Below are 56,392 nucleotides of genomic sequence, written 5' to 3'. Positions count from 1 at the left end.
GTGCAGCCGGAGAGGGTGAGGGCCAGCAGGGCCATGGCGGCGAGCGCCGCCAGGCGGCGGGCTGGGGCCGGGTGTCGTCGGCCGGAGATCATCGGTCCAGGCTGACCCGCCGGCAGCAGTCGTGGCGAAGCGCCCATCCGTTTCACCGCCGGCGCCGTTACAATCGGTCTTCGAGCGGGGAGGCGCGCATGCAGATGAGGGACATGGCCGGCGAGGCCGTGCTGATCGCCGCCGGCGGGCGGTCAATCCTCCTGCAGATCGCCGATCCGGCGATCGGCCACGGAATTGCGCACCACAGCGACTTCGCCTCCCGACCGCTCGATCGGCTGCGCGGCACCCTGACCTACGTGTACGCGGTCGTGTTCGGATCGCCGGAGGCGGCCGGCCGGGCACGGCGCCGGGTCGATCACGCCCACGCCCCGGTGTCGGGCTTGGCCACCGCGGATCGTCCGGCTTACAACGCCTTCACCCCGGAGCTGCAGCTCTGGGTGGCGGCGACCCTATATGACTCCGCCCTGACCATGCGGGAGCTGGTCTACGGCCCGCTTGACGGAGCCACGGCGGACGCGCTCTACCGGGAGTACGCCGTGCTGGGCACGGCGTTGCAGATGCCGGCGGAGCTGTGGCCGCCCAACCGGGCCGCCTTCGGCGCCTACTGGGACCGACGCATCGGCGAGTTGCAGACGGATGCCGCCACGCGCGCCGTGGCACGCCAGCTGCTGCATCCCCGCACCGGGCCGCTCTGGCTGCGGCTGATGATGCCACTGGGCCGGTTCGTGACCGTCGGGCTGCTCCCTGGCTCGGTGCGGGAACTGTTCGGCCTGCCCTGGACCGCGGGGGCGCAGCGCCGCTTCGACCGGCTGATCCGGCTGACCGCACGTGTCTATCCGCGGCTTCCGCGCCGGCTGCGCCACTGGCCCAAGAACCACTACCTGCGCGAGATGCGGTAGTCACCTGGGCTGGCGGTAGTCTGAGGGTTTCCCCAGCCTGAGGATTCCAATGACGCAGCACTCGGCCCCCGCCGCCCCCGGCACGCCCGACGGTCTCGACGCGATCGACCGGCAGATCGTGGCCGAACTCAGCCGCGACGGCCGCCTATCGATGCGCCAGCTGGCCGTGCTCGTGCACATTTCCCGCACCACCGCGCACAGCCGGATGCAGAATCTCGTGCGTCACGGTGTGGTCACCGGATTCGGAGCACAGATCGACCGGCGGGCGCTCGGGCTCAGGGTCTCCGCCCTCGTGATCGTCAAGATCGGCGATGTCTCCTGGGCCGAGATGGCCCGGCGCCTGAGTGAACTGCCCTTCGTCGAAAAAGCTCAGGCCGTGAGCGGCGACATCGACATCATCCTCACCGTCAGCGCTCCGGACCACGAGCAGCTGAGCCAAGCCATCCTGCGCGATATCCACAGCATGCCCGGCGTGATCTCCACCCGGTCCCACCTCATCCTCGAGGAAATCACCGGCCTGCCCCCGGCCCGCGCTGCGGACAGCTGGCGCTGAACGGTCGTTTTCCGCGGACGAATGGTCCGGCGCGACGCAGCTTCGGACCAATCGTTCGCATCCGTCACCCGGACATCGTCTAGGGCGCGGAGATGCCCCACCATTGCGACATGAGCCTCAATGTCGAGAGCCTGGTTGAGAGCCCCCTCGCCGCGCCGCGTCCCCTCCGCCTGATCGATGACACCGGTCGCGCCGCGCCGCTCGATGAGGCCGGCGGGTTTGTCCTGCCGGACCCGGCCACACTACTCAATCTCTACCGGCGCATGGTCGTCGCCCGCCGCTTCGACGTGCAGGTGACCGCGTTGACCCGGCAGGGACGCCTGGCGACGTACCCATCAGCTCTCGGCCAGGAGGCCTGCGAGATCGCCGCGGTCGCCGCCCTCGGCGCCGAGGACTGGCTCTTCCCCACCTACCGGGACAGCATCGCCCTACTGTCCCGCGGCGTACCGCCCGAGCACATCCTGGCCTCGTTCCGTGGGGACTGGCACAGCGGTTACGACCAGAACGCCCACCGGATCGCCCCGCAGTCCACCCCTCTGGCGACCCAGGCACTGCACGCCGTGGGGCTCGCGACCGCGTCCAAGCTCAAACGGGAACGCACCGTCGCACTGACCCTGCTCGGCGACGGCGCCACCAGCGAGGGGGACGCCCACGAGGCGTTCAACTTCGCTGCCGTCTGGCAGGCCCCGGTCGTCTTCGTGGTGCAGAACAACCAGTACGCGATCAGCGTGCCACTGGACAAGCAGATGCGCTGCCGCACCATCGCCGACAAGGCCATCGGCTACGGGATGCCTGGCTACTTTGTGGACGGCAACGACGTCGCCGCGATGTACGCGGTCACCACGACGGCAGTGGAGAACGCCCGCGCCGGCCACGGTCCAACCCTGATCGAAGGTCTGACCTATCGGATGGAGGCACACACGAACTCCGACGACCCGAGCCGCTACCGCGATCCCGGGGATCTGGAGATCTGGCGACGCCGCGACCCGATCACCCGCCTGGACACCTACCTGTGCGAAATCGGCGCGCTGAACGACGCAGAGCGTGCGGACATCCGTGCCGAGGCCGAGGACCTGGCGGCGGACACCCGCGAATGCATGACCCGGTCCGCCCCAGTGGATCCGCTGGAGCTGTTCGACCACGTCTACGCGACCCCGCGCGCCGCCCTGACGGAACAACGAGCCTTCCTCGCAGCCGAGCTCTCCGAGCACGCAGAGCACGCAGAGCACGCAGAGCACGCAGAGCACGCAGAGCACGCAGAGCACGCAGAGCACGCAGAGCACGCAGAGCACGCAGAGCACGCAGAGCACGCCGCCGCAGCATCCGTCGCCGCCCACTCAGGAGTCAACTCATGACGCTCCCCGACACCGCACCGACGCGCCTGCGCGCACCGGTCACTCTCACCATGGCGGCGGCGCTGAATGCCGCGATCCAGGACGCGATGCGCGACGATCCGACCGTCGTGCTGTTCGGTGAGGATGTCGGCCCGCTCGGCGGCGTCTTCCGGGTGACTGACGGGCTGTACGCCGAATTCGGGGAGAGCCGAGTGAGCGACTCGCCGCTGGCCGAATCGGGGATCGTGGGCACCGCGATCGGCATGGCCATGTACGGCCTGCGCCCGGTGGTCGAGATGCAGTTCGACGCGTTCAGCTACCCGGCGTTTGAGCAGATCGTTTCGCACGTGGCCAAGATCCGCAACCGCACCCGTGGGCGCATCCAGCTGCCCATTGTGATCCGGATCCCCTACGCCGGCGATATCGGGGGTGTGGAACACCACTCCGATTCCTCCGAGGCCTACTGGACGGCCACGCCCGGTCTCACTGTAGTCTCGCCATCGAATCCGGCGGATGCCTATTCGATGCTCCGCGAGGCCATTGTTTCTGACGACCCGGTCATTTTCCTCGAACCCAAGAGCCGGTACTGGGCCAAGGCCGAGCTCAGCCTGCCTGTGCGCACCGCGCCGATGACCACCGCGGTCGTGCTGAGGGAGGGAACCGACGTAACGCTGATCGCCTACGGTCCGACCGTGAAAACGGCCCTCGCGACGGCCGAGCTGGCCGTCGCCGAGGGGCTCTCGATCGAGGTGATCGACCTGCGCAGCCTCTCCCCGTTCGACGACGAGACGGTGGGTGCCTCCCTGCGGAAGACCTCCCGCGCTGCTGTGCTGCACGAGGCGGCGCAGTTCGGCGGCTACGGGGCCGAGGTTGCCGCCCGGCTGACCGAGCGCAACTTCTTCCACCTGGCAGCGCCGATCCTGCGGATCACGGGTTTCGATATCCCCTATCCCTCCCCCAAGCTCGAGCAATACTTTCTTCCCACTCCCGACCGCATCCTGGCCGCCCTAGGAACCTGGGAGTGGAACTGATGGCTCAAAACTTCATCCTGCCCGACCTCGGCGAAGGACTCACCGAGGCTGAAATCGTGTCCTGGCTGGTGGCCGTGGGCGACACCATCACCATCGACCAGCCCGTGGTGGAGGTCGAATCGGCCAAGTCCATCGTGGAGTTGCCGTCGCCGTTCGGCGGTGTGGTCGAGGCCCTGAACGGGGTCGCCGGCCAGATCGTTCACGCCGGGCAGGTGCTGCTGACAGTGACGGATGCCGCCGAGGCCGACACCGCACGGCCGACCGCTCGGACTGCTGTATCGCCCGCAGCGATTTCAGCCGGGGTTCCGGTCACGGAGGTCGACGGGTCGGCATCCGGTGCCGTGCTCATCGGCTACGGCACGAGCGAGATCACGCGTCCCGTGCGGCGCCCTGCCACTGCGCGCTTCGGCGTGCGATCCGGCTCAGCGGCTCCGGTCCTCGCGGCAATCGTCGAACCGGTCTCCGACGTGACTCCGGCCACCCCGGTAACGGCTCCCACCTCTGCGTCTTACCTGGCCGGCCGCTCCCCCGTGGTCTCACCGCTGGTTCGGCGTCTGGCCCGCGAAAACGGCCTCGACGCGACCCTGCTGATCGGCAGCGGGAGCAACGCGCTTGTGCTGCGCCGGGACGTGGAATCGGCAATCCGGGAACGGGCCGCAGTGGTTGAGTCCACACCGGTGGTTGAGTCCACACCGGTGGTCGATCCCGCGGCACTGGCCCAACCTGCACCCGTGGCGGAGCCGGTCGGATTCCGGGCCGCGCCCACCGACGACATCCGCATCCCGATCACCGGCCTGCGCAGGGTGGTGTCGGAGCGAATGACCGTCTCGCGCCGGGAGATCCCCGAGGCAACCGTCTGGCTCGATGTGGACGCCACCGAGCTCTTCGCCGCGCGGGACCGCCTCTTCGAAGCCACAGGTGAGCGCTTCAGCGTGACTGCGCTGATCGCCCGGTTCACGGTGGCCGGACTGCGCCGGTTTCCGCTGCTGAACTCCTCAGTCGACACGGCCAGCCAGGAGATCCTGCAACGCGGTGCCATCAACCTCGGGCTCGCCGCTCAGACCCCGCGGGGGCTGATGGTGCCGGTGGTGCACGACGCCCACTCACTGACCACCCGCGAACTGCGGGATGCGATCGCCGGTATCGTGACCCAAGCGGCGGATGGCTCGTTTCCCCCATCTCGACTCAGCGGCGGCACCTTCACCCTGAACAACTTCGGTGCTCTGGGTGTCGACGGGTCAGCAGCGATCATCAACCACCCCGAGGCTGCAATTCTGGGCATCGGGCGGATGATCGAGCGCCCCTGGGTGGTCAATCACGCCCTTGCGGTGCGCACTGTGGTCGAGCTGTCGCTGGTCTTCGACCACCGGGTCTGTGACGGAGGCACCGCCGCCGGTTTCCTCACCTACGTCGCACGCTGCATCGAGAACCCGGTGAGCATGCTCGCCGACCTCTGACCGAGCCGCGAACCGCCTCGACCCTGCTGTGCCATCTGGGGTCGAGGCGTGCGCCGGGTCGTCTACGACAGGCAAAGACACCTCGGGGCAGGGGTCCTGCCACTGGGGTGTGTTGCCATTGACGCCCTCAAGTGCGAATCCTCACCGGACGGGCTATCCGGGCGGGCGTTGACGTTTCTTGCAAGGGTTCACTCGGCCATCGGTGTGTGCGCGAGACGATCGTGCGGGACTCGGAGGCGCGCCAACTAGCGCTGCGATAACCGCGCTACTTATCGATCACGGTCACAGCGATGCCCAGGCGACTGGGTGTGACACGAAACTTCTATCCTTCACGCGTGTTGTCGGGCCATGCATAACCACGGGTTTCCGTCCGAGACGCATCGCAGCAACCGCACATTTTGGAAAGTGCGCAACGGGCATGACGTGGGGGTGCCGTGGAATACTTGCGGCCGAATTTAGCTGGCCACCGACAGAGAGATGGTCTTCCATGACCGAATTCAACCCGACGGGGGGCGTCACCGCTGCGTGCGCTGCGCGATCTTTCAGAAACTACAGGTGAGCGACGAGAATCCGGAAGGCTTGCCCGTAAACGTGCAGGTCGGAGGCGAACAGGGGTATGGGATGAGGCGGCACGAGGCCACGACGCTCTGGAAACGATCCTGTCCCAAGACAGTATCCGGGTCCCCGAGCTCCTCCCCATTCGCCACGATCGAATGGCGGCCTCTCCTTGGAACTATTTCCGAGGGGCTGCGGCCGTCATGGCAGCCGACCTCGCCTCTCAACCGAACAGTGGGCTCAATGTGCAGCTCTGCGGTGATGCCCATGTCCTCAATTTCGGCCTTTGGGCCACTCCAGAGCGGCGCCTGATGTTTGACCTGCGCGATTTTGACGAGACGCTACCTGGACCCTTCGAGTGGGATGTGAAGCGGCTCGCGGCCAGTTTGGTGGTAGCCGCACGCCAGGACAGGATTAGCGCGAGACGCGCTGATGCTGCCGTGGGCGCTGCTATCGAGGCCTATCAGATCCGGATGCGCCGCTACGCCACCGCGCCCGAGCTAGACATTTGGTACGACGGCATGCACGTTGAGAGGTTGGTCAAGTACTTCAAGCCTGCCGATCGCGGGGGCGTGTCGATCCACATCGAGAAGCAGAAGGAGCGGCGCACAAGCCGGCATGCCTTCACCAAGCTCACTGACATGGTTCACGGTCGTCCGCGCATCACCGAAGATCCACCGATCCGGGTCACCATCGACGCGCCACCGACATCTTTGTCGGTTGGGGCTCGTTCCACGGGAGGGACTATTACGTACGCCAATTCCGTGACATGAAGATTATCCCGAGCATCGACCTTGTCGGCTCACGCCTCATCGAGTTTGCCACTGCCTGTGGCGAGACATTAGCTCGCGCCCACGCCCGCTCCGGCGACCCGCAAGCCATAAGCAGCTACATGGGAAGAGGTCCTCAGTTCGCCACAGGAATGACAGAGTTTTCCCGCCGCTACGCCGAGCAGAACGAGCGGGATCACGTACAGCTGGTCAAGGCCATCGCCGACAAGACCGTCGAGAGCATGCCGCGGTGACAGACACTGTCGACGACCGGGGCTCTACCGCGGCACCGACAGCAAGAGGAGTCCCAGTCCGTTCGCGCCAGCGCTAGGCGCGGCAGAGCAGCGAGCGGACTACGGCCCACACGGGGTTGCGCGTTTGGCGTTGGGCGAAAACAAATGTGCAGCAGACCGTTGCACGCAGTCGCGTGGGAGGCTTACTCAGGGGTAGGCATGTCTTGACGGGTAGGCAACGGCTCTGTATGCCGCGCTCGTCGAGCAGGAGAGGACGGGCAAGTGACGGGACCTGTAGTGGAGCCAGCGGCGCCTGGACGGTACCGGTACGGCTGGAGTGCCGTATCTCTGATCGTCGCAGCCTTACTGGTTACCGGATCCGTCGCCGGAACTCTTGTGTTCATTGTCCCGGCCACAGCCGGCATAGTCATGCTCTGTGGTGGTCCGTTCTATGCGGGCTACTTCGTGCCCACAATGATTGCACGCTGGCGCCGAGCAGCTCTGAGAGCGAATGCCTCTGAGGTCCTCGATCAGGAGGGGTTTCCGAATCAGCGATATATCCTGCATTTTGGGACGACGAATCAGCGAATGACTCTGCTCCTGAACGCTGTGCTCATTGTCAACTTGGTCTCGTTCGGACTGTTCCAGTTGATCAGCCGTCTGAATCCCCGCAGTGATGACGTCCTGGCCTCACCTGTGTTGATCTTCGGCATTATTGCGGTCGTTGCCGGTATTCCGCTCATTGTCTTGAATCTCAAGTGGAGACTGAACAAGGCAACGGTCCCAGTGGAGACGATGGCGCTCCGACATCAACTGGGATCGTGGCGGTTCATCCGCGCAGGCCGAATCCTATCCATGGCCGTGTGGTGTGGTTACCCGGCAGCGTCGATTCTGGTGATTGCTCTCGGTATGGCATCCGGTCAGTGACCGCGGTGGCGATCGGTGGCATGTGTCCCACGAAACGATCTACCAGGCCCTCTAATGGCCGGGAAACAGCAGTTTGACCGGGAAATTGAAACCCCACCTCCGAACGGGTCTGCCGACCACTGGAATTGGCCCGAGAACTCACCTGGCAGAAGTGGTCCTGTTCTCGGTCGGCGTTGACAGTCACGGTCAGGCGACTCTCTGAATTCGTCCAGACAGCACGGGCTGGCTGAAGAAATCGGTTGCGCGAGCACACGTGAACAAGCAGTGGCTACGGTAAGCCTCCGTTCTCGGACTCCAGCGCCCTTAGTGGACGCCGGGTTGGCCCGACGAAGATGCTTCGGCAGAAACAGATTCTCGAGAATCACTCCCCGTTGAAGGTTCGCGAGTGCGAGGGCGACCCACCGCGGAGGGTAAGGAACCGCCACGGCCGTGAGGCTAGTACGAAGGCGATGATTCCGACGGCCGGGCAGACCCAGCCGACGTCGACCGCGAGGCTGAAGCCACTGGCGGACGGGCTGTAGGTAAGGCTCGACCCGGGGAAAAAAGTCATCGCCCCGGTAACCGGGCTTTCGGGAGTTGCAGCCATTGCACCATCAAGCCAGCTCAGTGCAGCGAGTAGCTCGGCTAGCAGTGACAGTCCGAGGAGACTGATGCCGACCGTGAATCCGACTGTCCAACGCGGGCGCGTGGGATCTGGGCAGCTTGCAGCTGCGGCCATCCCGCGGGTGCTACCCAAACCTCGGACGGCATCACGCGACCCGACGAGTGCGGTCGCAGCACCGAGGTTGGCCCTGAGCTCACGCCTCAGATCGCATCGTCTCTGGCCCGGGACGCCGGCGAAGTCGAGCCACAGGTCGTAGGACAGAGTGGCGCCCACGATGCGGGCGCGGTCGAGGACATTCATTCTGGATTCCTTCACTTGAGGACATGATCAACGTTGGCGGTGAGCGTGGTCCACGCGTCGAGTGCGCGAGTCGCTTCTACCTGGCCGGCGGCGGTGAGAACGTAATACTTTCGTGCCGGTCCCGAGGCCGACCGCACGAGGCGCGAATCAAGCAGCCCGGCCGACTCCAAACGAGTCAGTGCGGGATATACGCTGCCTTCCGTCAGTTCCGTGAACCCGGCCTCTCGAAGACGAACCACGAGGGCGTATCCGTAGTCGTCCTGCTCCCGGACGAGGCGCAGTAGGAGGAGGGAGAGGACTCCCTTGAGCATCTGCGCATCGTGTGCCATCCCGTCAGCATAAGACCCAGTACTAGGTATACACAAGTACCCGAGTGCGCCAGCGCCAAACGCTCATGGGCTCAATTCATGTCTGAGAGGTCTACTCCTGGTACTGGTGTGGACAGTAGCGCCGCAAATTCGTCCCGATAGGCGTGCCCGAATGCCGCTCCCCCGAGACTTCGGAACCGCCGCGCATGGGCAGCGCATCTGCGTCCGTCGAGGTTGGGCTCGCGGGCGAAGCAGGGGACCATTCAGTTGACGCGCTGGGCAGCACCCTGAACCTCACCAGCAAGGAAATCCTGTGTCATCGAGACATCGCGGAGATCCACGACATCTCGCCGCTCCCGCGGTGTCCGAGGCCGTCCACGAGCAGGCGATGCGACGCTTCAGGGAAGCAACCGGGCTCGTGCCAGTCGAGAATCCGACAACACGACTGCTCGGCGCGCGTGCCGAGACGCGAGCTGCCGATGTCGAAGCGGCGTTCGCGGACCCGACCATCCGGGCCGTTCCTGCAACGATGGGCGACGACGATCAGATCGTTCCTCGGAGACAGCGACACAACTCGGGCCAGGCCCGCACCTCGATGACGTGCACGTGGCGTCACTTCGCGCGTCACTGCTGGACGAAGGCAATATCGAACTCACCGATCCGGGCGAGTCCGAGGACTTCGGCATCCCCTGGACCGACCACCAAGCCCTGATGGAGTTCGGCGTAGGTGAAGCGACGGAACCGTGGACTTGGGCGGGCGTCAACACGGTGGCCGACGGTCCGACATGGGGCGGTTGCATCGAGGTCATTGATGAACGAGGAGTTCATGATGCCGTCGCCGGCGTGCTCATCGCCCGACCGCCGGTCAGCGAACTGAATTCGGCCGTGCCGTCCGTGAGCGAGCAGGCTCGCCTGCGCGCAGTTCAGCGCGACACGATTACGGCAGTGGATCGTCCCGCACGGCAATACGGTCACGCAGGCCCAGACCGTTCATGATGCGTTGGTTCGACCGGCGCCAGCACGTAACCGGACGCCGCTAGAACTGTAGCCGTTGCGCATTAGAAACCGAACCAGCTTGTTCACCGGAACACGCGTGGAGCCGATAATGCGGTCAATCTCATTTCGACGGGACTTTCTCGGCGGAACACATTTTGTAGAAACGGACTTCCCTGATCGCCAAAAATACCGCATTAGTTCTCGTTACCCTCGTCGGCCTCGCTACCGTCACCGGCGCGGCCGCACCACCACCGGCCGACATCGTGCTCGGTGAACCGCAGGCTGCCGCCCACGCTCACAATGACTATGAGCATGAGCGTCCGTTATTTGATGCCCTCGAGCACGGATTCACCAGTGTGGAAGCCGATGTTTGGCTCGTAGATGGCGAACTTCTCGTCGCTCACGATCTCGAGGATGTCCATGCGGGGGTCACTCTCGAAAGCCTCTACCTGGATCCGCTCGACCGCATCGTGGACGGACGTGCTGGCAGTGTCTACTCTGGCTGGGATGGCAGCTTCCAACTTCTGATCGACATTAAGAGTGACGGCGAGAGCACCTACGCTGCGATTGAGGAAGACTTGGCTGAGCATCGCTCGATCATGACCACGTACACCAACGGCAAAACCAAATCCGCACCGGTTGTCGCCGTGGTCAGCGGCAACCGCCCTCTAAAAACCATGCAAAATCTTGACTCACGGTTGGCATTTTATGACGGCCGCTCCGGCGACCTGACATCTGGAATACCAGCCGATCTCATGCCGCTGGTCAGTGAGAATTGGAACAAGCTATTCGTGTGGCAGGGCGTCGGTCCGATGCCGGAAAGCGAAAAGGTCAAGCTGCGCGAATACGTGCAGTCGGCGCACTCCCAGGGCTACCGTGTCCGTTTCTGGGGGACCCTCGATATTCCGGGCGAAGCCCGCGAAGCGATCTGGACTGAACTGCACGAGGCCGGCGTTGACCACATAAATACCGATGACCTCGCCGCGCTGGAGGAGTTCTTGGGGAGCCGGAGCTAGCGGAAATCGCCATCCGCTCGCCCGGACCTGAAAGAAGTACTGTGTACACAGTTGATATCGATCGGTGTCCCCAGTTCGGCCCGAACACGGTGTTCGCGGCGTTGACGTAGCCGAAACTGTTGACCGATTTCTGATACCCGGCCGAGCCGCTGCCAATGAACCACAGGCCGCAGGCTGATCCACCGGCCCTGTCGCAGGGTACGCCCTTCGCTGCCGACTGGGCGTACGGAACCTGGTGTAGCCAGGACCGAGATCCACATCGTGCCTCTCCACTTCACGGAGCGTCTGCACCGGGCAGGCAGCTACGCCGTAGTCACCACCACCGTGCAGGAGAGTCCAGGTATCTGACGCTGGGCGCAGTCCTAAACGGTGCCACCCAGTTCGGGGTGGTTGGCCTGCTGGTTGCACCCTATCTGTGCTCGGAGGGGCCCTTTCAGTCGCTTTGGTCGACCGGAGCTCAGTTCGCGAGAGCGCGGCCAGCATGGTCGCGGGCGGCTTGGGCACAGCGGTCGGGGTGGGCATTGCTGGCATCGCGTTGGGGCTCATCACGAGTAGCGACTTCCTCCGTTACTCGCCGTGCGACAGCACGTCCCTCCTCGTTATCGCGCAGGGAGTTCTCGTTACTGTCCCACTCGTCGTCGTCGTGCTTGTGGTAGAACCTCGTCCATTCCCGAAGTTCAACTTCAGAGCGCCCCTTAATCGGCTGCCGGGTTCGATCATCAGCAATCGCGTTGCCAAACCAGAGTGGCCACTTCACTACGTTCCGGCACGGAGCGATGGTCCTCAACCAGACAACGATCTGGCAGATCCTGCCCTCGGATTGGATGTGCACGCTGGTTTACACGCCGCGGAGCAGCCAGTCGTTGTCAGGGTTCCTGCCACCCTCGGGGTCAGGTGCGTCCGAAGCTGGCACGGACATGCTCTGCTCGTCCACGCGCACCCGTGCCGGCAGGTCTCGCCAGCGGTCCAGCGGGGCCGCGACAACAGGACCAGGATCGTCCTCTTGAACGCTTTCGTTCGAATCGCCGATCACGTTGCCCACCTTCCGTTTGCCAACCTCAGCGTCCCGCTGTGTGATCCATCCAGCCGACTGTGACGCTCGTCGCTCAAGCACCCGCCGCCCCGGGGTTGCGAACCGACCGACCTGGAACGGCGCCGTTCAGCCCTGCTGTTGAGTGCACGCGCGTCTCCCAGCGGGCTGCTGGAAAATCGATGCGGAAAACGTCCCGCTCTCGGTGTCTCTTTGCTCGGGCGGCGAACTCGTCACGGACCTGAACGACGTCCTTTGCTAGCCCAATTCGATTTCGTCGTCCGTCTGTGATTTGGGTCAAAATGGTGGCGTCAACAAAGCGATCGATCGCGACCTGGGCAACCTGAAGGGCAGCGCTGGATGGCGGTGAATTCGCGTCGCTCAATGGCGTGAATGAACGGGGCAGCGCGATTTCAGCGATCACCGAGTCAGGGCGCTGGGTTGGAACGATGGCAGGATTCGTGCCCGATCCAAACACCGGCCCACCCTCTCATGGGCGTGTAAGTGGCACCTGCCCTTCGTGGCGGCGAGTTCGGCTTGACCGATGATCTGTTGACGGCCGTTGAAGCCTGGGCCCGGAGCGAGACCGTCCGGTTGACTCTCCCTGTGCACGAGGACGCGGCCGCGCCGGGCGTCCGAAAGTCGGGGCTTCGCGGCCACCGGGCACCGTGTCCCGTACAACCTCGACACCAGCAGGAGCGAACTGAAAATGGTCAAGACGTTCTCACGCCTAATTGCCACCTTTTCGGTGGTAGTGGCAACGCTGGCCGGGCTCGCTCACGTCCAGGGTTCCGCTTCAGCCCTTAGGTTGGAGAGATGGATGAAGAGGTTCTGGCGGGGGGAAACTCGAGCATTGTCGTGCGGGTAGGCGACACCGTTCACCGCCCCGCCGGTCCTTGGACTCCCGCGGTACATCAACTTCTGAGCACACTCCGCGCGGCGGGAGTGACGGAAGTACCTGAGCCCTTGGGCATGGACGAGCAGGGCCGCGAAGTGCTCTCTTACCTTCCGGGAATCGTCGGCCACTACCCAATGCCCAGCTGGATCTGGTCGCCCACGATCCTGCACGAGGCTGGGTCTCTGCTCCGACGGGTGCATGACGCCAGCGCGCCCCTCGCGCATTCGGCCGCCATATGGCAGCTGCCTGCGCACCAGCCAATCGAGGTGGTGTGCCTGAACGACATCGCACCGTACAACATGGTCTTCCAAGACGGGCACATTGCGGGTCTGATCGACGTCGACCTGGCCTCCCCCGGGCCTCGGATTTGGGACCTCGCGTACCTCGCATATCGGCTCGTTCCGCTTGGCGAGTACGCAGACCATGACGCTCCGGACCGGGATGCTCGCCCCGGCCGCCTCGATGGGCTCATCCGTGCGTACGGCTATGAGTTCGATCAGGCTGCTGTGCTCCGTGCGGCAGCGCACCGGATGGAAGATCTTGCCGTTTTCACTGATCAACGTGCCGCAGACACGGGTCGCAGTGATTTCGTGGAGCATGCCGCACTATACCGACGTGATCGCGGCCGACTTCTTGACATGATCGCAAGCCTGAAAGCATCGTGAACGCGGATATCCAGGTAGTCCAAGTCAACGATCCACGCCTGCAGCATCTTACGGCGGCGGGGTACGTTGTTGTCGGCGAATCGTGGGGTGCACGCCTGCGCCTGAGCGATCCAGCCAAGTTCACAGCACTGGAAGCGGCCGTCGTCGCGGCAACGGACCAAGGATTCCTGATCGAGGAACTCGCTGCCAGCTGGGCGCCTCAGGTCACAGCACTCGAAGCAGTGAACCACGCCGACCACCCGTACACGCCAGCGACATCCGTGCCGCACCGCAACGAGTTTGATGTACTCGAACTGTGGGAATCCGGGCGCCACCTTTACGGCGCCATCAATGACGGGAACTCGTTGCCATCAGCGTCATCAGCGTCATCAGCCTGATGACTGCGCGCGCAGAAACCAAATTCACGTCCGTTCACCGTTCCTACCGCCGCAGAGGGCTCGCCGTGGCCGTCAAGGCCGCATCGCACGGGTGGAGCTCAAGTCAACGCCGGCAACATCCGCATGAATGATCATCTCGGCTATGCCATCGAAGAACGCTGGCTCAGCCTCACGATGCCGTGAAAGCACAAGAAAACCCGACCGGAAGAGGTTTCCGAATGCCACTCTTCCGGAACGTCGGAATCTCGGCGAATTGGTGCCGAACCTGTGTCCACAGGCGTCCGACGAACGAGTCTGTCGTCAGCGCAGTTCAGCTTCAAGGCACAACGCGGAAAGCGTCAGGTAGCCAGGCTTCGAAGGGCGCCTGCTCGGGTACCGGAAGTTCTGTACAGGTCGCAGGAACGACAAGGTGCCACCGCCCGCGCGGCCGCGTGAGCCGCCCAATATGACAACTTCGATAGTGAAGTTCATCGCAGGTACTAAATGGAGCGCTGGCCGATAGCCGCGGCGGGTTCCATGAGTAGCCCGTCATCCATTCAGGGCACTTGGAGGCGCCTGCTAAATCCATTTTGCGCAACCGTTCTCGCGCGTACCATTCGATGCGTCGCCAGACCGTGACCGGCGCGCCATGCTTGTCCGCGCGGAGCTATCCCGAAGGAGTGCACCATGCGTGCAACCAGCGACAACTACAGGCGTCCCGCATCGGAGAAAACAACGGTCGGGAACATAAATCGGTCAGCATTGCGCTCAGGTGGGATAGCGGTTATCGTCGCCGGACTTGCAGGCATCGCGATGTTCACCCTCGAGCTAATGGGACCGGTTCTCGGTTTCGATGACACCGACAACCCCGCCGTGAGCCTCGACTATCTGCGCCAGTATCCGCAGTTTTATGCTTTGGCGGCGGTCGCAACGTTCATCATGGCACTCGCGTACATCGTGGCCAGTTTCGCTATCTCAGATGTGCTTACGCCACGCACGAGTAGTATCACCCGCCGAAGCCTGAGCGCGCTCGGACTTTTCGCGGCTGCGTTCTTGTTCATGCACGGGGTCTTGCGCGAGTCGGTGGGGCCGTTGCTCTACATCGACTCGCTCGATAGGGGATGGGGCGAGTCCGCATACCTCACCATTCAGATGTCGGGAACCCATGGTTTCCTTGCGGCGGGCCTCATTACGCTCGCTATCTGGTCCGTGGGCATCTGTGTGGCCGGGGCTCTCTCCCGCTCCCTTCCGATCTGGCTATGTGTCTTGGGATTAGTCGCAGGCCTCCGTCTCGTGATGCTCCTGGCTGGGCCATTGATGACGGCAGCAGCGATCGACCTGCCCGGGATCTGGCTTGCCTCCATGGCACTGATCCCTCTGGGAATGCTTTGGTGGCTGGCCCTCGGCGTGGTGCTGCTGGTCAAGTCCCGCCGCAATCACGAGCAGCCACCTGTCAATTCAGCACAGTGAGCCACACCGAGTAAACGCGTACTGTGACCTGTATGCAAGTCCCGCCGGGAAGGTACACCACCGGCGGCTGCGGCACTGCAACCCGCCCGCACGAGGATACCCTTGGGCCCCCTACGACCTGGGCTCAGCACAGCTCATCCTCCACGCTCTCCCGAATTTGTCCGGATGCACCGACGCTTCTCAGCCTTTATGAATCAGGTCTACGATTTTCTGGGCGTTGTCGTCTGGAGAGACACTGATCTGCACATGATCACCCTCCATGGCCTCCATCACCACGACGGCACCCTGTATCTCCCCGCCGATCTTGATAATCAGGCGCACCGAATCCCCGGCTTGGACAGCCTTCACCGTGAGGGCGTTAAAGACGACCGCCCCGTCTTCGGTAAACGTCACATCAACCGCGTTCTGCCCCTCACCTTCGGCGATGGTGGCATCCTTCACTCCAGCTCGCTCAAGTACGGATGGGAGAACAACATTCTCGCCATTGACCTGTACGCATTGCGAGTCCGCCCCATCAGCGCAAGTCTGCGATACCGCCAACTCGATCGCTCCCCCGGTAGCCGACGCTGTATCGCTGGCGCCAGCACCAGCCGAACACCCACTGAGGACCAACACGACAAGTACGACCAGAGAGAGCCTGGGTGTTCGAGAAGCCATGAATAACCTTCCTTCGACGCGGGCTGAGGACCTGCAGAGCTTCCGCGTCCATCTTTTGCCCGACCACGGATTGGCGATCTATGAGGTGTTCAATTGCACCAGCAGAGTCTCAGCAGCACTGGAGATGCTGCCAATTGAGGAAAGAGTGACGATGCCAGCAACGCCCCAGAACCAGTAACGGTCACTCCGACCCGCTTTCATCCGGTTGAACGACGGCCACCAAGCCGCCACCGAGCGCCCGGGGCGCGACGTGCAGGACATCGCCAACCTGCTCGCGATCTGCGATGTTCGTGAGCTCAGTGCGGCCGAGGAATTGCTGACTGTCTTTTTCCCGGGAGACGGGCTCCCAGACTAAGCACTGCGCCTCCTCGAACCCATCTTCAAGCAGGGCATCCCCGCAGTCCCAGCATTGCCGCCCCCTCCGCTCCTGGGTACGCGCACCTCACATCGAGCACAACAACAACAGTCAGGTCCCGCAGAGTAGGGGAGCTCCGCGGTACCCCAATGGCACCCAGCTGCCCAACGCCGGCTCGAAGCCCTGGCGGTGAATTCTGTGCCCCATGAAGGTTCGTTAGAGCAAATGACGAGCGGGAGCCAGACGTTTCTTTGCCCTCCGGACCTGGTGGAGGATCGGCTCGGTGTATCCGTTGGGTGAGGATGCACCGTCGATGATGAGTCTGCGGGCGGCCAGAAACGCGAGCCCAGGCCCGGTTCTGCCGATCAGCGCTTCATAGGTCGGGTCATCGGAATTCTGTGCATCGACGACCGCCGCCAGTCGCCCGAGGCTGGCGTCGACATCCGTCTTGCTGATGACGCCGTGGGTGAGCCAGTTCGCGAGAAGTTGACTGGAAATGCGCAGCGTCGCACGGTCCTCCATGAGGCCGACGCCGTGAATGTTCGGAACCTTGGAACAGCCGACCCCCTGGTCGACCCATCGAACGACATAGCCGAGGATCGACTGAACGTTGTCGTCCAGCTCGGTCAGGCGCTCCTCGTCGCTGAGGTCCCGCTCGGCGAGTGGGATGACAAGAATCGGGTCCGGCGCCTGGCGGGTCCGCCCGGCCAGTTCTCGTTGACGGGCTGCCACGTCCACCTCGTGATAGTGGGTCGCGTGCAGCGTCGCCGCCGTGGGAGACGGGACCCAGGCGGTGGTTGCGCCGGCACGGGGATGCGCGATCTTCTGCTCGAGCATGTCGTGCATGAGATCGGGCATCGCCCACATGCCCTTGCCAATCTGAGCACGGCCGGGAAAGCCCGCCGCGAGACCGGCGTCGACGTTCGCGTTCTCGTAGGCAACCATGAATGGCATGGAACGGATCTCGCTCTTGGTGGCGATTGGCCCGGCGTGCATGGAGGTGTGGATCTCATCACCCGTGCGATCGAGGAATCCCGTGTTGATGAAGACGATGCGCTCCGCGGCAACGGCGATACAGGCCCGCAGATTTAGCGTAGTTCGCCGTTCTTCGTCCATGATCCCCACCTTCACGGTGAGCGGGGGCAGACCGAGGAGCTGCTCCACCCGCGCGAATAGGTCGACGGTGAACGCCACCTCGTCGGGGCCGTGCATCTTCGGCTTGACGATGTACACCGAGCCGGTGCGGGAATTGCCGCCTCGGGTCTCGCCGACGAGGTCGGGGAACGAACCGAGCACGGTCAGCACCGCGTCAAGAATGCCTTCGAAGACCTCGACGCCGGACGCATCCCGCACGGTTTCGGTCTGCATCAGGTGCCCGACGTTGCGCACCAGCAGCAGGCTCCGGCCGGGCAGCGTCACCTTGCCGCCGTCAGGAGCCGTGTAGACGCGGTCGGCGTTCATGGTGCGCGTGAAGACGCCGGCGCCCTTCCTGACGGTCTCGCTCAGCGTGCCGCGCATGAGCTCGCGCCAGTTGCGGTAGCCGAGCACCTTGTCCTCGGCGTCGACCGCGGCAACCGAGTCTTCGAGGTCCATGATCGTGGTGACCGCGGACTCGAGCACGATGTCCTGGATGCCCGCACTGTCCGTGGCCCCGATAGGTGCGGTCCGATCAACGATCACGTCGAGGTGCAGTCCGTGATGTCGGAAGAGCACGGACGACGGTTCCAACGCCTCTCCCCTGTAGCCGACCAGCGCCGAGGGCGACGCCAGGACAGCGGATGATCCGTCTGTCAAAGCCACGACCAGCGCACCGTTCTCGACTCGGTAAGCAACGGCATCAGCGTGCGAGCCCCGTTCGAGTGGGATGGCCTGGTCAAGCAGGGCCCGTCCGCGCGCGATCACCCGTCCGCCGCGGACGGCGTTGTAGGAATCCGCCCGGGACGCACCGCCGTCCTCGGATATCGCGTCGGTGCCGTACAGCGCGTCGTAAAGCGAACCCCAGCGGGCGTTCGCCGCGTTGACAGCGAACCGCGCGTTGAGCAGCGGAACGACAAGCTGGGGTCCCGCCTGCGACGCGATCTCCGCATCGACGTTCGAGGTGGTGATGGTGAAGTCCCCGGGTTCGGTCGCGAGGTACCCGACCCTGGTGAGGAAAGCACGGTACTCGCCCGGGTCAGGCTGGCCGGGGTTGGCCCGGTGAAAGGTATCGATCTGGGCCTGCAGGTCATCCCTGATGCCGAGCAACTCCGTGTTCCGGGGAGTGAGGTCGCTGATCAGCGTGCTCAGCCCCGGCCAAAAGGCGTCCGCGGTGATTCCGGTTCCCTGCAGCGCCTCGTTCTCGACGAACGCGGCGAATGAGGAGGCGACATCGAGATCTGCTCGTTCGACGCGGGCGGAGAGGCCGGCAATAGGCGCTGGGACGGATGCTGTGATGGGTGTGTTCATCGTTGAACTCCTTGGGCTAGTGCGGGTACGCCCGCTCGGCCGACTGTGTCTGGCCAGTCTCGCACCCCGGCGCCGCCGCTCCATGACACACACGCGTCGGCCAGGTCTCGTGCAATAGGGTTCAACTATCCGGCAGAGGCTTCACCCTCAGTTCGCCGCCTGGTCACAAACGCTGAATTAGGAACCTGATGGCTGAAGTTCGTGCACGCCCCAGTCGATCCGAGCGATTGGATGCGCTGCCGTTCACCCGAGAGCACCGTCGTGTGCTTGTGGGTTCCGGATTGGGCTGGGCGCTTGATGCGATGGACGTTGGACTCATTTCTTTCGTTCTTGCACAATTGGCGGTGCAATGGCAAGTCTCCGACCTGGAGCTGTCCTGGATCGCATCCGCCGGGTTCGTCGGTATGGCCATTGGCGCAGTTCTCGGTGGTTTGCTGGCCGACCGTATCGGCCGACGCCAGGTTTTCGCTCTCACCCTTCTCGTTTACGGTCTCGCGACGGGAGCGTCGGCACTGTCCGAGACTGTGGCCGTACTTATTGCATGGCGATTTATCGTGGGGCTCGGTCTTGGCGGTGAGCTCCCGGTCGCTTCGACGCTCGTGAGCGAGTTCGCGCCTCCACGAATTCGCGGCCGCATCATCGTCATCCTCGAATCCTTCTGGGCCATTGGCTGGACCGTTTCCGCAGTCATCGGGTACTTGGTCGTACCGTCATCGGCCGACGGCTGGCGCTGGGCACTCGCTGTCGGAGCGGTTCCGGCCGTGTACGCGGTGGTCGTGCGCCTTCGGTTGCCGGAATCGGTTCGCTTCCTCGAGTCGCGTGGCCGCCTCTCTGAGGCGGAATCGACCGTCCGACGTTTCGAAAAGTCAGCCGGAATCACCGCCGGACCCTATGATTCTGCGTGCCCCGCAAAGACAGGTGAGGGGACGATCAAAACCGGTTCCCGGACACGCGTCACCGCGCTGTGGTCGCGCGGCCTGCGTCGCCGAACCGGTGCGCTGTGGCTGGTCTGGTTCTGCGTAAACTTCTCCTACTACGGCGCCTTCATCTGGCTTCCGACCATCCTGGTCGCGTCGGGATACTCGCTCGTTCGCTCCTTCGCGTACACGCTGATCATCACCGTGGCCCAACTGCCGGGTTATGCTGCTTCGGCGTACCTCATCGAGCGTTGGGGACGGCGCAGGACACTGGCCGTATTCCTTGCCGGCTCCGCACTTGCGGCGGCGTTATTCGCGGTAGCCGGCGATGCCACCCAGGTGATCGGTGCCGGCATGCTTCTTTCCTTTTTTAACCTGGGTGCGTGGGGAGCGCTCTACGCCGTCACCCCTGAGCTGTACCCGACCCGCATCCGTGCCACCGGGGCCGGCTGGGCAGCCGGCGTTGGACGGATCGCCGCCATCCTGGCTCCGCTGGCCGTGCCGATGCTACGCGAGATGGGCGGGACCGCACTTCTTTTCACGGTCTTCGCAATGTTCTTCGTGGTCGCTGCACTCGGCGCTCTTGGACTCCCCGAGAAACGGGGCAAGGCTCTGGAGGACTGAAACGGCAGGAACGGTTGCGCGAGACACTGTGGTGAGCCCGATCTGACTTTGCACGGCGGCGGCCGATTTCCGTCTTCTTCTCGGTATTCAAGTGGCAGTGGTTGCCGAAGAACGCATCGAACCCGTGCATGGTGGGCAGGAACTCGTTCGGTGAAGGCGATGCCCTCGGCCTGGCCCAACACCGCGAAACCGGGGAATCTGCAGTGTCTCGCAGGGATCAGGGCTTCGGCGGAACCCACTTCACGAAAGCCCGCTGACACTGGCAGGCTCGAAGGATGAATTATGCGATGACGGCAGCCGTACTGATGAGATTCGGTGGCCCCGAAGCATTGGAATTGCACGACGATTGGCTCCGGCCGCGGCCGCAGTACCACCAGGTGCTGGTGAAAGTAACGGCGGCTGCCGTCAACAACACAGACATTTGGACGCGCCGGGGAGCATATGGGTTGCCGGAAGATCCCACGGCGCAGGCCGGCTGGCCGGGTTCGTTTGATTTTCCGCGCATCCAGGGTGGGGATATCACCGGCATTGTCGTCGAGGTGGGTCATGGTGTGACCGAAGAGCTGTTGGGTCGCCGGGTGCTCGTGGACCCGGCTATCTACGGATGCGAAAGCGAGGATGCGTCTCCGGTGGGGTACCTGGGCAGCGAGGCCGATGGCGGGTTCGCGCAGTACGTCGCCGTGGATGCAACTCATGCTCATGACGTTCAGGATTCCCCTCTATCGGATGAGCAGCTGGCGTGCCTGCCGGTGGCATTCGGCACCGCGATCGGAATGCTTGAACGTGCCGACGTGCGAGGCGGCGAAACCGTGCTCGTGACGGGAGCATCCGGCGGCGTCGGTCTCGCCCTCGTTCAGCTGGCGGCCGCTCGAGGCGCACTGGTCCTGGCGATCACGAGTGGGTCCAAAGGGGATGCCGTGCTCGCCAATGGGCAGCCCAGGTCTTCAACCGGGACTCACCCGGTATCCTCGCCGAGATCGGTGCCGCCGCCCCGGCGGGGTTGGACGTGGTTGCTGACGTCGCCGGTGGACCGGGGGTCTCCACCATGATGCCGATGCTTCGGGATAACGGGCGCTGGGTGATCGCGGGTGCTGTGGCGGGGCCGGTGATCGACTTCGACCTCCGTCGCCTCTATCTTCACAATGTGCAGCTGATCGGATCCTCAATACACACCCGGGTTCATTTTCGTCGGCTGGTCGAGCTTGCACGCGGCGGCGAGGTCAGTCCTCAGCTCAGCAGCACGTTTGCCCGGACCGAGATTGCGGAAGCCCAAAAAGAGTTCTCCGAGCGACGACACATCGGCAAGATCGTCATCCTCCCCCACTGAGAACGACTCTTGGTACCCGAGGAAACCTTGATTGATGCACCAATAGTGCACTATTTTGCACTTATGAATGAAGGTGCTGCGGAACTTGCGACCGCCATCGGTGTGCGCGTCAAACACGAACGCCAACAGCACCGGTGGACTCTGGACCAGCTGGCGGAAGGCACCGGGGTGAGTCGCCGAATGCTGGTCAACATCGAGCAGGGTGCCGCGAACCCGAGCGTAGGGACACTGCTCCGGATCAGTGCCGCCCTCGGCGTGGGCCTCCCCGATCTGGTCGAACCGCCCCGATCAAAGCCGATGAAAGTCACCCGGAGGGGCGAGGGCGCGGTGTTGTGGACCGGCGCGCACGGCGGGCGCGGAGTGCTCGTCGCGGTGACTGAACCGCCGAACGTCGTCGAACTGTGGGACTGGACCCTCGAAGCAGGCGATCGACAGGTGAGTGAACCGCATACGGCCGGCACGAGAGAGCTCGTGCAGGTGCACATGGGAGCGATCTCGATTTCGTCGGGAGAGCAGACGGTCACGCTCAACGATCGCGACGCGCTCTCCTTCCCCGGCGACGTAGCCCATGCCTACGTCAACGGCGGCGCGCACGCAGCACGATTCTCACTGACAGTGTTTGACCCGGGCGTCGGCTCGGCTACCCGAATGGAACGAGCTGATGCCTGACCGGACGGCCTTGAACACGTTTCTCGACGCCGCCCGAATCGACGATGACGTCTTCGCGTTACGGCCCGACTACCGGGCGGTGTTGGTCGCTGTCGATGGACTCGAGCCCGGCCCGAGTGATGAGGCAAGCGAGGCGCTGCTCCTCGCGGCGGAAGAGGTCGCTCGTGCCACGCTCCAGCAACAGGCTGTCGAGGAGGTTCCGCACATTGCCGCGTGGCGCGAGGCGTATCGGGCGTTCGGTGCGAAGCCACAGCGCACCCGCAATAGTCTGGAGGCGCTCATGCGCCGCGCGGCATCCGGGCTGCCCCGTGTGAATCGGCTCACGGACCTGTACAACGCAATCTCGATTCTGCACGCGGTGCCGCTCGGCGGGGAGGACCTGGCGCACTACGTCGGAGCACCACGCCTGATCCGCGCAACCGGGTCGGAACCTTTCGAGATCATGTCCGAGGGCGCATCCGTGACTGAGCATCCCGACGCCGGGGAGGTCGTGTGGACCGACACGGGCGGTGTGACGTGTCGACGCTGGAACTGGCGTCAAGCACGTCGCACCCAGCTCACCGACACCACCACCAGCGCCCTGTTCATCCTCGACGCGCTCGAACCGTTCGATGACGACGCACTATTGGCAGCAGCTCGGGAGCTGGAGCGGGAGCTCATTCGCCTCGGCTCGAACGTTCAGGTCGCGCAGCGCCGGCTCGGAGCAAACGCACTGTCCGGAAATGCCTGACATGAACCACCGCAGCATCCCGATTCCCGTCTCGGCGCTTGCTGTCACGGCCATGCTGTCCGTTCAGCTCGGCTCTGCGCTCTCCGTCGACCTGATTGCGACAGTGGCTGCTGCCGGAACGGCGTGGTTGCGCCTCACGGACGGAGCGAATCCCGATCGGCACCGCGGTGGCCATCGAGTTCCTGGGCCCGCTCACGATCCCCGGTGCCGCCGCAACCGCGGCCGTGTTCCGTATCCCCAGGCCTGTGGGCAGCTCACCCGGGGCGTCCTCGCATCCCCGGTCGGGCTCTCACTGCTTCTGCCCGTTCTACCGTTCACGCTCGAAATCTCGCCTGACGACGGATGTCCCACACCGCGTTCGGCACGCACCTGGCGGTCGAGTCCGCCATCGGCGTGCTCCTCGGTCTGATCGTCTTGCACCAGACACCGGCCCTCGTTCAGATCAGGGGCATCCCGATCGTCGTTCGCGCCGGAGCCGCCGCACAACGGGATGCACCGCGTGTCCCCGCACCCGTGTCCCAGACAGGAGCCCCCCACATGTTCACCGGACTCGATCACCGCGCTCGGCTCCACTGGTTCCTATGCCTACCTCGACCGTGAGGAGCACCGCCTCGTGGCTGACACCGCCGTTCAGGCTGCGGGGAGCACCCCCGTGATGGTCGGCATCGGCGCGCTGCGCACCTCTCAAGTGCAGGCACTGGCCGAGGACGCTCAGAACGCGGGGGCATCCGGCGTGCTCCTGCCCCTCTGTCGTATCAGAAGCTCACCGAGGACGACGTGTTCGGCCTCTACGAAGACCTCACGGCGGGGCTCTCCGTTCCGCTCGTGGTGTACAACAACCCGGGCACAACCCACTTCACCTTCTCCGACGAACTGTACGCACGCATCGGGACCCTGCCGAACGTGACGTCGTTCAAGATTCCAGGCCTTCCCACCGTTCCCGATGAAGCAGGGGCCCGTGTCGATGCGATTCGCTCGCTCGCTCCCGAGCACGTCACCGTCGGGATCTCTGGGGACAGCGCGGCCGCAACCGGGCTCAATGCGGGATGCGAGGTTTGGTATTCGGTGATCGGCGGCACACTCCCCGCACTGGCCCTCACGATCACCCGCGCAGCACAGGCAGGAGATACCGCTGCGGCCGACGCGGAATCTCAGCGTCTGCAGCCGCTCTGGGAGATGTTCGCCGCTCAGGGCAGTCTGCGAGTGACGGCCACGATCGCGGAACACCTGGGGCTCGTTCCTCCCGCCTCGCTGCCGCGCCCCATCCGCGGCCTCAACGTGGCAGCACGCACGCGAGTCGCCCAGCTCGTCGAGGATCTCGACTTACGTAACTGACGACCGTGACGATGCGTCTCGGGCTCTTCGCCGCCACCCTTCTTGCACTTCAGAATCGGAGACCGCCGCGCGGCATCACCACGATGAGGAAAGTTGCGATCGGCCCAAGGACAAGGGATAACAACCACCAGAGCAGTCGGCCGCGTCCTTTCGACTCAGCTAGCCCGCAACGCTGTTCCTGGGGGGAGGCTGATTTTTCCCCTGACGACGCTCGCGACGCAGATCGCATTCACCGTCCCTTCGGGCATGCTCGCGGCCGTTGCCCTGGGACTGACCGAACCGACCCTGTTCGTGCCGGCAAGCATGGTCATCGTCAGTGCGCAATATCTGCCGTTCGTGTTCCTTCACGGGATGCGTCTCGTCGCCGTGCTCGCCGGACTGCTGATCCTGGTCGGAACAGTGCTTCTCCTGTGGTGACCGGTGGGCGCTCCGCTCGGCGGATGGTTCGAGGGTGCACTCCTGGTCGGTTTCGCGTGTCTGCCGCGCGCGTCCTCAGAACGGCGCGGGCACCTCTGACTGGGTATCCCGGCTGGGTGGGGCTGGCGACGGTGTGGTCGACGCCGTGCGGATGACCGTGGCCGGCTCACTCACGAACGTGCGCCCGGTCGGCGACGTCCACTCAAGCGTGCCATCACCGATGGTGCAACACCTGCCACCCCGTCTCGCTCTTCAACGCATGACACGCCGGGCACAGGTGCGCGAGGTTGTCGTGCGCGGTCAGCCCGTCGAACTGCCAATCCAGGGAATGGTCCAGATCGCAATGCGCCGCCGACCGGTTGCAGCCGGGGAACCGGCAGGTCTTATCTCGCACCCGGAGGAACCGTTTCAAGTCTTCCGGCACCGTGTACCGGTCCCGGCCGACCGACAGCACCGCCCCCGTCTCCGGGTGCACCAGGATCCGGGTGAAACTCGGCGCCCCGGCCGCGAGCTGCCGGGCCGTGTCCGGGTCGATCGGACCATACCCCTCCAGGAACCCCGGCTCCTCACTCAACCCCATCAGAGTCAGCACCGGCACGGTCACCGTCACCGCACCCCGGATGCCCGTGCCGAGGCCGGACGGGGTGACCCCGTCGAAGATGATGTCGGCGAACACATCCGCCGTGAGCTGCGTCAGGGTGCGTTCCTCCCCCAGCCCCTGCAGGCTCAACGCCGCGAGCATCACCGCCGCCTCGAACGCCGGCCTGGCCTCGACGGGAACCGACCAGACCTGATTGACCACCACCATCGCGTGCTGGAAACTGATCTCGCCCGCCTCGAGGGCGGCCCGGGTGGCCGGGAGCTCGCCGGCCAGGGCCCGGCTCTTCGCGATCAGGTTCTCGGCCGTGCGGCGTGGCACCCAGATCGTGCAGGCCAGCTCGCTGACGAACCCCCGCTCCGCGACCTCGGCCGCATCCCACCGGGACCCCGGCAGCGCGCCGCCGCGACGGGCACCCACCGACATTGCCCGCGGCATCCGCCCACCCACAGGCACCCTGTGGATAACCCGATCAGGCCGTGATCATTGATCGCGACCATTCAGGCCGAGGAAGTCCCGGAGCGGCAGTGCGCCCTCGACTTTCAGTTCGGGCTCGGCGCGGTTCAGGGTGGCGGCAGTCAGGACCAGTTTCTGGTTCAAGGCCATCTCGCCGTCGCGCCTCTTCAAGCGACCGATTCCGTTCTCCCGGTACCCGACCTTTCTCGACACCGCGAGAGACGCGGGATTGTCAACGAATGCCGCTGAGGTGACCTCGGCGGCGTCCAGGTGATCGAACATGAACGCGCAGAGAGCCTGACGCATGAGCGTACCGATCCCGCGGCCGTGGTGCTTCATGCCGAGCCAGGAGCCCGTCTCCCCCGTTCTCGTGACGAGGTAGTCCCCGGTCGAGATGCTCTGGCAACCGACGATCTCACCGTCGACGCGAACCGTGGTCTCGAGCGACCAGGCCGCCGGCGACATCTCGGCTCGTTGTGCCCAGTGGTATTGCATGAGCCGCAACCGGATCTCGCCCGGGGAGCCTACGGTCCACGGGAAGAAGAACGGCATCTCCGTCCGCGCGTGAATACCTGCCGCAGCGAGCGCAGCGAGTTCGGGTAGGTCGGCGTCGCGAACAGGAGACAGAGTCACAGGTCCGCAGGTAATTTTCAGCCCGAAGGGTGGCCACAGGTCTTCAATCGGTTTGGACATGAGACCAACCTAGGTGCGCCGTCGGAGGCCTCCGCGCACCATGGGCCAGGATCACGACCAGCGATATTGGTGCAGTAACGACTTCAAGCCCCAAAAACCCGGCTCAGACTGCTCGCGACGACGGATGTGTTTTGTGATTCCCCATCCCGCGATGGTGCCGATTCATCGCCGAGTCGCGACGGCATAATTCCTTCCGCGCACGGCCGGCGTTGTCCTTATGCTTAAGCGTGTGCAAAAAAACCGTTATCGTTGCTAACGATGCGTGGAGACCATTACGGTCTTCAGCCAGCCAGCGTGGTTCGCGCTGAGCCGTAACAAGCGGAATCATTATATTCCGCATCAACACCAGAAGGAGTCCAAGGTGGCATCGAAACCCGCTGCAGACATTATTGAAAGTATCGGAGGGGCCGAAAACGTCGTCGGCCTCACCCACTGTGCCACCCGGCTACGTTTCACGCTGAAGGATGCATCGGGGATTGACCAAGCGGCCGTCGAAGCGTTGCCTCTGGTTCTCGGCGCTGTTCCGCAGGCCGGCGATCGCTACCAGATCGTCGTCGGCGGAGCCGTAGATACCGTATACAACGACATTATGGCGCTTCCCGCAATGAAGAAGCATGCGGGAGACCACGGCACCGGCGATTCCACCGATGTGAAGGCCGCGGAACGCGCGAAGGGCCCGCGCGGAAAGTTCTCCGGGCTGGACACGTTCTTCGAGATCCTGTCCGACTCCTTCCGCCCGATCCTGGGTGCGCTGCTCGGCGCATCCCTGTTCATCACGTTCATGGCTCTGATGGCAACCCTCGGGATTATCCCGTCGTGGAACGCACCAGGCGTCACCCTCGACCCGTCCTGGGCGTTCATCAACCTGATGTGGCAGGGCGTTTTCGTGTTCCTTCCGCTGATGGTCGCCTACAACGCCTCCAAGCGGCTCGGTGCTGACCCCTGGGTCGGCTTCGGCATCATGGCCGTCGTCATGCTCCCCGGCTTCAACGCGCTGGGACTCACCGACGGAGCAGAGACCGTCTTCGGCGGCAAGGCGGCAGTCGTGCAGATCTTCGGGCTGCCTCTGACCGTCACCGACTACAGCTCGCAGGTGTTCCCGCCGCTGATCATGGCGGTCGCTCTCGGGTTGCTGACCAAGTATCTGAAGAAGATCATTCCGTCCAGCGTTCAGCTGATCTTCGTGCCGTTCCTCTGCATGCTCATCATGATCCCGCTGACCGCCTTCCTGATCGGCCCCATGGGCGTGTACGGCGGTGCCGCACTCGGCAACTTCCTCAAGTCGATCAACGACTTCTCGCCGTTCATCTTCGCGGTCGTCATCCCACTGGCCTACCCGTTCATGGTTCCGCTCGGCCTGCACTGGCCGCTGAACGCAATTATGCTGCTCAACATCCAGTCCCTCGGCTATGACTTCATCCAGGGCCCCATGGGTGCATGGAACTTCGCGTGCTTCGGTGCAACTGCCGGCGTGCTGTTCCTGTCCATCCGCGAAAAGGACCGTCAGATGAAGCAGACCGCAACGGGCGCGCTCGCGGCCGGACTGCTGGGTGGTATTTCTGAACCCTCGCTATATGGCATCCACCTTCGGTTCAAGCGCATCTACCCACGGATGCTCGTGGGCTGCCTCGTGGGCGGCGTCATCCTCGGCCTCGGCGGCGGCGTGAAGACCAGCGCATTCGTCTTCACCTCGCTGTTGACCATCCCCGCGTTCGACAACATTCCCCTGTATGCGGGCGCGATTACCGCATCGTTCTTCACCGCGATGGTCCTCGTGATCCTCTCCGGCTATAAGACGCCGGAGCAGAAGGCGGAATTCGCCGAGGCTCTGGCGGCGGAAACCGTAGCGAGCGACGATGCCTCAACCGACTCTGACATCGCAGCCCCCGTTGTTGCCGGTGCGTCAGGCTCAGGAACAGGCACCGGGACCGCCACCGCTACCGCTACCGCTACCGCCACGGTCCTGGCGACGATCGGTTCGCCCATCGCCGGTATCGTCGTTCCGTTGACGGATGTGCCGGATCCTGTGTTCAGTAAGGGAATCGTCGGTCTTGGCGTGGGAATCGATCCGACCGAGGACACCGTGTACGCCCCTGGAGCAGGCAAGGTTCTCGTCGCTCAGGCGACCGGTCACGCCTTCGGACTGCGACTCGACAGCGGCGTTGAAATGCTCATTCACGTGGGTATCGACACCGTGAACCTTGGCGGCAAGGGCTTCGAGGTCAAGGTGGCCGCGGGCGACCGCGTCGAGGCAGGCACACCGCTGGTGACCTTCGACCGCAAGGTGATCGAGGATGCCGGCTACTCGCTGGTCACCCCGGTGCTCGTGACGAACCCCAAGAAGTTCGGATCGGTCGACCAGGCAGCGTCTGGCCAGGTAGAGGTCGGAAGCCCTCTTATCACGGTCACCGCCAAATAAGACACCTCAGGTCAAAAGGTGGGCAGAGAATTTCTGCCCACCTTTTTTTGTCGCAAACAATACCCCCGGGGGTATGTTACCCTCGTTGCCACAGACATAGAAAGAGGATTCCACCATGTGTTATCAGATCACGTGTTCCAACTGCAAAAAGGCGACCTGGGATGGCTGCGGCCAGCACATCGAGGACGCACTCTACGGAATGGCGGAGGCCGATCGCTGCACTTGCCGCAATGGCAGCTGACGCGACCCCTAGTCTCACCAGGTCGGACATTCTGAGCGTCCGAACCCACGCGGCCCACGAGTGGTCGCTGTTGCTGGGCGGCACGACCTCGTGCGCCCTCGCAAAGGACGGTCGCTCGTACCCCGCCGCCAAGTTCCAGGAGGGGAGGGTGGCCGCCCTCGGCGAGCTCTTACGACGGATCACCGACGACACCGCTGCCCGGCAGGTCGAGGCCGAGGCCACCGCGGTGAAGGCCCGCTGGGCCGACCAGGGGATGCCCTGCTCTCGCCAGGACCGCGACTGGGAGGCCTACCGCGCCGGAGGCATCCAGGCCATGGCCGAGATCCAAGGGACGACATCATGACGCCCCAGGAACAGCCGGTCATCGGCGAGTTCGTCGACGGGATCGACAGTCACGTGGTGAACGAACGAGCGGTCCGGGCATCCGCCGGCCTTCTGTTCCTCGGCGGCATCATTGCGTTCATGATCGCCGCACTCAACGGCGAGTATCAACCGCTGCGCATGTTCGGCGCGATCTTCATGTTCGATATGACCTTCCGCCTCTTCATCGGTACCAAGTACACGCCGAGCCTCATCATTGGTTCGCTTCTGGTGCGAGCTCAACGACCCGAATGGGTGGGTGCAGCACAGAAGAAGCTGGCCTGGTCGATCGGCCTGGGCATGGCTTTCATCTCCTGCGGAGTGATGGGATTCCTGAACGTCAGCAACGGCGTTACCCTCGCGCTTTGCAGCCTCTGCCTGTCGCTTCTGTTCCTGGAGACCGCGTTCAGCATCTGCCTCGGCTGCGAGTTGCAGCGGGCCTTCGCGAAGCAGAAGCCGCAGATGTGCGCCGGCGACACCTGCAGCTACGTTCCGCCGAAGCGCGGGGAGCGCCACACCGTGCAACCCGAATCCCGGCAGTTCCTCCAGGTCCCGAACGAATTCGACAGAGGCGTCTCTATGGAGCGACCGGCCGCCGACCGAGTGGGCTCTGGAATCGAATCAGATAGCCGTCCGGATCGCTGACCAGGAACTGGCGTACGCCGGCTTCCTCGTCGTCGACGCGGTACCACTTCGTCTCGGTTTCCATGAACAGTGAGACGCCGGCCCCTCGCAATGCCGAGAGAATCGGATCGACGTCGGGCACGGCCACCTGGAAGTTCACTCCGCGCCCGTGCGGCGCCTCAAGTGGACCCGTGATCCAGTTCCTGCCGAAGCCTGCCTGTTCCAGCATCACGTGCGCGGTTCCCCGCGTGATGTACGCGAAGCCGTCGTCCGGGCGGTCGTAGCTCGTCGTGAATCCACACAATTCGCACCAGAACCAGATGCTGACGTCGATGTCCCGCACCAGTAATTCGGGCACCAGCGCCGGATCTGTCGAGATAGTCACTCAGTCATGGTGTCATGCCCGGTGTCATGCCCGGGTCCCCCGCAGGCCTGCCGGGTCAGGGCAGTGCACTCCGGCGCGGCGTCGAAGGCCTGCCCGATCGTGCTGGTGCGGTCGGCGGCGGCCGCGGCGATCGCCGCCACCGTGGAGGCGAGTGCCGTCAGGGAGGCGCCGGCGTCGCCGGCGACCGAACCGAGAGCCGCGTCCAGGGCTGTACCGGTTGCGCCCTCGACCGAGGCCACGCTCGACTCGAGGCCGGAGATCGACGTGCTAAGGGCATCCGAGGATTGCCTGACGGCGGCCACCTCGGGATCGTCTTCGCTGCCCCTCGGCACGTTCCTGATCGTGTCCGCGAGGGTGGCCACCGACTCTATGATCGTCGTCATCTGGGTGTTCAGCCGGGCCGAGACATCGTCCCCGCCCGCGGCGGCAGACGACACCAGGCCCTGCACATCGGTCTTCAGGGTGGCCGTCGACGAGCACACGTGACCGGCCCAGATGGTCTGCTCCCCGGTGGGCGACGTGCCGGTGGGAGTCTCCGAGGATGTGGCGGTGGCGAATGGCGTGGGTGACGCGGTCGGCTCTGACTCGGTGCACCCGGTGAGAAGAACGGCCGCGGCGAGACGGCCGATCAGGGCGGCGGTCTTCTGCTTGCGGACCGATGTCGTCATGGGGACTCTCTCCTTTCGGTGACTGTAAGCATCCGGCCCGCTCCCCCGGTGACTTGACGGGCCGGACACCCTGGACCGGTCTGGTTCTGGTTCTACTCGGTGTCTTCCGAGGTCAGCTGGATCGCCAGACCCAGGGCCTCGGCGATCTTCCCCACGGCGGCCGCGGTGCGGGCGGTGCCGATGATCGGCGCCACAGCAACGAGCACATTATCGACGTCGTCCACGGTCAGACCCGCTTCCCCCGCGGGCCCGATGTGCAGCAGATGGGACATCATCGGGGCCTCGACCGCTGCGAGAGCCGCGATGCGCACGAACATCAGCGACCGACTGTCCAGGTCGGTGCGGGACAGGGACACGGCGTTGATATCGTCCAGGGTCTCCATCACCGGGTCTTCTCCTTGAGCCATGAGGCACTCCATTTCCGGGGCTGAGCCTGTGTCGGTGTCGTCTGGACTCACCGATCTCTCACTGTGTGCGCCCAGCTTGCAACAACCGATAGTGGAACGAGGTGCGCCCCCTGGCACCACCCGGATCGGGTGATCCGTCGGGCCGTTGGACCGGTGTCAGGTCGGGGTGCCGGCTCGCGCGTGTGGCCAACTCAGGACATCCGTCGCCCTGAATGCCCGGCCGCCATGGACCAGTGCGGCACAGGTGCGGATGCCCGGCCAGGCCGGACGGATCTCCTGAGTTAGCCCCCACGCGCGTCGGACCGCTGCCGCGCTTGTGCGAACCGGGCACCCGGCACGCGCCCCGGCACGCCCCCCGCAGTGCGAACCAAATCGCCGGAGATTTTAACGAAGATGTATCAGAACAGCCCGGAAACCGGCTCATTCCTTGAAATCTCCGTCGAACTCGTTGGACACCCGATCTGGCGCTCTGCCTGTGGCGCTCTCAGCTGGTGCTGGGGGGTTACTCCTTGGCGACCAGAGTGAGAACGTCGTAGGTGGCGACGACCTCATCGTTCTGGTTGTGCAGCACGGCGTCCCAGCAGACCTCGCCGTACTCGTCGGTCTCGCGCGGGGTGATCCGCTTGGCCGTCAGGGTGACCCGGATGCTGTCGCCGGGCGACACCGGGGTGACGAACCGCAGCTTCTCCAGCCCGGAGTTCGCGAGCACCGGCCCGGGGGCCGCATCCACGAACAACCCGGCCGCCCAGGACACCAGCAGGTAGCCGTGCGCGACGATCCCGGGGAAGAACGGGTTCGCCGCCGCCGCCTCGGGGTCCGTGTGCGCGTAGAACTTGTCGCCGGTGGCCTCGGCGAACGCCGTGATGTCGGCCAGAGTGACCACGCGCGGTCCGCCCTGGGTCTGGTCGCCGACCCGCAACTCGGCCAGGGACTTTCGGAACGGGTGGATGCCCGTTCGTACCGCGGCACCGGCGTGCCACTCCCCCGTGATGGCGGTCAGCATGTCGGGCGAGCCCTGGATGGCCGTGCGCTGCATGTGGTGCAGCACCGAACGGATGCCGCCGAGCTCCTCACTGCCGCCGGCCCGCCCGGGTCCGCCGTGCACGAGGTGCGGAACGGGCGATCCGTGGCCCGTGCTGCTGCGCGCGTCGACCCGGTCGAGCATCAGCACCCGGCCGTGGTGCGCTGCGATCCCGAGCACGAGCGTGCGCGCGATATCGGGGTGGTGAGTGGCCACGGTCGTCACCAGTGAGCCGCCGCCGCGCGCGGCCAGCGCGATGGCGTGGTCCAGGTCGGTGTACTCGATGATGGAGGCCACCGGGCCGAAGGCTTCGATCTCGTGCACGGCCGGGCTCTCCGGGTCATGGAAGGCCAGCAGGATGGGGGCGACGAAGGCGCCGCCCGGGTCGGTTCCGGTCGGGGCGTCCACCGAGCCCATCACGATGCGTCCGCCGCCGTCGATCAGGCGGGCGACGCTGGCGAGAACCTCGTCGCGCTGCCCGGTGCTGGCGAGGGGCCCCATGGTGACCCCCTCGGCGCGCGGGTCGCCGAGGGTGACGCGGCGGGCCATCCGTTCGGAGACGGCCGCGACGACCTGGTCGCGGCGGCCCGCCGGCACGATCAGCCGGCGGATGCTGGTGCACTTCTGACCGGCCTTGCTGGTCATCTCGGTCACGACGGAGGCGACGTAGGCGTCGAACTCGGCCGTGCCGGCCGCGGCGTCCGGACCCAGGATCGCGGCGTTGAGCGAGTCGGTCTCGCTGGTGAAGCGCACGCCGCCCTCGACCACGTTCGGGTGCGCCTTGAGGGAGCGGGCGGTGCTGGCCGACCCGGTGAACGCCACCAGATCGCGGTAGTCGAGGTGGTCGATCAGGTCGCGGGCGCTGCCGGAGATCAGCTGCAGGGCGCCCAGCGGCAGGATGCCGGACGCCAGGATGTGACGCACGACCGCCTCGGTCAGGTACCCGGTGGGCGTCGCGGGCTTGACGATCGTCGGCACGCCGGCGATGAACGCCGGGGCCAGCTTCTCAAGCATGCCCCAGACCGGGAAGTTGAAGGCGTTGATCTGGCAGGCGACTCCGGGAATGCGGGTGTAGATGTGCTGACCGCTGAAGGAGCCGTCGCGGGAGAGCGCCTCGACGTCGCCGTCGATGTAGACCTGACTGTTGGGCATCTCGCGCCGGCCCTTGGAGGACAGCGTGAACAGCACTCCGATGCCGCCGTCGATGTCGACCATCGAGTCGTAGCGGGTGGCGCCGGTGCGGGCGGAGAGCGCGTAGAGCTCCTCCTTGACCCCGCCCAGGTACTGTCCCAGCTTCTTGAGCAGGATGGCGCGCTGGTGGAAGGTCAGTTCCCCGAGCGAGGCCTGGCCGACCGTGCGGGCGTGTTCGACCACGGCGGCCAGGTCGAGCCCGTCGCTGCTGACCCGGGCGACCTCGGCCCCGGTGCTCGCGTCGAGGACACGCTGGGCGACCACGTCGGTGTCCGGGGTCCACCAGGAGTCGAGAACGTAGCTGGGAACGACCGTGTCAGAGCTCGTGTCAGGGCCGGTGTCAGTGCTTGTGCCATTGCTGAGGAGTGTCATGATGCGTCCTTCCAATCGAAGAAGCCGCGGCCGCTTTTGCGTCCGAGGTCACCGCGTGCGACAAGGTCACGCAGCAGTTGCGGCGGGGCAAACCGGTCGCCGAGGGTGTCGTGCAGGTGTTCGGCGATGCCGAGGCGAACGTCTAGGCCGACGATGTCGGTCGTGCGGAGAGGACCGACCGGATGCTTGTAGCCGAGAACCATGGCCGTGTCGATGGCCTCGGGGCTGGCCACACCCTCCTCGACCATGCGGATCGCCTCGAGCGCGATCGCGACGCCGAGGCGGGAGCTGGCGAAGCCGGGCGAGTCCCGCACCAGGATCGGCGTCTTCCCGAGCGCGGACACCCAGGCCTGGGCGAGCCGGGCGAGCTCCGGGTCGGTGCGCTCCCCTGTGACAACCTCGATCAGGGTCGAGACCGGCACCGGGTTGAAGAAGTGCAGTCCGATGAACCGGTCCGGGCGGTCCAGCGCCTCGGCCAGATCGGTGATCGACAGCGAGGAGGTGTTGGACGCCAGCCAGGCGGTGGGGGCGAGGTGCGCCTCCACCAGGCGGAGCGCCTGCGTCTTCAGAGCCACGACCTCGGGAACGGCCTCGACGACGAGGCCGGAGCCGGCGAACGCGGCGGCATCCGTTGTCACGGTCAGCCGATCGACGAGCTCGGCGCTGCTCGCGGTCACGCTACCGCGGCTGAGGGATTTGTCGACGGCGGTCAGGACCCGGTCACGGGCGGCGGCAGCCGCGTCGTCTCCCTGCTCCACCACGGTGACATGGGCCCCGGCCATCAGGAACGCGTGCGCAATGCCGGCGCCCATGCGGCCTCCGCCGAGCACGCCGACCTGGTGCGGCACGGGCACGGACTGAGCGGCTCGGGCCTGTGTGGACACGGTGCTGGGCGTCATCGCTTCTTCCTCTCCAGGAATGCGGTCATTCGGGTGAATTTCTGGTCGGACTCGAACAGGCGCGCCTGGGCCTCGTTGTCGGCCAGCGGATGCTCCGCGGCGGGAACATGGAAGACCTCCTTGGCCAGCTGGGTGGCCAGCGGGTCCTGCTTGGCGATTCGGTCGGCCAGCGCGTGCGCTGCCGCGAGCAGGGCGTTCGACTCGTGCACCTCGGTGACCAGGTGCACCGCCAGCGCCTCGGAAGCGTTCAGGATGCGCCCGGCCAGGATGATCTCCTTGGCCACGGGTTCGCCGACCAGCGCGGCCAGCCGCCACAGCGCTCCAGCCGCCGGGATGATGCCGAGGGCCGTCTCCGGATTGCCGAGCCGGGCGGTCGTGGAGGCGATCCGGAAGTCGGCGGCGTAGGCCAGCTCGGCCCCGCCGCCGAGCGCCCAGCCGTCGATGGCGGCGATCACGGGCATTGGCAGGCGGGCGATCCGGCCGAACAGGGTCGAGTTGATCCCGTTCAGGGCGTCTTCTGCCCGGCGTTCCCGCAACTGGGCGATGTCGGCCCCGGAGGCGAAGACGCCGTTGGTGCCGGAGAGGATCAGGATGCGGGGTTCCTGCTCGAGGTCGGCGCAGACCAGGTGCAGCTCGTCGATCATGGTCTGGTCGATGGCGTTGCGCACGGCCGGTCGGTCAAGCTGTACGTGCACCCGGTCGGGCCGCTCCTCGACCAGCAGCGTCGTGAACTCGCGCGACATCTAGACGCGCTCCACCAGCAGGGAGGAACCTTGCCCGACGCCCACGCACATGGTGGCCACGCCGCGGTGGGCACCCTCGCGCTCCATGCGCCCCAGCAGGGTGATCAGGATACGGGACCCGGACGACCCGAGCGGGTGCCCGAGGGCGATGGCGCCGCCGTGCCGGTTGACGATTTCCGGGTCGAGGCCGAGCCGGCGGATGCAGGCCAGAGACTGGGTCGCGAACGCCTCATTGAGTTCGACGGCGTCGACGTCACCGATGGTCAGTCCCAGGCGGTGCAGCAGCTTCTGGGTGGCGGGGACCGGGCCGAGGCCCATGGTCTCCGGGGCGACGCCGGCGCTGGCTCCGCCTACCACCCGGGCGCGGGGCGTCAGCCCCAGACGCTCGATGGCCGCCTCGCTCGCCACAACGATGGCGGAGGCCCCGTCGTTCAGGGAGCTGGCGTTGCCGGCCGTGACGATGCCGCCCGCCCGCACGACCGAGCGCAGCCCGGCGAGGCGTTCGAGCGTGGTGTCGGCTCGGGGGCCCTCGTCGATCTCGATCAGTCCGGCGCGGGTGGGAACACCCACGATCTCGGGCGTGAAGATGCCGTCACGTTGCGCCTCGAGTGCCAGCCGGTGCGAGCGGAGGGCGAACGTGTCGGCATCCGCCCGGCTGATGCCGTCGAGGGCGGCGACCTCCTCCGCTGTCTCCGACATGGAGAAGGTGGCCTTGTCGCGCGCTTGCAGGCGCGGGTTCGTGAAGCGCCAGCCGATCGAGGTGTCGACGATCTCGCCCGGCTTGGCGAACGCCTTCTCCGGCTTGGCGAGAACCCAGGGTGCGCGGGTCATCGATTCGACGCCGCCGGCGATCACGAGGTCTGCTTCGCCGGCCTTGATCATGTTGGCGGCCAGGTGCACGGCGGACAGGCCGGATGCGCAGAGCCGGTTGACCGTGATCCCCGGCACGCTGTCGGGGAGACCGGCCAGGAGCACGGCCATCCGGGCGACGTTGCGGTTGTCCTCGCCGGCCTGGTTGGCGGCGCCGAGGACGACCTCGTCAAGGAGGGTGGGATCCAGCCCGGACCGGGACACGACCGAGGCAAGCACGATGGCGGCCAGGTCGTCGGGGCGGATGCCGGCCAGCACCCCGCCGTATCGCCCGATAGGAGTTCGAACACCATCAACGAGGAATGCTTCGGGCATGGCTTCATCACCTTTGATCGCCGTGTTTACTAACTGACCGTTCGTTTTGTAAAAGAATGTCATAGAAAGTCCCATCAGGGCAACACGGGAGGCCGCCATGCCGCCTCCCCCACATCTGCCGGACTGAGGCAGACTGGGTGCGTGAACGCAACGCCCAGCACCGTCCCCTCCGCTCCCGGCACCGGTCGCCGCCCCGCCGGCCGTTTTGGCCTCCGGCTCAATCTGATGCGCCCGGATCGGCCCGACCTGGCGGATCGGGTCACCTACATCGAGCTGTTCTTCGACCTGATCTTTGTGTTCGCGTTGACCCAGCTGTCGCGCCATCTCTACGAGAACCAGTCCTGGCAGGGAGCCGCCGAGTCCGTCATCCTGGTGCTCGCCCTGTGGTGGATCTGGGTGCACACCACCTGGGTGACCAACCTGCTCGATCCGGCCCGCCTGCCTGTGCGCGGGGTCGTGATCGGCCTCTCCCTGGTCGGGCTGGTGGTGAGCGTCTCGATCTACGAATCATTCGGCGACCGGGGATTCCTCTTCGCCGTGGCCTACGTCACCCTGCAGCTGGGCCGAACGGCCTTCATGGCGCTCGCCCTCGCGCTCCACGATCGCGCCCTCTTCCGCGCCTTCGTGCGGATCTTCCTCTGGCTCGCCGTGGCCGGGCTCTTCTGGATTCTCGGCGGCCTGCTCCCGGCCGACTACCGGTTGCTGCTCTGGGCCACCGCACTCGGGATCGAGTTCGTTTCCGCGAAGCTCGGTTTCCCGGTGCCGGGCCTCGGCCGGGCCACTCCCGGCGACGGCGAGCTCTCCGGTCCGCACATCGCGGAGCGCAGCGCCCTGTTCGTCATCATCGCACTCGGCGAATCATTTCTGGTGACGGGCTTCGCCTTCGTCGATCAGGACGTGTCGGTGCCGGGTGTGCTCGGCCTGCTGCTGGCCTTCGTGAGTGGAGCGGCCATGTGGTGGCTGTACTTCGACCACAGCGAGTACGCGGGCAGCAAAGCCCTCGCCGATGCCGCCGACCCCGGCCGGCTCGCCCGGCTCGCGTATACCTATGTACATGCGATGCTCATCGCCGGCATTGTTCTGAGCTCGGTCGGCGTGAAGGAGATCCTGGCGCATCCGGATGACCCGGTCATTTTTTCGACGGCCGTCGCCATCACCGGCGGGCCTCTGCTGTACCTGCTGGGGCTGGCGCTGTTCCGATTCGTCGTGGCCCGGGAGGTGCTGATCTCCCATGTCACGGGAATCGCACTACTGCTGCTGGCGCTGCCCCTCGCCTTCGCCCTCTCGCCGCTCGCGTTAGGAGCGCTGGGAGCGCTCATGCTGACGACCGTCGCTTGCTGGGGGACCATCGTGCGCGTGCGGAACGGCACCGCCGAGAAGGAGGCCGGCTAGCCGAAACTGGGCGGCTTCGAGTGATCGAACCCCGGTCAGAAGAAGCCGTCGGGGGTGCCGGCAGCCTTCTCGACCGCCTCGGTGCCGATACGCGCGGCGGCGAGCTGGGCCATCGCGACGCGCAGGCCGGATTCCAGCTGGGCGGCCCAGACCTCGGTCTCGCGGCTGGCGGCGGTGGCGGCATCCGCTCGGGCGATAGCCTTCTCCTTCTCGGCGCGTTCGCTGCGCACCTGCTGGATGCTCAGGGTGATGCCGTAATAGGCGGCCACCATCGAGGCGATGGGCGTGGCGAATACGGCCAGGGCGTTGATGCTCTCGCTCGACACCCCCACCAAAAGCATCACGATGAAGGCCACGGCGAGGGCTATGATTCCGACCAGGACGACCAGCGCGGTGCGCTGGCCGGACGTGATCGTGAGGTGCCCGACGCGCCTGGGCGCGGGCTGGGCCTCGGGCGCCTGAGGCTCTTCCAGAGGCTCGAGCGTCTCGGTCTGATCGGACAGGGGCATCGACCGGGTGGGCGTGCTGGTCGAGGAGAAATCAGTCATGGTGAGGGCTCCGTCGTCAGAGTGCATCGGGGGAATAGGCGGTGGGGTCATTGTCTGCTGCCGATTCGGCGCGGTCAAGGCGGGCATCCGGGTCTTCGTTGAGGAAGACCCGTTTGTAGCTGCGCCCGTCGGGGAGTTCGACCGTTCGGCCGGCCAGCTTGCCACGGCTCAGCTTCAGGTAGATCGCCTGCGCGGTGACCCCCAGCTGCGCAGCTGCCTCGGACACGGACAGCCCGGGCAGATCGATGGGCACGGCGCTGGGGCGTGCGGACCGCTTGCGTCCGGCCGCCTGCCGGGCGGCGATCTCCGCATCGGTGCCACTCCAGCGCCACTTCGCCGCAGCCGGTTTCAAACCGGCGGCGTCGGCGATCTCGTCCCAGCCCGCTCCCCCGCTGAGGGCGTCGCGCACACCGACCAAAGTGGCCGGGTCGGCGTCGAGCTCGAAAAGCAGGGAACGGATGGCCCCCAACCGCTCGAGCGGCGCCGACCCCGGGGCCGTGTCGAGGGTTACCAGGTGCGACAGGGCAACCCGGGTGGATGGTGCGAGAAAATAGCCCATGGCGTCTCCCGGGGACTCAGCCCCGGTGCAGGGATGACGGGAGGTGTGCCTCCGGGCCGGCTTCGCCGCCGATTGCCGCCGCGAGGCGTTCACGGGCACGGGCGAGGTGTTCGTCGAGCAACTCGGCGGCCGCGGGGCCGTCGCCCTCCCCGATCAGCTCGAGCAGGCGCTGGTGTTCGGCCTGGATCAACGCGGTGTCGAGCAGGTTCAGCGACTGCACCCGCACCATGCACAGGCGTACCTCGCTGACCAGAGAACGGTACATCCTGCTGATCCGCTCGTTGCCGACGGCGTCGATCAGACTGGTGTGGAAACGCATATCGGGTTCCACGACGTCGAGGGCGGAGCCGCCAGCCACGGCCGCGATGTCGAGGTTGGCCTGCACGGCCCCTTCGGGGACGGTGCGGGTGAGGGCCAGGCGGCGCAGCACCTCGCTTTCGAGGTAGGCGCGGGCCTGGTAGATGTCGCGCACGGAGTCCGGTCCGAGCTCGGCGACGCGGGCGCTCTTGTGCGCCCCGCGCACCAGCAGTCCCTCAGCGACGAGTTTCTCGATCGCCGCCTTTGCCGTGGGGCGGGCGACGTCGTAGCTCGCGGCCATATCGGTCTCGGTCAGGGCCGCGGCGGAAGTCAATTCGCCTTCAAGGATTCGGGTTCGCAGGTCGTTCGCGATGGCATCCACAATCGACGTTGCCGTTACGCGCGCTGTCACGGGGCCTGCCTTTCTAAGGTGTGATCTCATCTTGACAGACAAAAAGACAGTTTACATTGACTTACTTGCATACTTGCTAGACAATCATTGAAGTGTCACGACGGCGTGACCACGACCTCAGTGTGGAGACCCAATCTTTCAACAGATACTCGATCCGATTCTCGGATCCCTCGTCCTGTCGGCCATCTGCGCCGCATTGCCGCTGATTCTCCTGTTCGTCCTTCTCGGCGTGTTCCGGGTTAAGGCGCATCAGGCGGCTCTGGCCAGCCTGCTCCTCTCGGTCGTGCTCGCCGTCATCGGCTGGCAGATGCCCGTCGGCCAGGCGCTGAGCGCCACGGCGGCGGGCGTCTTCTACGGCCTCTTCCCGATCCTCTGGATCCTGGTCAACGCGCTGTGGATCTACAAGCTCACCGTAGCCACCCCCTGGTTCGAGGTGCTGGGCCGCACCATCCGTTCCATCTCCAACGACCTTCGCATCCTGGCCATCCTGATCGCATTCTGCTTCGGTGCCCTGCTCGAGTCGCTCGCCGGATTCGGCGCCCCGGTCGCCATCTCCGCCGCCATGCTGATGGCCGCGGGTATGAAGCCGCTCAAATCCGCCATGGTGTCACTGCTGGCCAACACGGCCCCGGTGGCATTCGGCGCCATGGCCGCCCCGATCATCGCCCTCAACGGCGTCACCGGCCTGCCGATCCAGGACCTCGCCTCGATGGCCGGCCGCCAGACGCCGTTCATCGCCGTGATCGTGCCGCTGATCCTCGTCTTTATCGTCGACGGCAAGCGCGGCGTGAAGCAGACCTGGCCAGTGGCCGTGGTCGCCGGTCTCGTCTTCGCGCTGTCGCAGTTCGTCACCGCCAACTTCTTCGCCGTCGAACTGACGGATGTCGTGGCCGCCGTCGCCACCGTTGCCGCCGTTCTGGTCATGCTGCGTTTCTGGCAGCCGTCCGAGGCCATGGGTCTCAATGACGACGTCGACCTGGCCGGTGCCGAGAACCTGGTGAGCACGGCCGTGGGTTCGGCAGTACCCGCATCCGCCATGCGCAGCACGCCCACCACCGCCCTCAAGTCGGCGCGACGCTCCGCCGACAGCCCCGACCTGACCGACACCACCCGCCCGGAACCCCGTCAGGTGTGGAAGGCCATCGCCCCGTACCTGATCATCATGGGCATTTTCTCGATCGCGCAGATCCCGGCCGTCAAGGCCTGGCTCGGTACCGTGGGCAGCGTCACCTTCGCCTGGCCCGGACTCGACGTGACCGACGCGGCCGGCGACCCGGTTCCGGCCACGACCTTCAAGCTCGACCACCTCAAAGCCACCGGCACCCTGCTGCTCTTCTCCGGTCTGATCACCATGGCGCTCTACAAGATCTCGTTCCGCCAGGGCCTCAAAATCTACGGGGACACCCTCGTGCAACTGCGCTGGACCATCGTCACCGTCACCGCCGTGCTGGCACTCTCGTTCGTGATGAACCTGTCCGGCCAGACCGCCTCCCTCGGTGCCTACCTCGCCACCGCCGGCGCGTTCTTCGCCGTGATCTCTCCTCTGATCGGCTGGATCGGTGTGGCCTTGACCGGCTCCGACACCTCGTCCAACGCGCTCTTCGGGCAGCTGCAGGTCACCGCCGCCAATTCGACCGGCCTCTCGCCGGTGCTGATGGCCGCCGCCAACTCATCGGCCGGTGTGCTGGGCAAGATGCTCTCGCTGCAGAACCTGGCCGTGGCCGCCGCCGCCGTCGGATTGGTGGGAGCGGAGGCCCTGCTCTTCCGCAAGTTGGTCGGCTGGAGCCTGGGGCTGCTCGTGCTGATCACGGTTTTGATCGTGCTGCAGTCCACTCCGGTCCTCGGCTGGATGGTGCCGTAATGGCCCGCCGCGGCACGGCGGTCACCCCCGCCCAGGCGTTCTCCGGTCCCGCAGCTGCGCCTGCATCCGCCGGGATGCTGGGTGCCCTCCGCGCCGCGGTGTCAGACCCGGCCCAGGTCAAGACCCGGGCGATCGACCTGCACGCCAACGCCCACGACGCCTCGCATTTTCTACTGGTACCGCAGGCCGTCGTCGTGGCCGCCAACGCCGGCGAGGTCGGCAAGCTGCTGCGCGCCAGCCGGGCGCAGGGTGTGCCGCTCACGCTCCGCTCCGGCGGCACCAGCCTGAGCGGCCAGGCACTCACCGACGGCGTGCTCGTGGATGTGCGCCGCAACTTCAAGCAGATCGAGGTGCAGGACAACGGCGCCCGGGTGCGGGTCCAGCCCGGCGTCACCGTGCGTGCCCTGAACGCCCGCCTGGCGAAGTACGGCCGCAAATTCGGCCCGGACCCGGCGAGCGAATCCGCCTGCACCATCGGCGGAGTCGTGGCCAACAACTCCTCCGGAATGGCGTGCGGCACCGTCGACAACGCCTACCAGACCCTGGAATCGGTCACGGTGGTGCTGCCCAGCGGCACCGTCGTCGACACCGGGGCGACGGATGCCGACGCGCGCCTCCGCACCCTCGAACCCGAGCTACACGAGGGTCTGCTGCGGCTGGCGAAGCGGGTGCAGGGGAACCCTTCCTCCGTGGCGACCATCCGGCACCAGTTCTCGATGAAGAACACCATGGGCTACGGCCTGAACTCCCTGCTGGACTTCGACCGGCCCGTGGACATCCTGGCTCACCTGATCGTGGGCAGCGAGGGCACCCTCGGGTTCGTCGCGGAGGCGGTCTTCCGTACCGTCCCGCGGCCGACTCATACCGTCACCGGCCTGCTGGTCTTCCCCGACCTGGAAACCGCCAACGCGGCCCTGCCCGCCTTGGTGGGAACCGGTGCGGCCACCCTCGAGCTGATGGACGCCCTGTCGCTCAAGGTCGGTCAGGGCCTGGACGATGTTCCGCCGGTCGTGCGCGACCTCGTGGTGCGGGACCACGCCGCCCTCCTGATGGAGTACCAGACGGACAACCCGGAACGGCTGGCGGAGCTGCAGCACGCGGGCATGGGCATTATGCCGGGGCTCGGGCTCAGCGCCCCGGTCGAGTTCAGTGCGGATTCCGCGACCCGCGCTCAGCTGTGGCACCTGCGGAAGGGGCTCTACGCATCCGTCGCCGGCGCCCGTCCGCAGGGCACCACGGCGCTGCTCGAGGACGTTGTCGTGCCGGTGGCCGCTCTGGGTCGCACCTGCGTGGAGCTGATCCGGTTGTTCGACAAGTACAGCTATCGCAATAGTGTGATCTTCGGCCATGCCAAAGACGGCAACATCCACTTCATGCTCACCGACGGGTTCACCGGCACGACCGAGCTGGAACGCTACAGCGCCTTCACCGAGGACATGGTGGACCTGGTGCTCGGCGAGGGCGGCTCGCTCAAGGCCGAACACGGAACCGGCCGGGTGATGGCTCCCTATGTGCGGCGCCAGTACGGCGACGAGCTCTACGACGTCATGCGGAAGATCAAGACTTTGTTCGACCCCGCCGGGATGCTCAACCCCGGAGTGCTGATGAATGACGACCCTGAGGTGCACCTGCGTGACATCAAGCTGGTGCCGCCCGTCGCCGAGGTGGTCGACAGCTGCGTCTCCTGCGGTTACTGCGAACCCGTCTGCCCCAGCCGGGACCTGACCCTGACCCCCCGCCAGCGCATCGTCACCCTGCGCGCCATCGAACAGGCCCGCCGGGGCGGCGACCTGGCTCTGGCCGCCGAGTTGGAGAAGGACTTCGTCTATGACGGCGTGGAGACCTGCGCGGTCGACGGCATGTGCCAGACCGCCTGCCCGGTCAACATCAACACCGGCACCATGATGAAGCAGATCCGGCGCGGCGAGACCGGGCCGCTGATCAACGGCGTCTGGAACACCGCGGCCAAGAACTGGGGTGCGGTCACCCGCGGCGCCGGGCTGGCCCTCACCGTGGTGCGCAAGATCCCGGCCCCGGTGCTGATGGTACCCAACAAGCTCGGCCGAGCCGTGCTCGGCACCGACACGCTGCCGCTCTACTCGAACGAGCTGCCCGGTGGTGGCGGCAGCCGCTCCCGCCCGGCTCCGACCCTGGCCCCGGAGGCCGTTTACTTTCCGGCCTGCGTGCAGACCATGTTCGGTCCGGCCACCGCCGGCACTCCGGGGGTGCAGGTCAGCTTCGAGCAGCTCTGCGACCGCGCCGGCATCACCTTGGTGGTTCCCGACGGCATCGACGGGCTCTGCTGCGGCACGCCGTGGTCGTCGAAGGGGCTGAAGGCCGGCGAAGAGGCCATGCGGGCCAAAACCCTCGCGGCGCTGCGCACGGCGACCCGGAACGGCGAGCTGGCCATCATCTGCGATGCCTCCTCCTGCACCGAGGGGCTGCGGCAGACGATCGAGGGTGACCTGAACGAGCCGCCCCTGCGGGTGGTCGACGCCGTGCAGTTCACGGCCGAACGCATCCTGCCGTCACTGCCCGAGTATCGGAAAATCGAATCGCTCGCGCTGCACCCTACGTGTTCCTCCACCCGGATGGGCATCAACGACAATCTGCAGACCCTCGCGGGTGGGGTGGCCGAGACGGTGCAGGTTCCGGAGAACTGGGGCTGCTGTGGGTTCGCCGGGGACCGTGGCATGCTGCATCCCGAGCTGACAGAGTCCGCCACCCGGGCGCAGGCGGCCGATGTCGCGACGATGGACGCCACGGCGTTCGTGTCGTGCAACCGCACCTGTGAGCTCGGGCTGACCCGGGCCACCGGCAAGGAATATCGCCACGTGCTCGAGCTGCTGGAAGAGGTGACCCGGCCCGACGCCGACGGTCCGGACGCCGCCGAGCCTCGTCTGGCGGAAACCGGCGCCGTGTAGGCCCGCGCCCGCTGTGGCGCACGGTGCGGAAGCAGGCGCACGGTAGAACGTGTGCCTGCTTCCATAGGGTGCGCCACGAGCCTGGGTTTCGAAGCGAGGTACGAGCCGGGGGGGGGCTGGGGGCTCGGACTACTCCGGGGTGCCGAGCACCGCGACGGAGTGCGGCGCGAGTAGGACTGTGGTCGGGGTACGGGAGAGGACCGCGTCGCCGACGGCGGCGAAGGATGCCAGGAGCGCCGGGGCATCCGTCGGCACGTCACGCGCCTCCGTGCCCAGGTTGACCAGGATTTCGGTGTCGCCGCGGCAGAGCCGCAGCCACCGCTCGTTCTCGTCGACGTCGACCGCGACCCGGCCGAAGCGCGGGTCCGTGATGTCCGGACGGGACCGCCGCAGCCAGCCCAGAGCCCGGTAGAAATCAAGCAGGCGCGCGTGGGCCGGCTGGGACACCTCATCCCAGTCCAGTACCGACCGCTCGAACGTGGCCGGGTCCTGCGGGTCGGGCACCACGGCCGGGTCCCAGCCCATGCGCGCGAACTCGCCGATCCGGCCCGTGCGGACGGCCTCGCCGAGTTCGGGTTCCGGATGCGACGTAAAGAACTGCCAGGGTGTGCTCGCCCCCCATTCCTCGCCCATGAACAGCATGGGCGTGAACGGGCCGAGCAGGGTCAGCGTGGCGGCGATCGCCAGCTGCCCGGCGTCGAGGGTCGCACTGAGGCGGTCGCCCGTGGCCCGGTTGCCGATCTGGTCGTGGTTCTGGTTGTTGACGACGAGGCGCCAGGCCGGCATCCGTGCGGTGTCGATCGGGCGGCCATGGGTGCGCCCGCGGAAACTGGAGAAGGTGCCGTCGTGGAAGAACCCGCGGGTGAGCACTTTCGCGAGGGCGCTGAGCGGCTCGAAGTCGGCGTAGTAGCCCGTGGTCTCGCCGGTGACCGCCACGTGCACGGCGTGGTGGAAGTCGTCGCTCCATTGGCCGGTGAGCCCGTAGCCGCCGGCGTCCCGCGGCGTGATCAGGCGCGGGTCGTTGAGGTCCGACTCGGCGATCAGGGTGAGCGGGCGCCCGCAGGTGGCGCTCAACACATCGACGTCGACGGCAAGTTCCTCGAGCAGGTGCAGGGCGTGGTCGTCCCGCAGGGCGTGCACCGCATCCAGCCTGAGCCCGTCGACGTGGTAGTCGCCCAGCCACATCAGGGCGTTGTCGATGATGTAGCGGCGCACCGGGTCGGAGTCGGCCCCGTCGAGGTTGAGGGAGGAGCCCCAGCCCGTGTCGCCCCTCTCGTTCAGGTACGGACCGAACTGTGGCAGGTAGTTGCCGCTCGGGCCGAGGTGGTTGTAGACCACGTCCTGGATGACACCGATTCCGGCCTGGTGACAGGCGTCCACGAACCTCTGGTAGGCGGCCGGTCCGCCGTACCCCTCATGCACGGCGTACCAGAGCACCCCGTCGTAGCCCCAGTTGTGGGTGCCGTTGAAGGCGTTGACCGGGAGCAGCTCCACGAAGTCGACGCCGATCGAGGCCAGGTGGGCCAGCCGGCCCGCCGCGGCGTCAAGGGTGCCCTCCGTGGTGAAGGTGCCGAGGTGCAGCTCATAGATCGTGCTGCCGGCCAGCTGGCGGCCGGTCCAGGCGCTGTCCTGCCAGACGTGCGCGCCGGGATCGAACGTGCGGCTCTTCGCGTGCACGCCGTTCGGCTGGTGCCGGGAGCAGGGGTCGGGGAAGGGCCCCTGGCCGTCGATCAAAAAGCCGTAGTCGACGGGCTCATCGGCACGGCCCTCGGCGGGCTCGGTCACCGATCGGGGTGCGTGCCACCATCCGTCGCCCCGCGGGGTCATCGGCACGGTCTGGTCGGCGAGTTCGACCGCCACGGCCGAGGCGTTGGGAGCCCAGACTTCGAATTCAGCGGGCATGGTCGGAACCTTCCAGGTCGGTCGTGCGGGTCAGGTCGGCATCGTCGGCCGGCACCAGCAGGGCCACCGGGTAGCGCCCCAGCAGGGCGGCCACGTGGACGGATCCGCCGGGGTGGCGCTCCCCGGTCAGCAGGTCGACGACCGGCCCGCCGGCCAGGACCACGATCGTGTCTCCCCAGCCGCCGGCGGCCGCGAGCCCGAGCGGCAGCCGGGTGGCGATGGTGACCGCGCCGCCGCGGTCGAACGCGATCACGTGGTCGGCGGCGGCGCCGAACGCGGGGACCGGACTGTGCCGGTAGAAACGTTGGGGTTCGTCGCGGCGCAGCCGGAGGGCGCGCGTGGTGACCAGAAGTTTCGCGGCGCCGGTCTCATCGACGGGCGGCAGCCAGCCGTCCTGCACCCGGGCCAGGTAGCCGCGCCTCAGGTCGTAGTCGACCGGGCGGCGGTTGTCGGGGTCGACGAGGGAGGTGTCCCAGAGCTCGCTGCCCTGGTAGACGTCGGGCACCCCAGGGGCCGTCAGCTGCACGAGCTTGTTCGAGAGCGCGTTGCTCCAGCCCGCCTGGCGTACCCGGTCGACGAACGCGGTGAGCGTCTGCGTGACCACCGGGTCGTTGAAGGCGGCGTTCACGAGGCCGCGCATCGCCGTCTCGAACTCCGCGTTCTGGCTGGTCCAGGTGGTCGACGTGCCGGCCTCCCGAGCCGCCTTCTCCGCGTAGGCGATGAGGCGTTCCGGTGTGGCCGGCCACGATCCGACGATGGCCTGCCAGAGCAGGTTCTCGAACGGGGCGTCGCCGAGGGGCGCGGTCGCGCGCAGGGTGCGCAGGGTGCTCTCCCATTCGGCCGGGATCTCGGCCAGCACCGAGATCCGGGCGCGCACATCCTCACTGCGCTTGGTGTCGTGGGTGGAAAGGGTCGTCATCGAGGCCGGGAAGGTGGCCTGACGGGTCTGCTGGCGACGGTGGAATTCGGCCATGTCGACCGCGAACTCCCCCGGGTCGGCGCCGACCTCGTTCAGGGAGGTGAGCCGACTGAAGCGGTAGTACGCGGTGTCCTCGACACCCTTGGCCATCACCATGCCCGAGGTCTGTTGGAAACGCACGGCCAGCGGATGCCCGGGGTCGCCGAGCAACGGAAGCAGAGCCTCGATCGCGTGGCCGAGGTCGGGCCGGTGTCGAGCCGCCTCGACGCCAGCGTGGCGCAGCTCGTCGACGCCCACCGGCAGGTAGGAGCGGTAGACCGGGAAGCAGGCCAGGAGTTCGGCCAGGGCGTCGACCGTGGTCAGTTCGGTGGTGGCGTCGCCGCCGGGGACAAGTCGGGCCAGGCGCACGACCTCGGCCTGGAGGGTGCGGTCCGCGATGACGCGCTTCCGCGCGTGCACCAGGTCGGCCCAGTCCGCCGGCGGCGCGTCACCGGTCGGCGCCGCGGCCTCGGCCTGCAGCCGGGCCTCGAGTGCGTCGAGCACGCCCTGCCCGGCCGGGTCGACGAGCAGCCGGTCGAAGTCGGCGAGGGCGTCGTACCCGGTCGTGCCGGCGGTGGCCCAGCTGGTGGGCAGCTGTTCGTCACCCTCGAGGATTTTCTCGACGAGAACGTAGGCTCCGTCGGTGGCATCCCGCAACCGATCGAGGTAGCCGGCCGGGTCGGCGAGGCCGTCGGGGTGATCGACCCGCAGCCCCTGCACGAGGCCGTCCTGCACCCAGCGCACGATCTCCCGGTGGGATTCGTCGAAGACCCACGGAACCTCGACCCGGAGGCCGGCCAGGGTGTTCACGGAAAAGAACCGGCGGTAGTTCAGTTGCGCGTCCGCAAGGCGCCAGTTGACGAGTTCGTAGTGCTGCCGTGCGTGCACGACGCGGCCGTCCGCGCCGCCGTCGGCGCTGCCCGGGGCGAGGGGGAACCGGTGGTCGTAGTAGTGCAGCTCGTCGCCGACCACCTGGAGGCGTTCGAGTTCGCTCACTCCGTGCGCGTCGTCGCCGAGCACGGGCAGCAGGATCCGGTCGCCGTTCGCGGCCCAGTCCACGTCGAAGGCCTCCGCGTAGCGCGACGCGGGGCCGTGCTGGAGCAGGTTCCACCACCAGAGGTTGCGGTGCGGGGTCGCGACGCCCATGTGGTTGGGCACGATGTCCACCAGGATGCCGCGCCCGGCATCCGTCGCGGCCGCCGCCAAGCGGGTGAGCGCCTCGGCTCCGCCCCGCACCGGGTCGATGCGGGAGTGGTCGACGACGTCGTAGCCGTGGTCGGAGCCCTCCTCCGCAGCGAGCAGCGGGGACAGGTAGAGCCAGTCCGCTCCCAACTCGGTCAGGTAGTCGAGCACCCCTTCCGCGGCCGCCAGGTCGAACGCGGCCGTGATCTGCAGACGGTAGGTGGTGAGCGGAATTTTCACGGCTGGACCAGGTGCGCCGGGTCGATCACGGGGATCGTCCCCGTCATCAGCCCGGCCAGGGAGGCCGCGACGGAGTGGTCCGGCGTGGTTTCCGGAGCGTGATACGCCCGCAGCACGACGAGGGAACGCGACGTCACCGTGTGCAGGGACCCGGCGGGCCGCGGGACCGCGTCGGCGCCTTCGCCCGCCGTGTCGACGACAATCTCCCACGCCGGGGCGTACTCGGCCGAGGGCAGGGTGAACTCGACATCCTCGGCGTCTGCGTTGAAGCAGACCAGGAAATTCACGTCGGTCACCACCCGACCACGGACGTCGCGCTCCCGGATGCCGTCGCCGCTGAGGAACATGGCGACCGTGCGGGTGAGGTGCTCGTCCCAGTCTTGGGGCTGCATTTCCTGCCCGTCGGGGGTCAGCCAGACGAGGTCGCTCATCGGGTCGCCCGCGGCGCGGTGACCGGGGTGGCCGTTGAAGAAGCTGCTGCGGCGGAACGTCGGGTGTTCGCGGCGCAGCCGGGAAACGGCGGCCGTGAACTCGATCAGCGGCTGGTCAGCCTCCGACCAGTGGATCCAGCTCAGTTCATTGTCCTGAGCGTAGGTGTTGTTGTTGCCGTTCTGCGTTCGGCCGAGCTCATCGCCGTGCAGGATCATCGGCACACCCTGCGACAGGAGCAGGGTGGCAATGTAGTTGCGTTGCTGCCGGGCCCGCAATGCCAGGATCTCCGGGTCATCCGTCGGCCCCTCGACCCCGGAGTTCCAGGACCGGTTGTGCGATTCGCCGTCCTGGCCGTTCTCGCCGTTGGCGTCGTTGTGTTTCTCGTTGTAAGAGACCAGGTCGGAGAGGCTAAACCCGTCGTGCGCGGTGACAAAGTTGATCGAGGCGACGGGGCGGCGGCCCGAGTGCTCGTAGAGGTCGGCGGAACCGGTGATGCGCGACGCGAACTCGCCCAGCGTCGACGGTTCGCCGCGCCAGAAGTCACGCACGGTGTCGCGGTACTTTCCGTTCCATTCCGTCCACTGGGCCGGGAAGTTGCCGACCTGGTACCCACCGGGGCCGACGTCCCACGGCTCGGCGATGAGCTTGACCTGGGACACCACCGGGTCCTGCTGCACGAGCTCGAAAAAGGTGGAGAGCTTGTCTACGTCGTAGAGGTCCCGGGCCAGAGCCGAGGCCAGGTCGAACCGGAAGCCGTCGACGTGCATCTCGAGAACCCAGTAGCGCAGCGAGTCCATGATCAGCTGCAGCGAGTGCGGGTGACGCACGTTCAGGGTGTTGCCGGTGCCCGTGTAGTCCATGTAGTACCGCTTGTCGTCGTCCATGAGTCGGTAGTACGCCTCATTGTCGATGCCCTTGAACGAGATCGTCGGGCCGAGGTGGTTGCCCTCCGCGGTGTGGTTGTAGACCACGTCGAGGATGACCTCGATACCGGCGTCGTGCAGAGAACGAACCATGCCCTTGAATTCCTGCACCTGGTTGCCGAGGTCACCGGTGGAGGAATACGCGTTGTGCGGGGCGAAGAACCCGATGGTGTTGTAACCCCAGTAGTTGTTCAGGCCCTTCTCCTCGAGGGTGCCGTCGTTGACGAACTGGTGCACCGGCATCAGCTCGATCGCGGTCACACCGAGTTTCTGCAGGTGGTCGATGACCGACGGATGCGCCACGCCGGCGTACGTGCCGCGCTGTCCTTCCGGTACCGCATCCTGCAGCTTGGTGAGGCCCTTCACGTGGGCCTCGTAGATCAGGGAGGCGCTGTAGGGCGTGCGCAGGGGCCGGTCTCCCACCCAGTCGAAGAACGGGTTGACGACGACGCCGAGCATCATGTGCGGGGCTGAGTCCTCGTCGTTACGCGAATCCGGGTCACCGAAGTTGTAGGAGAACAGGGACTGGTCCCAGTCGATCGTGCCGCAGGTGGCCTTGGCATAGGGATCGAGCAGGAGCTTGTTGGGGTTCGCCCTGCTGCCCGCGGCGGGGTTATAGTCGCCGTGCACGCGGTAGCCGTAGCGCTGCCCCGGTTGGATGAGGGGCAGGTAGCAGTGCCAGATGAACGCGCTGGATTCGACCACGTCGATGCGGGTCTCCACGCCCTGTTCGTCGAAAAGGCAGAGCTCAACGCGGTGGGCGGCTTCGCTGAACAGGGCAAAGTTCGTGCCGCTGCCGTCATATGTTGCGCCGAGCGGGTACGCAGTACCGGGCCAGGTTTCCAAAGGGTGCTCCTCGTGCTACGGGTCTCGTGCTGTCGACACACCGACCGCGCCGGTATGCCCACAAGTACGCTACAGTCTGCCGGGCCCCGTCCACGCCCGATCCGTTTTCGCGGGTGACCGATCTGGGTATCACGCCGCTGTGAATGCGGTCGTGTCATCATCCTCGGCGCACCGGCCGGCGGAGCACCGTGCCCGGTGTCGAACCGATTCGCCGGAGATTGTTGGAAAAAAAGGCGGGTCGACGGGGTACTGCAAGCCGGAGCGGGCAGAATCTCCGTCGAATTCGTTCCGCGCACTGTGACGAGCCTCGTACTCTGGCGTTCCGCGATCACCCGCTCACGTCGTCGGCGCGGTCGGCAGCCACCAGCTCCCGCACGAGCGGTGCCACCTCGGTGCCGTAAAGCTCGATGCTGGTCATCAGTTTCTCGTGGGAGAGCGTGCCGAGGCTGTATTTGAGGTCGAAGCGGGCGAGCCCCAGCCCCACCGCCGTGGCGGCGATCTTCCTGGCCACGGTCTCGGGTGAGCCCACGAACAGGGCGCCGTCCGGGCCTGCGTCGTGTTCGAAGCGCTCCCGGGTGACCGGACCCCAACCGCGCTCGCGTCCGATCCGGTCCTGCATGGCGGCATAGTGCGGCCACATTTCCTCCCGGGCCTGGACATCCGTTCCGGCCACATATCCCGGGGAGTGCTCGCCGATCGGGCGGGTCGGCTTCTCGAACTGGGCCAGCGCACGGTGGTAGAGCTGGACCAGTGGCACGAAGGCTAGCGGTGAGCCGCCGATGATGGCCAGCATCAGCGGCAGGCCGTAGTGCGCGGCGCGCACGACTGACTGGGGGCTGCCGCCCACGCCGATCCAGGTGGTGAGGGATCCGGATTCGGTAGGCGGGAACACCCGCTGGTTACGCAGGCCGGCACGGGTCTCGCCCGACCAGGTGATGGGCTCCTCCGTGAGCAGCTCGGTGAAGAGGTTGAGCTTTTCCTCGAATAGAAGCTCATATTGCTCCAGCTCCAGGCCGAAAAGCGGGAACGACTCGGTGAAGGAGCCGCGACCCAGGATGACCTCGGCACGCCCGCTGGAGACCGCGTCGAGGGTGGAGAAGCGCTGGAAGACGCGCACCGGGTCGTCGGAGCTGAGAACGGTGACCGCCGACCCGAGACGGATGCCGGTGGTCTGCCCGGCGATCGCGGCCAGAACAACCTCGGGGGCGGAAACGGCGAAATCCTCCCGGTGGTGCTCACCGATCCCGAAAAAATCCAGGCCGACCTGATCGGCCAGCACACCCTCGGCCACCACGTTGCGCAGCGTCGCCGCCTGGGACAACCGGGCCCCGAAGGCGTCAAAGGTAACGTCACCGAAGGTATCCAGCCCGAGTTCGAACTTCTTTTTCATCTGGTGCGTGCTCCTCGCCGTGGTCGGTACATTCGACAAACTGTATGCAAATGCATTCAAAGTTCAAACCGCGGCCGTCCCGGGAATATTCCGAGCCCGACCTGAGGTTCAAGGCGCCCCGCCAGGGATGGAGGCCGCCGGCGAGCCTGACCGAGGGGGCAGAATGGGGTCAGGTGCCACCATCCGGTCGCCCCGGCGACAGGAGAATTTCCATGACCGAACACGAACTCATCTCGCTCTGGACCCGGGCCCGCTGGCACATCATCGTGTCCCAGCTCGCTCCGACCTTCCTCCTCACGGCGCTCGTGGCCTTCCTGTCCCTCGGCCTGGCGGAGGCCGAGCTGAGCGTGCGCATCGCGGCCGCGGGCATCCTGCTGGCCTCGGGAATTCTCGGCGCGCTCGCTCAAATCGCATCCGCGAACGAAGGGCTCGCCATCGTGGCCGACCTGCGCGCGCTGCCCGCGAGCAGCGCCCTCGGGCGCGGCGTCATCGCCTCCGCGCCGTGGATCAACGTCGTGCGCTTCCTGACCCCCGCAGTCTTCGTGGTCGTCTACATCGCCCTCGTGGCGGCCCTGTTCCTACCGTTCGCTTAGCCAATCACCACCACATCTCGTCGTTATCGGAATGTGGACCCCTAGGAATGGTGACGTCGACGCACAGGGTGTGAGGTCGAATGGACAAACCCGAAATTTTGGGCCGACAAGCGCACCGGCTGTTCCCCGACGAGGGACTGATTGGCGTCCTCGACAGGGTCGAGTCCACTCCCCGAGGCATTTTTCCTCAGCCAGCGCGCAGATCGTCGATCGCCTCGGCACCATGCAGAACGAGTGGGCCGAAGCGCAGGATTTCAGCTCCGTCGACACCTACAGGGCACCGTTCACCAACCTCACGTTCGACTGGGTCTGCCCTGAGGACCTGCGCGAGCGGGTGACCGCGACGTGCGACACACCTTATGTCCAGTACTTCATTCCAGGAGACCATTGGACGCATGGACAAGCGGGAGACCACCCCGGCGGAGGGCACCACCTACCGGTTCGCAATGGAGGATCGAAGCGCTTCCCGGACATCCTGCAGGCCCGAACCGAAGCGAAACGAACCCGTACTACATCCACTCGTCCCAGCTGCCGGTGGGCTTCACCGACGACCCGTTCGTGGCCCTCATCCGCCAGGACGAGCTGCAGAGCACGTTCACCGGCGGCGTCTGTGCGGTGCGGACCATCGTGATGGGCCACTTCCGCCCGGTTAGCTCGATCAGCATCGGCCAGAAGAGCGAACGCGAACGATCTGCAGATTGCGTGACTTGTCGCACTGTCTGCCTGCGACGGGCTGCTGGCCCGGCGCGGCTGGAAGCCCCCTGGAGCAGCTGGGCTAGACGGCGTCCTGGTAGACCCACCGGCGGTTCAGGCGCACGAACCGGCTGATCTCGTGCTGCTGCGAGGAGACGCCGCCGGACCGGCTGTGCGCGGTGAACTCCACCACCCCTTCGGTGTCGAACGGGCCGCCCTGCTTTGTCCGTTCGATCTCGAGGCGGAGCCAACGCACGTCGGCGTCGAGTTCCAGCACCTCCGGGCGGGTGAGCGGATGCCACGTCGTGAGCAGGTAGTCCGGCTCCCCCACCGCGAAGGCCGCGTACCGGGACCGCATCAGCGCCTCCGCGGTGGGCGCGAACGCGTCCCCGCGGTGGAACCGGCCGCAGCACGCGGAATAGGGGTTGCCGCTCAGGCAGGGGCACGGTCGAGGGCGCTGCGGGCTCTCCGCGTGGATCGAAGTCTCTGGCACCCCTCCAGTATCGCGCAGCGTCCGGGGCGCCGGAACCCGGTCGGCTCGGTCTCGTATTTGCGTACTGCCGCCTGTTTGACCGCAGCGTCGCAGTCACCTCCCCCGGTGCCGGGTTCGTTCTGTGGCTCCCGTCGCTCGAGTGTCGACCGGACTCGCAGCGATACTCGCGGTGCGGGCAACCGGTGGCGGGACGGTCGGGGCGAAGTGGTCGGCGAGCCGGTCCGGCCAGATCGGCGGCCGCCGCCAGGGTTCCGGCTCCTCGAACAGGTGCGTGGCGCCGGGCACCAGAGTACGGCCCGGTACCCGTCTGTCAGGCTCGACTGAGGAAATGACTGTTTGGGAATGCCGGGCGAAGGAGCCTAGAGTCAGCCCATCATGAATGACATTGCGATCGGCAGATACAAGCACTACAAGGGCCACCTCTACGAGGTTCTCGGCGTGGCCCGGCACTCGGAGACCGAGGAACAGCTGGTGGTCTACACCGCCCTGTACGGAGAACGCGGGCTGTGGGTGCGCCCCCTGGCCATGTTCACCGGAACCGTCCGCATCGACGGCGCAGAGATGCCCCGCTTCGCCCTGATCGACGGCGCGTGATCCTAAGCCCCGCCAATGAGCTTTTCTGCCCCACATAACCAGAACAGGCCTCGACCGAAGTCGAGGCCTGTTTCAGGTTTTCGCTGCGTTGTGCTATTCGGTGGATCCGAGGGGATTCGAACCCCTGACCCCCTGCATGCCATGCAGGTGCGCTACCAGCTGCGCCACGGACCCAGAATGTGTTTCGCGACTTCCCCGAAACAACTTCTCTAGGCTACTACATGATTAGCTAGCTACTGACCACCGCTACTCGGCGGCCTTGTGGGCAGGCAGTTCGATGGGAATGACGGGGCAGTCTTTCCACAGACGTTCGAGCGAGTAGTACACGCGCTCTTCCTCGTGGAAAATGTGCACGACGAGATCGCCGAAGTCAACAAGGACCCAGCGCCCCTCGGCACGACCTTCGCGACGCAGCGGTTTGTGGCCGGCCTCGGTCATCTTGTCTTCGATCTCACCGGCGATGGCCACCACGTTGCGCTCGGAGCGGCCCGTGACGATCAGGAAGATGTCGGTGAGAGGCAGGGGATTGGATACGTCGATTGCGACGAGGTCCTCCCCCGCTTTCGAGTCTGCGGCGGCGGCGGCCACCTGGAGGAGCTCGAGAGCATGGGCAGAAGCGGTCATCGAATGAATCCCTGAGTTAGTGAAAGCGAAATGGATGGCATTAGAAAATCTTGAGAACGTAGCCGGCCACGATCAGGGCCAGCACGCCGAAGGCGAGGACGCCTGCGGTGACGGTTAGGACGGCCGGGACGGTCAACCCGCGCTTTTTCGGTGGAGCCATGACTCCCCGGGTCGAAGCGTGCGTGCTGACGGCGCGGCTCGCACTGACCGGGGCGACGTCACTATGGTGTCCACCCTCGTCGAGCTGGTCGAGCATCTGATCCATGTCCGACGAGTCGAAGACGTTCGGCAGGGCTCCGGTGGAACCGAGGCTGCGGGGCAGGTCGATGGACCCGGTG

Annotated in this window: 55 protein-coding genes, 1 tRNA gene and 2 pseudogenes (2 of these 58 running past the window's edge); 31 read left to right on the top strand and 27 right to left on the bottom strand. The window is 66.0% G+C overall.

Features of this window, described 5'->3' with window-relative positions; genetic code table 11:
* A protein-coding gene (locus E3O62_RS16720) for a hypothetical protein (RefSeq protein ID WP_166784681.1) crosses the window boundary here: on the bottom strand, positions 1-92 show its 5' portion. It extends 70 nt beyond the left edge of the window; the window shows 92 of its 162 coding nt (coding positions 1-92); the start codon lies at positions 90-92; its stop codon lies off the left edge, out of view.
* Between the two features lie 96 nt (positions 93-188).
* On the opposite strand from E3O62_RS16720, the gene E3O62_RS16140 reads away from it, so the two are divergent.
* From E3O62_RS16140 to E3O62_RS16110, 8 genes are all read left to right on the top strand, one after another.
* On the top strand, positions 189-950 hold the full coding sequence (locus E3O62_RS16140; RefSeq protein WP_241973552.1) for an oxygenase MpaB family protein: 762 nt from the start codon (positions 189-191) through the stop codon (positions 948-950).
* Positions 951-999: 49 nt separating this feature from the next.
* Positions 1,000-1,503, top strand: a complete 504-nt coding sequence (locus tag E3O62_RS16135) for an Lrp/AsnC family transcriptional regulator (protein WP_134396187.1) — start codon at positions 1,000-1,002, stop codon at positions 1,501-1,503.
* Positions 1,504-1,613: 110 nt separating this feature from the next.
* Positions 1,614-2,858, top strand: a complete 1,245-nt coding sequence (gene pdhA, locus E3O62_RS16130; protein ID WP_134399230.1) for a pyruvate dehydrogenase (acetyl-transferring) E1 component subunit alpha — start codon at positions 1,614-1,616, stop codon at positions 2,856-2,858.
* The gene (locus E3O62_RS16125) at positions 2,855-3,868 is read left to right on the top strand and encodes an alpha-ketoacid dehydrogenase subunit beta (RefSeq protein WP_134399228.1); all 1,014 of its coding nucleotides are present in this window, start codon (positions 2,855-2,857) and stop codon (positions 3,866-3,868) included. The genes pdhA and E3O62_RS16125 overlap by 4 nt, the downstream gene beginning before the upstream one ends.
* A complete protein-coding gene (locus E3O62_RS16120; protein ID WP_134399226.1) occupies positions 3,868-5,325 on the top strand; it encodes a dihydrolipoamide acetyltransferase family protein in 1,458 nt (485 codons plus the stop codon). The genes E3O62_RS16125 and E3O62_RS16120 overlap by 1 nt, the downstream gene beginning before the upstream one ends.
* Before the next feature lie 713 nt (positions 5,326-6,038).
* Positions 6,039-6,653 (top strand): DUF2252 family protein, encoded by a 615-nt coding sequence (locus E3O62_RS16905; RefSeq protein WP_198413821.1) that lies wholly within the window; start codon positions 6,039-6,041, stop codon positions 6,651-6,653.
* Positions 6,590-6,904 carry a DUF2252 family protein gene (locus E3O62_RS16900; protein ID WP_198413824.1) on the top strand — a complete coding sequence of 105 codons (315 nt, stop codon included), beginning with the start codon at positions 6,590-6,592 and terminating at the stop codon, positions 6,902-6,904. Before E3O62_RS16905 ends, E3O62_RS16900 begins: the two co-directional genes overlap by 64 nt.
* 567 nt (positions 6,905-7,471) lie before the next feature.
* The gene (locus E3O62_RS16110; protein ID WP_134396183.1) at positions 7,472-7,810 is read left to right on the top strand and encodes a hypothetical protein; all 339 of its coding nucleotides are present in this window, start codon (positions 7,472-7,474) and stop codon (positions 7,808-7,810) included.
* Positions 7,811-8,171: 361 nt separating this feature from the next.
* On the opposite strand, the gene E3O62_RS16105 is transcribed toward E3O62_RS16110, so the two are convergent.
* Both E3O62_RS16105 and E3O62_RS16100 read right to left on the bottom strand, forming a co-directional pair.
* Positions 8,172-8,714, bottom strand: coding sequence for a hypothetical protein (locus E3O62_RS16105; protein WP_134399224.1), 543 nt, complete (start codon positions 8,712-8,714; stop codon positions 8,172-8,174).
* 11 nt (positions 8,715-8,725) lie between these two features.
* Positions 8,726-9,043, bottom strand: a complete 318-nt coding sequence (locus tag E3O62_RS16100) for a PadR family transcriptional regulator (RefSeq protein WP_134396181.1) — start codon at positions 9,041-9,043, stop codon at positions 8,726-8,728.
* A gap of 585 nt (positions 9,044-9,628) precedes the next feature.
* Here E3O62_RS16100 and E3O62_RS16895 point away from each other — a divergent pair.
* Both E3O62_RS16895 and E3O62_RS16090 read left to right on the top strand, forming a co-directional pair.
* Positions 9,629-10,018 carry a hypothetical protein gene (locus E3O62_RS16895; protein ID WP_198413820.1) on the top strand — a complete coding sequence of 130 codons (390 nt, stop codon included), beginning with the start codon at positions 9,629-9,631 and terminating at the stop codon, positions 10,016-10,018.
* 356 nt (positions 10,019-10,374) lie between these two features.
* On the top strand, positions 10,375-11,034 hold the full coding sequence (locus E3O62_RS16090; RefSeq protein ID WP_241973551.1) for a hypothetical protein: 660 nt from the start codon (positions 10,375-10,377) through the stop codon (positions 11,032-11,034).
* An 838-nt stretch (positions 11,035-11,872) separates the two neighbouring features.
* On the opposite strand, the gene E3O62_RS16085 is transcribed toward E3O62_RS16090, so the two are convergent.
* Complete coding sequence (locus tag E3O62_RS16085; protein WP_134399220.1) at positions 11,873-12,067, bottom strand: hypothetical protein; 195 nt, start codon at positions 12,065-12,067, stop codon at positions 11,873-11,875.
* A gap of 73 nt (positions 12,068-12,140) precedes the next feature.
* A complete protein-coding gene (locus E3O62_RS16890) occupies positions 12,141-12,488 on the bottom strand; it encodes a hypothetical protein (RefSeq protein WP_198413819.1) in 348 nt (115 codons plus the stop codon).
* Between the two features lie 521 nt (positions 12,489-13,009).
* Between E3O62_RS16890 and E3O62_RS16075 the strand changes: the two genes are divergently transcribed.
* The 3 genes from E3O62_RS16075 (at position 13,010) to E3O62_RS16065 (ending at position 15,453) form a co-directional block, all read left to right on the top strand.
* Positions 13,010-13,627, top strand: coding sequence for a phosphotransferase (locus tag E3O62_RS16075; RefSeq protein ID WP_241973550.1), 618 nt, complete (start codon positions 13,010-13,012; stop codon positions 13,625-13,627).
* The gene (locus E3O62_RS16070; protein ID WP_134399219.1) at positions 13,624-14,004 is read left to right on the top strand and encodes a hypothetical protein; all 381 of its coding nucleotides are present in this window, start codon (positions 13,624-13,626) and stop codon (positions 14,002-14,004) included. The genes E3O62_RS16075 and E3O62_RS16070 overlap by 4 nt, the downstream gene beginning before the upstream one ends.
* A gap of 666 nt (positions 14,005-14,670) precedes the next feature.
* On the top strand, positions 14,671-15,453 hold the full coding sequence (locus E3O62_RS16065; RefSeq protein WP_134399217.1) for a DUF4386 family protein: 783 nt from the start codon (positions 14,671-14,673) through the stop codon (positions 15,451-15,453).
* Positions 15,454-15,633: 180 nt separating this feature from the next.
* Here the strand turns inward: E3O62_RS16065 and E3O62_RS16060 are convergent, their stop codons facing one another.
* Both E3O62_RS16060 and E3O62_RS16055 read right to left on the bottom strand, forming a co-directional pair.
* A complete protein-coding gene (locus tag E3O62_RS16060) occupies positions 15,634-15,894 on the bottom strand; it encodes a hypothetical protein (RefSeq protein ID WP_134399215.1) in 261 nt (86 codons plus the stop codon).
* A gap of 787 nt (positions 15,895-16,681) precedes the next feature.
* Positions 16,682-18,910 carry a malate synthase G gene (locus E3O62_RS16055; protein ID WP_134399213.1) on the bottom strand — a complete coding sequence of 743 codons (2,229 nt, stop codon included), beginning with the start codon at positions 18,908-18,910 and terminating at the stop codon, positions 16,682-16,684.
* A 188-nt stretch (positions 18,911-19,098) separates the two neighbouring features.
* Here E3O62_RS16055 and E3O62_RS16050 point away from each other — a divergent pair, with 188 nt between their 5' ends.
* The 9 genes and pseudogenes from E3O62_RS16050 to E3O62_RS16715 all read left to right on the top strand — a co-directional run bounded on the left by E3O62_RS16050 (position 19,099) and on the right by E3O62_RS16715 (position 24,929).
* Complete coding sequence (locus tag E3O62_RS16050; RefSeq protein WP_134399212.1) at positions 19,099-20,451, top strand: MFS transporter; 1,353 nt, start codon at positions 19,099-19,101, stop codon at positions 20,449-20,451.
* A 275-nt stretch (positions 20,452-20,726) separates the two neighbouring features.
* Positions 20,727-21,500 (top strand): alcohol dehydrogenase catalytic domain-containing protein, encoded by a 774-nt coding sequence (locus E3O62_RS16045; protein ID WP_370448940.1) that lies wholly within the window; start codon positions 20,727-20,729, stop codon positions 21,498-21,500.
* Positions 21,416-21,778, top strand: a complete 363-nt coding sequence (locus E3O62_RS17280; RefSeq protein ID WP_370448941.1) for a zinc-binding dehydrogenase — start codon at positions 21,416-21,418, stop codon at positions 21,776-21,778. The genes E3O62_RS16045 and E3O62_RS17280 overlap by 85 nt, the downstream gene beginning before the upstream one ends.
* Positions 21,779-21,841: 63 nt before the next feature.
* Positions 21,842-22,447 carry a helix-turn-helix domain-containing protein gene (locus E3O62_RS16040; RefSeq protein ID WP_174720159.1) on the top strand — a complete coding sequence of 202 codons (606 nt, stop codon included), beginning with the start codon at positions 21,842-21,844 and terminating at the stop codon, positions 22,445-22,447.
* Complete coding sequence (locus tag E3O62_RS16035; RefSeq protein WP_134399210.1) at positions 22,440-23,177, top strand: B3/4 domain-containing protein; 738 nt, start codon at positions 22,440-22,442, stop codon at positions 23,175-23,177. The genes E3O62_RS16040 and E3O62_RS16035 overlap by 8 nt, the downstream gene beginning before the upstream one ends.
* 342 nt (positions 23,178-23,519) lie before the next feature.
* Positions 23,520-23,777: a hypothetical protein gene (locus E3O62_RS16885; protein ID WP_198413825.1), complete on the top strand. Its 258-nt coding sequence runs from the start codon at positions 23,520-23,522 to the stop codon at positions 23,775-23,777.
* Positions 23,731-23,856 (top strand): annotated as a pseudogene (locus tag E3O62_RS17375) (dihydrodipicolinate synthase family protein); the annotation flags it as partial. The gene E3O62_RS16885 and the pseudogene E3O62_RS17375, both read left to right, overlap by 47 nt.
* Before the next feature lie 98 nt (positions 23,857-23,954).
* Positions 23,955-24,512: a dihydrodipicolinate synthase family protein gene (locus tag E3O62_RS16025; RefSeq protein WP_255573924.1), complete on the top strand. Its 558-nt coding sequence runs from the start codon at positions 23,955-23,957 to the stop codon at positions 24,510-24,512.
* A gap of 246 nt (positions 24,513-24,758) precedes the next feature.
* Entirely contained in the window at positions 24,759-24,929 is a 171-nt protein-coding gene (locus E3O62_RS16715) for a hypothetical protein (protein ID WP_166784683.1), read from the top strand.
* Positions 24,930-25,143: 214 nt separating this feature from the next.
* Here E3O62_RS16715 and E3O62_RS16015 read toward each other — a convergent pair whose 3' ends face one another.
* Both E3O62_RS16015 and E3O62_RS16010 read right to left on the bottom strand, forming a co-directional pair.
* Positions 25,144-25,965, bottom strand: a complete 822-nt coding sequence (locus tag E3O62_RS16015; protein ID WP_134399208.1) for an HNH endonuclease signature motif containing protein — start codon at positions 25,963-25,965, stop codon at positions 25,144-25,146.
* A gap of 45 nt (positions 25,966-26,010) precedes the next feature.
* The gene (locus E3O62_RS16010) at positions 26,011-26,616 is read right to left on the bottom strand and encodes a GNAT family N-acetyltransferase (RefSeq protein WP_198413818.1); all 606 of its coding nucleotides are present in this window, start codon (positions 26,614-26,616) and stop codon (positions 26,011-26,013) included.
* Between the two features lie 421 nt (positions 26,617-27,037).
* On the opposite strand from E3O62_RS16010, the gene E3O62_RS16005 reads away from it, so the two are divergent.
* From E3O62_RS16005 to E3O62_RS15995, 3 genes are all read left to right on the top strand, one after another.
* A complete protein-coding gene (locus E3O62_RS16005; protein ID WP_134399204.1) occupies positions 27,038-29,095 on the top strand; it encodes a glucose PTS transporter subunit IIA in 2,058 nt (685 codons plus the stop codon).
* 230 nt (positions 29,096-29,325) lie between these two features.
* The gene (locus E3O62_RS16000) at positions 29,326-29,679 is read left to right on the top strand and encodes a hypothetical protein (protein ID WP_134399202.1); all 354 of its coding nucleotides are present in this window, start codon (positions 29,326-29,328) and stop codon (positions 29,677-29,679) included.
* The gene (locus E3O62_RS15995; RefSeq protein WP_134399200.1) at positions 29,676-30,341 is read left to right on the top strand and encodes a DUF4395 domain-containing protein; all 666 of its coding nucleotides are present in this window, start codon (positions 29,676-29,678) and stop codon (positions 30,339-30,341) included. Before E3O62_RS16000 ends, E3O62_RS15995 begins: the two co-directional genes overlap by 4 nt.
* Here E3O62_RS15995 and E3O62_RS15990 read toward each other — a convergent pair.
* The 7 genes from E3O62_RS15990 to E3O62_RS15960 form a co-directional block, all read right to left on the bottom strand.
* On the bottom strand, positions 30,274-30,705 hold the full coding sequence (locus E3O62_RS15990; protein WP_198413817.1) for a VOC family protein: 432 nt from the start codon (positions 30,703-30,705) through the stop codon (positions 30,274-30,276). The genes E3O62_RS15995 and E3O62_RS15990 overlap by 68 nt on opposite strands.
* Positions 30,702-31,373 carry a hypothetical protein gene (locus E3O62_RS15985; RefSeq protein WP_134399198.1) on the bottom strand — a complete coding sequence of 224 codons (672 nt, stop codon included), beginning with the start codon at positions 31,371-31,373 and terminating at the stop codon, positions 30,702-30,704. The genes E3O62_RS15990 and E3O62_RS15985 overlap by 4 nt, the downstream gene beginning before the upstream one ends.
* Before the next feature lie 92 nt (positions 31,374-31,465).
* Positions 31,466-31,780, bottom strand: coding sequence for a carboxymuconolactone decarboxylase (locus tag E3O62_RS15980; RefSeq protein ID WP_134399196.1), 315 nt, complete (start codon positions 31,778-31,780; stop codon positions 31,466-31,468).
* 502 nt (positions 31,781-32,282) lie between these two features.
* Positions 32,283-34,364 carry a phenylacetic acid degradation bifunctional protein PaaZ gene (gene paaZ / locus E3O62_RS15975; RefSeq protein ID WP_134399195.1) on the bottom strand — a complete coding sequence of 694 codons (2,082 nt, stop codon included), beginning with the start codon at positions 34,362-34,364 and terminating at the stop codon, positions 32,283-32,285.
* Positions 34,361-35,263, bottom strand: coding sequence for a 3-hydroxyacyl-CoA dehydrogenase family protein (locus tag E3O62_RS15970; RefSeq protein WP_134393882.1), 903 nt, complete (start codon positions 35,261-35,263; stop codon positions 34,361-34,363). The genes paaZ and E3O62_RS15970 overlap by 4 nt, the downstream gene beginning before the upstream one ends.
* Entirely contained in the window at positions 35,260-36,006 is a 747-nt protein-coding gene (locus E3O62_RS15965) for an enoyl-CoA hydratase/isomerase family protein (protein ID WP_134393883.1), read from the bottom strand. Before E3O62_RS15965 ends, E3O62_RS15970 begins: the two co-directional genes overlap by 4 nt.
* A complete protein-coding gene (locus tag E3O62_RS15960) occupies positions 36,007-37,191 on the bottom strand; it encodes an acetyl-CoA C-acyltransferase (protein ID WP_134399193.1) in 1,185 nt (394 codons plus the stop codon). It abuts the gene before it with no gap.
* 141 nt (positions 37,192-37,332) lie between these two features.
* Between E3O62_RS15960 and E3O62_RS15955 the strand changes: the two genes are divergently transcribed.
* Positions 37,333-38,583, top strand: a complete 1,251-nt coding sequence (locus tag E3O62_RS15955; protein ID WP_134343148.1) for a low temperature requirement protein A — start codon at positions 37,333-37,335, stop codon at positions 38,581-38,583.
* Positions 38,584-38,618: 35 nt separating this feature from the next.
* Here E3O62_RS15955 and E3O62_RS15950 read toward each other — a convergent pair whose 3' ends face one another.
* Genes E3O62_RS15950 through E3O62_RS15940 form a run of 3 tightly spaced genes read right to left on the bottom strand, consistent with a single transcriptional unit; the run spans position 38,619 to position 40,429 of the window.
* Positions 38,619-39,131, bottom strand: coding sequence for a hypothetical protein (locus E3O62_RS15950; protein ID WP_134399191.1), 513 nt, complete (start codon positions 39,129-39,131; stop codon positions 38,619-38,621).
* A gap of 16 nt (positions 39,132-39,147) precedes the next feature.
* The gene (locus tag E3O62_RS15945; RefSeq protein ID WP_134399189.1) at positions 39,148-39,690 is read right to left on the bottom strand and encodes a hypothetical protein; all 543 of its coding nucleotides are present in this window, start codon (positions 39,688-39,690) and stop codon (positions 39,148-39,150) included.
* A gap of 16 nt (positions 39,691-39,706) precedes the next feature.
* Positions 39,707-40,429, bottom strand: coding sequence for a GntR family transcriptional regulator (locus E3O62_RS15940; protein WP_370448399.1), 723 nt, complete (start codon positions 40,427-40,429; stop codon positions 39,707-39,709).
* A gap of 103 nt (positions 40,430-40,532) precedes the next feature.
* On the opposite strand from E3O62_RS15940, the gene E3O62_RS15935 reads away from it, so the two are divergent.
* On the top strand, positions 40,533-42,260 hold the full coding sequence (locus tag E3O62_RS15935; RefSeq protein ID WP_134393889.1) for an L-lactate permease: 1,728 nt from the start codon (positions 40,533-40,535) through the stop codon (positions 42,258-42,260).
* Positions 42,261-42,334: 74 nt separating this feature from the next.
* Positions 42,335-45,184: an FAD-binding and (Fe-S)-binding domain-containing protein gene (locus E3O62_RS15930; protein ID WP_134399273.1), complete on the top strand. Its 2,850-nt coding sequence runs from the start codon at positions 42,335-42,337 to the stop codon at positions 45,182-45,184.
* A gap of 129 nt (positions 45,185-45,313) precedes the next feature.
* Here the strand turns inward: E3O62_RS15930 and treZ are convergent, their stop codons facing one another.
* The 4 genes from treZ to E3O62_RS15910 all read right to left on the bottom strand — a co-directional run bounded on the left by treZ (position 45,314) and on the right by E3O62_RS15910 (position 53,057).
* Positions 45,314-47,086 carry a malto-oligosyltrehalose trehalohydrolase gene (treZ, locus tag E3O62_RS15925; RefSeq protein WP_134399187.1) on the bottom strand — a complete coding sequence of 591 codons (1,773 nt, stop codon included), beginning with the start codon at positions 47,084-47,086 and terminating at the stop codon, positions 45,314-45,316.
* Positions 47,076-49,466 carry a malto-oligosyltrehalose synthase gene (treY, locus tag E3O62_RS15920; RefSeq protein ID WP_134399185.1) on the bottom strand — a complete coding sequence of 797 codons (2,391 nt, stop codon included), beginning with the start codon at positions 49,464-49,466 and terminating at the stop codon, positions 47,076-47,078. The genes treZ and treY overlap by 11 nt, the downstream gene beginning before the upstream one ends.
* On the bottom strand, positions 49,463-51,667 hold the full coding sequence (glgX, locus tag E3O62_RS15915) for a glycogen debranching protein GlgX (protein ID WP_134399183.1): 2,205 nt from the start codon (positions 51,665-51,667) through the stop codon (positions 49,463-49,465). The genes treY and glgX overlap by 4 nt, the downstream gene beginning before the upstream one ends.
* A 328-nt stretch (positions 51,668-51,995) precedes the next feature.
* Positions 51,996-53,057, bottom strand: a complete 1,062-nt coding sequence (locus E3O62_RS15910) for an LLM class flavin-dependent oxidoreductase (protein WP_134393894.1) — start codon at positions 53,055-53,057, stop codon at positions 51,996-51,998.
* A gap of 212 nt (positions 53,058-53,269) precedes the next feature.
* On the opposite strand from E3O62_RS15910, the gene E3O62_RS15905 reads away from it, so the two are divergent.
* Complete coding sequence (locus tag E3O62_RS15905) at positions 53,270-53,650, top strand: hypothetical protein (RefSeq protein WP_134399181.1); 381 nt, start codon at positions 53,270-53,272, stop codon at positions 53,648-53,650.
* Positions 53,651-53,681: 31 nt separating this feature from the next.
* Positions 53,682-53,897, top strand: a pseudogene (locus E3O62_RS17625) (hypothetical protein); the annotation flags it as partial.
* A 528-nt stretch (positions 53,898-54,425) separates the two neighbouring features.
* On the opposite strand, the gene E3O62_RS15890 reads toward E3O62_RS17625, so the two are convergent.
* Positions 54,426-54,836, bottom strand: coding sequence for a YchJ family protein (locus tag E3O62_RS15890; protein WP_241973549.1), 411 nt, complete (start codon positions 54,834-54,836; stop codon positions 54,426-54,428).
* A 375-nt stretch (positions 54,837-55,211) separates the two neighbouring features.
* On the opposite strand from E3O62_RS15890, the gene E3O62_RS15885 reads away from it, so the two are divergent.
* Complete coding sequence (locus E3O62_RS15885; protein ID WP_134393896.1) at positions 55,212-55,430, top strand: DUF1653 domain-containing protein; 219 nt, start codon at positions 55,212-55,214, stop codon at positions 55,428-55,430.
* Positions 55,431-55,531: 101 nt separating this feature from the next.
* Here E3O62_RS15885 and E3O62_RS15880 read toward each other — a convergent pair.
* The 3 genes from E3O62_RS15880 to E3O62_RS15870 form a co-directional block, all read right to left on the bottom strand.
* Positions 55,532-55,604, bottom strand: a tRNA-Ala gene (locus E3O62_RS15880).
* A 72-nt stretch (positions 55,605-55,676) separates the two neighbouring features.
* The gene (gene rsfS, locus E3O62_RS15875; protein ID WP_134393897.1) at positions 55,677-56,054 is read right to left on the bottom strand and encodes a ribosome silencing factor; all 378 of its coding nucleotides are present in this window, start codon (positions 56,052-56,054) and stop codon (positions 55,677-55,679) included.
* A gap of 40 nt (positions 56,055-56,094) precedes the next feature.
* Positions 56,095-56,392, bottom strand: partial view of a hypothetical protein gene (locus E3O62_RS15870; RefSeq protein WP_134399179.1) — the 3' portion only. The gene runs 692 nt beyond the window's last position; 298 of the gene's 990 nt are visible here — the last part of the coding sequence; the start codon falls outside the window, past its right edge; its stop codon occupies positions 56,095-56,097.

Origin of the sequence: Cryobacterium sp. TMT2-15-1, assembly GCF_004402345.1 — a bacterium.
Classification (GTDB): Bacteria; Actinomycetota; Actinomycetes; order Actinomycetales; family Microbacteriaceae; genus Cryobacterium; species Cryobacterium sandaracinum.
This window is presented reverse-complemented; position numbering and strand designations above follow the sequence as displayed.

Excerpts from the sequence above, each read along its gene's own strand:
- E3O62_RS16135 (WP_134396187.1), top strand. The coding sequence starts at position 1,000 with ATGACGCAGCACTCGGCCCCCGCCGCCCCCGGCACGCCCGACGGTCTC.
- E3O62_RS15965 (WP_134393883.1), bottom strand. The coding sequence starts at position 36,006 with ATGTCGCGCGAGTTCACGACGCTGCTGGTCGAGGAGCGGCCCGACCGG.
- paaZ (WP_134399195.1), bottom strand. The coding sequence starts at position 34,364 with ATGACACTCCTCAGCAATGGCACAAGCACTGACACCGGCCCTGACACG.
- E3O62_RS15910 (WP_134393894.1), bottom strand. The coding sequence starts at position 53,057 with ATGAAAAAGAAGTTCGAACTCGGGCTGGATACCTTCGGTGACGTTACC.
- E3O62_RS15950 (WP_134399191.1), bottom strand. The coding sequence starts at position 39,131 with ATGACTGATTTCTCCTCGACCAGCACGCCCACCCGGTCGATGCCCCTG.
- E3O62_RS16140 (WP_241973552.1), top strand. The coding sequence starts at position 189 with ATGCAGATGAGGGACATGGCCGGCGAGGCCGTGCTGATCGCCGCCGGC.
- E3O62_RS15945 (WP_134399189.1), bottom strand. The coding sequence starts at position 39,690 with ATGGGCTATTTTCTCGCACCATCCACCCGGGTTGCCCTGTCGCACCTG.
- E3O62_RS16065 (WP_134399217.1), top strand. The coding sequence starts at position 14,671 with ATGCGTGCAACCAGCGACAACTACAGGCGTCCCGCATCGGAGAAAACA.
- E3O62_RS16015 (WP_134399208.1), bottom strand. The coding sequence starts at position 25,965 with ATGCCGCGGGCAATGTCGGTGGGTGCCCGTCGCGGCGGCGCGCTGCCG.
- treZ (WP_134399187.1), bottom strand. The coding sequence starts at position 47,086 with ATGCCCGCTGAATTCGAAGTCTGGGCTCCCAACGCCTCGGCCGTGGCG.
- E3O62_RS16125 (WP_134399228.1), top strand. The coding sequence starts at position 2,855 with ATGACGCTCCCCGACACCGCACCGACGCGCCTGCGCGCACCGGTCACT.
- E3O62_RS16040 (WP_174720159.1), top strand. The coding sequence starts at position 21,842 with ATGAATGAAGGTGCTGCGGAACTTGCGACCGCCATCGGTGTGCGCGTC.
- E3O62_RS16000 (WP_134399202.1), top strand. The coding sequence starts at position 29,326 with ATGGCAGCTGACGCGACCCCTAGTCTCACCAGGTCGGACATTCTGAGC.
- E3O62_RS16715 (WP_166784683.1), top strand. The coding sequence starts at position 24,759 with ATGCTCGCGGCCGTTGCCCTGGGACTGACCGAACCGACCCTGTTCGTG.
- pdhA (WP_134399230.1), top strand. The coding sequence starts at position 1,614 with ATGAGCCTCAATGTCGAGAGCCTGGTTGAGAGCCCCCTCGCCGCGCCG.
- E3O62_RS15985 (WP_134399198.1), bottom strand. The coding sequence starts at position 31,373 with ATGACGACATCGGTCCGCAAGCAGAAGACCGCCGCCCTGATCGGCCGT.
- E3O62_RS15940 (WP_370448399.1), bottom strand. The coding sequence starts at position 40,429 with ATGAGATCACACCTTAGAAAGGCAGGCCCCGTGACAGCGCGCGTAACG.
- rsfS (WP_134393897.1), bottom strand. The coding sequence starts at position 56,054 with ATGACCGCTTCTGCCCATGCTCTCGAGCTCCTCCAGGTGGCCGCCGCC.
- E3O62_RS16055 (WP_134399213.1), bottom strand. The coding sequence starts at position 18,910 with ATGAACACACCCATCACAGCATCCGTCCCAGCGCCTATTGCCGGCCTC.
- E3O62_RS16045 (WP_370448940.1), top strand. The coding sequence starts at position 20,727 with ATGAATTATGCGATGACGGCAGCCGTACTGATGAGATTCGGTGGCCCC.
- E3O62_RS16120 (WP_134399226.1), top strand. The coding sequence starts at position 3,868 with ATGGCTCAAAACTTCATCCTGCCCGACCTCGGCGAAGGACTCACCGAG.
- E3O62_RS15970 (WP_134393882.1), bottom strand. The coding sequence starts at position 35,263 with ATGACGCCCAGCACCGTGTCCACACAGGCCCGAGCCGCTCAGTCCGTG.
- E3O62_RS15960 (WP_134399193.1), bottom strand. The coding sequence starts at position 37,191 with ATGCCCGAAGCATTCCTCGTTGATGGTGTTCGAACTCCTATCGGGCGA.
- E3O62_RS16110 (WP_134396183.1), top strand. The coding sequence starts at position 7,472 with ATGACTCTGCTCCTGAACGCTGTGCTCATTGTCAACTTGGTCTCGTTC.
- E3O62_RS15905 (WP_134399181.1), top strand. The coding sequence starts at position 53,270 with ATGACCGAACACGAACTCATCTCGCTCTGGACCCGGGCCCGCTGGCAC.
- E3O62_RS16050 (WP_134399212.1), top strand. The coding sequence starts at position 19,099 with ATGGCTGAAGTTCGTGCACGCCCCAGTCGATCCGAGCGATTGGATGCG.
- E3O62_RS16035 (WP_134399210.1), top strand. The coding sequence starts at position 22,440 with ATGCCTGACCGGACGGCCTTGAACACGTTTCTCGACGCCGCCCGAATC.
- E3O62_RS16905 (WP_198413821.1), top strand. The coding sequence starts at position 6,039 with ATGGCGGCCTCTCCTTGGAACTATTTCCGAGGGGCTGCGGCCGTCATG.
- E3O62_RS15885 (WP_134393896.1), top strand. The coding sequence starts at position 55,212 with ATGAATGACATTGCGATCGGCAGATACAAGCACTACAAGGGCCACCTC.
- E3O62_RS16100 (WP_134396181.1), bottom strand. The coding sequence starts at position 9,043 with ATGGCACACGATGCGCAGATGCTCAAGGGAGTCCTCTCCCTCCTCCTA.
- E3O62_RS15930 (WP_134399273.1), top strand. The coding sequence starts at position 42,335 with ATGCTGGGTGCCCTCCGCGCCGCGGTGTCAGACCCGGCCCAGGTCAAG.
- E3O62_RS16105 (WP_134399224.1), bottom strand. The coding sequence starts at position 8,714 with ATGAATGTCCTCGACCGCGCCCGCATCGTGGGCGCCACTCTGTCCTAC.
- E3O62_RS15995 (WP_134399200.1), top strand. The coding sequence starts at position 29,676 with ATGACGCCCCAGGAACAGCCGGTCATCGGCGAGTTCGTCGACGGGATC.
- E3O62_RS15980 (WP_134399196.1), bottom strand. The coding sequence starts at position 31,780 with ATGGCTCAAGGAGAAGACCCGGTGATGGAGACCCTGGACGATATCAAC.
- E3O62_RS16885 (WP_198413825.1), top strand. The coding sequence starts at position 23,520 with ATGTCCCACACCGCGTTCGGCACGCACCTGGCGGTCGAGTCCGCCATC.